Origin of the sequence: Arthrobacter sp. KBS0702 (assembly GCF_005937985.2) — a bacterium.
Taxonomy (GTDB): domain Bacteria; phylum Actinomycetota; class Actinomycetes; order Actinomycetales; family Micrococcaceae; genus Arthrobacter.
Genome location: NZ_CP042172.1, coordinates 2,674,877 through 2,732,547, shown reverse-complemented (window position 1 = coordinate 2,732,547; position 57,671 = coordinate 2,674,877). Strand labels below are relative to the sequence as shown.

General features: G+C 69.1%; 50 protein-coding genes and 1 tRNA gene (2 of these 51 running past the window's edge). 34 read left to right on the top strand and 17 right to left on the bottom strand.

Annotated features, from left to right (window positions below; translation table 11 throughout):
* On the bottom strand, window positions 1-239 hold the beginning of the coding sequence (gene mshA / locus FFF93_RS12525) for a D-inositol-3-phosphate glycosyltransferase (RefSeq protein WP_138768618.1). The gene continues 1,027 nt to the left of window position 1, outside the view; the window shows 239 of its 1,266 coding nt (coding positions 1-239); the start codon lies at window positions 237-239; the stop codon falls past the left edge of the window.
* A gap of 98 nt (window positions 240-337) precedes the next feature.
* Between mshA and FFF93_RS12520 the strand changes: the two genes are divergently transcribed.
* Entirely contained in the window at window positions 338-874 is a 537-nt protein-coding gene (locus FFF93_RS12520; RefSeq protein ID WP_138768619.1) for a GNAT family N-acetyltransferase, read from the top strand.
* Between the two features lie 17 nt (window positions 875-891).
* On the opposite strand, the gene FFF93_RS12515 is transcribed toward FFF93_RS12520, so the two are convergent.
* Window positions 892-2,304, bottom strand: a complete 1,413-nt coding sequence (locus tag FFF93_RS12515) for a 6-phospho-beta-glucosidase (RefSeq protein ID WP_138768620.1) — start codon at window positions 2,302-2,304, stop codon at window positions 892-894.
* Between the two features lie 82 nt (window positions 2,305-2,386).
* On the opposite strand from FFF93_RS12515, the gene FFF93_RS12510 reads away from it, so the two are divergent.
* The 6 genes from FFF93_RS12510 to tsaD all read left to right on the top strand — a co-directional run bounded on the left by FFF93_RS12510 (window position 2,387) and on the right by tsaD (window position 8,040).
* On the top strand, window positions 2,387-3,478 hold the full coding sequence (locus tag FFF93_RS12510; RefSeq protein ID WP_138768621.1) for a carbohydrate kinase family protein: 1,092 nt from the start codon (window positions 2,387-2,389) through the stop codon (window positions 3,476-3,478).
* A gap of 435 nt (window positions 3,479-3,913) precedes the next feature.
* Window positions 3,914-5,137 (top strand): alanine racemase, encoded by a 1,224-nt coding sequence (gene alr / locus FFF93_RS12505; protein ID WP_138768622.1) that lies wholly within the window; start codon window positions 3,914-3,916, stop codon window positions 5,135-5,137.
* Window positions 5,134-5,751 (top strand): tRNA (adenosine(37)-N6)-threonylcarbamoyltransferase complex ATPase subunit type 1 TsaE, encoded by a 618-nt coding sequence (gene tsaE / locus FFF93_RS12500; RefSeq protein WP_138768623.1) that lies wholly within the window; start codon window positions 5,134-5,136, stop codon window positions 5,749-5,751. The genes alr and tsaE overlap by 4 nt, the downstream gene beginning before the upstream one ends.
* 2 nt (window positions 5,752-5,753) lie before the next feature.
* Complete coding sequence (gene tsaB, locus FFF93_RS12495; protein ID WP_138768624.1) at window positions 5,754-6,425, top strand: tRNA (adenosine(37)-N6)-threonylcarbamoyltransferase complex dimerization subunit type 1 TsaB; 672 nt, start codon at window positions 5,754-5,756, stop codon at window positions 6,423-6,425.
* 47 nt (window positions 6,426-6,472) lie between these two features.
* On the top strand, window positions 6,473-6,925 hold the full coding sequence (gene rimI, locus FFF93_RS12490; RefSeq protein ID WP_138768625.1) for a ribosomal protein S18-alanine N-acetyltransferase: 453 nt from the start codon (window positions 6,473-6,475) through the stop codon (window positions 6,923-6,925).
* Window positions 6,922-8,040, top strand: coding sequence for a tRNA (adenosine(37)-N6)-threonylcarbamoyltransferase complex transferase subunit TsaD (gene tsaD / locus FFF93_RS12485; protein ID WP_138768626.1), 1,119 nt, complete (start codon window positions 6,922-6,924; stop codon window positions 8,038-8,040). The genes rimI and tsaD overlap by 4 nt, the downstream gene beginning before the upstream one ends.
* 24 nt (window positions 8,041-8,064) lie before the next feature.
* Here tsaD and FFF93_RS12480 read toward each other — a convergent pair whose 3' ends face one another.
* Complete coding sequence (locus tag FFF93_RS12480; protein ID WP_138768627.1) at window positions 8,065-9,216, bottom strand: glutamate--cysteine ligase; 1,152 nt, start codon at window positions 9,214-9,216, stop codon at window positions 8,065-8,067.
* A 176-nt stretch (window positions 9,217-9,392) separates the two neighbouring features.
* Here FFF93_RS12480 and FFF93_RS12475 point away from each other — a divergent pair, with 176 nt between their 5' ends.
* Window positions 9,393-11,024, top strand: coding sequence for a glycoside hydrolase family 3 protein (locus FFF93_RS12475; protein ID WP_138768628.1), 1,632 nt, complete (start codon window positions 9,393-9,395; stop codon window positions 11,022-11,024).
* A 48-nt stretch (window positions 11,025-11,072) separates the two neighbouring features.
* Window positions 11,073-11,873, top strand: a complete 801-nt coding sequence (locus tag FFF93_RS12470) for a shikimate 5-dehydrogenase (protein ID WP_138770389.1) — start codon at window positions 11,073-11,075, stop codon at window positions 11,871-11,873.
* Between the two features lie 16 nt (window positions 11,874-11,889).
* Here FFF93_RS12470 and FFF93_RS12465 read toward each other — a convergent pair whose 3' ends face one another.
* On the bottom strand, window positions 11,890-13,116 hold the full coding sequence (locus tag FFF93_RS12465) for a class I SAM-dependent methyltransferase (protein ID WP_138768629.1): 1,227 nt from the start codon (window positions 13,114-13,116) through the stop codon (window positions 11,890-11,892).
* A 56-nt stretch (window positions 13,117-13,172) separates the two neighbouring features.
* Here FFF93_RS12465 and FFF93_RS12460 point away from each other — a divergent pair, with 56 nt between their 5' ends.
* From FFF93_RS12460 to groL, 3 genes are all read left to right on the top strand, one after another.
* Window positions 13,173-13,586, top strand: a complete 414-nt coding sequence (locus FFF93_RS12460; protein WP_261375113.1) for a hypothetical protein — start codon at window positions 13,173-13,175, stop codon at window positions 13,584-13,586.
* A 779-nt stretch (window positions 13,587-14,365) separates the two neighbouring features.
* Window positions 14,366-14,662 (top strand): co-chaperone GroES, encoded by a 297-nt coding sequence (gene groES, locus FFF93_RS12455; RefSeq protein ID WP_056737866.1) that lies wholly within the window; start codon window positions 14,366-14,368, stop codon window positions 14,660-14,662.
* 80 nt (window positions 14,663-14,742) lie between these two features.
* Window positions 14,743-16,353: a chaperonin GroEL gene (gene groL / locus FFF93_RS12450; RefSeq protein ID WP_138768630.1), complete on the top strand. Its 1,611-nt coding sequence runs from the start codon at window positions 14,743-14,745 to the stop codon at window positions 16,351-16,353.
* A gap of 141 nt (window positions 16,354-16,494) precedes the next feature.
* Here groL and FFF93_RS12445 read toward each other — a convergent pair whose 3' ends face one another.
* On the bottom strand, window positions 16,495-17,439 hold the full coding sequence (locus FFF93_RS12445; RefSeq protein WP_395858389.1) for a DUF389 domain-containing protein: 945 nt from the start codon (window positions 17,437-17,439) through the stop codon (window positions 16,495-16,497).
* Window positions 17,440-17,599: 160 nt separating this feature from the next.
* Here FFF93_RS12445 and FFF93_RS12440 point away from each other — a divergent pair, with 160 nt between their 5' ends.
* From FFF93_RS12440 to FFF93_RS12430, 3 genes are all read left to right on the top strand, one after another.
* The gene (locus FFF93_RS12440; RefSeq protein WP_138768632.1) at window positions 17,600-19,696 is read left to right on the top strand and encodes an acyltransferase family protein; all 2,097 of its coding nucleotides are present in this window, start codon (window positions 17,600-17,602) and stop codon (window positions 19,694-19,696) included.
* A gap of 181 nt (window positions 19,697-19,877) precedes the next feature.
* Window positions 19,878-21,389, top strand: a complete 1,512-nt coding sequence (gene guaB, locus FFF93_RS12435) for an IMP dehydrogenase (RefSeq protein ID WP_138768633.1) — start codon at window positions 19,878-19,880, stop codon at window positions 21,387-21,389.
* A gap of 143 nt (window positions 21,390-21,532) precedes the next feature.
* On the top strand, window positions 21,533-23,374 hold the full coding sequence (locus FFF93_RS12430; RefSeq protein ID WP_138768634.1) for an ABC transporter ATP-binding protein: 1,842 nt from the start codon (window positions 21,533-21,535) through the stop codon (window positions 23,372-23,374).
* A 37-nt stretch (window positions 23,375-23,411) separates the two neighbouring features.
* Here the strand turns inward: FFF93_RS12430 and FFF93_RS12425 are convergent, their stop codons facing one another.
* Both FFF93_RS12425 and FFF93_RS12420 read right to left on the bottom strand, forming a co-directional pair.
* On the bottom strand, window positions 23,412-24,017 hold the full coding sequence (locus tag FFF93_RS12425; protein WP_138768635.1) for a hypothetical protein: 606 nt from the start codon (window positions 24,015-24,017) through the stop codon (window positions 23,412-23,414).
* 90 nt (window positions 24,018-24,107) lie between these two features.
* The gene (locus FFF93_RS12420; RefSeq protein ID WP_138768636.1) at window positions 24,108-26,009 is read right to left on the bottom strand and encodes a S8 family peptidase; all 1,902 of its coding nucleotides are present in this window, start codon (window positions 26,007-26,009) and stop codon (window positions 24,108-24,110) included.
* A 248-nt stretch (window positions 26,010-26,257) separates the two neighbouring features.
* Here FFF93_RS12420 and FFF93_RS12415 point away from each other — a divergent pair, with 248 nt between their 5' ends.
* From FFF93_RS12415 to FFF93_RS12385, 7 genes are all read left to right on the top strand, one after another.
* Window positions 26,258-27,394 (top strand): GuaB3 family IMP dehydrogenase-related protein, encoded by a 1,137-nt coding sequence (locus FFF93_RS12415; protein ID WP_138768637.1) that lies wholly within the window; start codon window positions 26,258-26,260, stop codon window positions 27,392-27,394.
* A 92-nt stretch (window positions 27,395-27,486) separates the two neighbouring features.
* Window positions 27,487-29,238, top strand: a complete 1,752-nt coding sequence (locus FFF93_RS12410) for a glycerol-3-phosphate dehydrogenase/oxidase (RefSeq protein WP_138768638.1) — start codon at window positions 27,487-27,489, stop codon at window positions 29,236-29,238.
* 63 nt (window positions 29,239-29,301) lie between these two features.
* On the top strand, window positions 29,302-29,790 hold the full coding sequence (locus FFF93_RS12405) for a PTS sugar transporter subunit IIA (protein ID WP_138768639.1): 489 nt from the start codon (window positions 29,302-29,304) through the stop codon (window positions 29,788-29,790).
* Window positions 29,791-29,879: 89 nt separating this feature from the next.
* Window positions 29,880-30,746 (top strand): SURF1 family protein, encoded by an 867-nt coding sequence (locus FFF93_RS12400; protein WP_138768640.1) that lies wholly within the window; start codon window positions 29,880-29,882, stop codon window positions 30,744-30,746.
* On the top strand, window positions 30,743-31,255 hold the full coding sequence (locus FFF93_RS12395; RefSeq protein WP_138768641.1) for a DUF3817 domain-containing protein: 513 nt from the start codon (window positions 30,743-30,745) through the stop codon (window positions 31,253-31,255). The genes FFF93_RS12400 and FFF93_RS12395 overlap by 4 nt, the downstream gene beginning before the upstream one ends.
* A 96-nt stretch (window positions 31,256-31,351) precedes the next feature.
* The gene (gene guaA / locus FFF93_RS12390) at window positions 31,352-32,941 is read left to right on the top strand and encodes a glutamine-hydrolyzing GMP synthase (protein ID WP_138768642.1); all 1,590 of its coding nucleotides are present in this window, start codon (window positions 31,352-31,354) and stop codon (window positions 32,939-32,941) included.
* A gap of 208 nt (window positions 32,942-33,149) precedes the next feature.
* Window positions 33,150-37,277: a DUF4011 domain-containing protein gene (locus FFF93_RS12385; RefSeq protein ID WP_186372158.1), complete on the top strand. Its 4,128-nt coding sequence runs from the start codon at window positions 33,150-33,152 to the stop codon at window positions 37,275-37,277.
* A 53-nt stretch (window positions 37,278-37,330) separates the two neighbouring features.
* Here FFF93_RS12385 and FFF93_RS12380 read toward each other — a convergent pair whose 3' ends face one another.
* The 3 genes from FFF93_RS12380 to FFF93_RS12370 form a co-directional block, all read right to left on the bottom strand.
* Window positions 37,331-37,903 (bottom strand): Flp pilus assembly protein CpaB, encoded by a 573-nt coding sequence (locus FFF93_RS12380; protein WP_261375111.1) that lies wholly within the window; start codon window positions 37,901-37,903, stop codon window positions 37,331-37,333.
* 302 nt (window positions 37,904-38,205) lie between these two features.
* Window positions 38,206-38,457, bottom strand: a complete 252-nt coding sequence (locus FFF93_RS12375; protein WP_138768645.1) for an FmdB family zinc ribbon protein — start codon at window positions 38,455-38,457, stop codon at window positions 38,206-38,208.
* Window positions 38,458-38,565: 108 nt separating this feature from the next.
* Window positions 38,566-39,195 (bottom strand): 5-formyltetrahydrofolate cyclo-ligase, encoded by a 630-nt coding sequence (locus FFF93_RS12370; protein WP_138768646.1) that lies wholly within the window; start codon window positions 39,193-39,195, stop codon window positions 38,566-38,568.
* 109 nt (window positions 39,196-39,304) lie between these two features.
* Between FFF93_RS12370 and galU the strand changes: the two genes are divergently transcribed.
* From galU to FFF93_RS12340, 6 genes are all read left to right on the top strand, one after another.
* Window positions 39,305-40,210, top strand: coding sequence for a UTP--glucose-1-phosphate uridylyltransferase GalU (gene galU / locus FFF93_RS12365; protein WP_138768647.1), 906 nt, complete (start codon window positions 39,305-39,307; stop codon window positions 40,208-40,210).
* Window positions 40,211-40,214: 4 nt separating this feature from the next.
* The gene (locus FFF93_RS12360; RefSeq protein ID WP_138768648.1) at window positions 40,215-40,835 is read left to right on the top strand and encodes a GNAT family N-acetyltransferase; all 621 of its coding nucleotides are present in this window, start codon (window positions 40,215-40,217) and stop codon (window positions 40,833-40,835) included.
* A gap of 144 nt (window positions 40,836-40,979) precedes the next feature.
* Window positions 40,980-41,927 (top strand): hypothetical protein, encoded by a 948-nt coding sequence (locus tag FFF93_RS12355; protein ID WP_186372157.1) that lies wholly within the window; start codon window positions 40,980-40,982, stop codon window positions 41,925-41,927.
* 79 nt (window positions 41,928-42,006) lie between these two features.
* Window positions 42,007-42,807 (top strand): SDR family oxidoreductase, encoded by an 801-nt coding sequence (locus tag FFF93_RS12350; protein WP_138768649.1) that lies wholly within the window; start codon window positions 42,007-42,009, stop codon window positions 42,805-42,807.
* A gap of 47 nt (window positions 42,808-42,854) precedes the next feature.
* Window positions 42,855-42,927 (top strand) — tRNA-Ala (locus FFF93_RS12345).
* 323 nt (window positions 42,928-43,250) lie between these two features.
* Window positions 43,251-43,796: a hypothetical protein gene (locus tag FFF93_RS12340; RefSeq protein ID WP_138768650.1), complete on the top strand. Its 546-nt coding sequence runs from the start codon at window positions 43,251-43,253 to the stop codon at window positions 43,794-43,796.
* 127 nt (window positions 43,797-43,923) lie between these two features.
* Here the strand turns inward: FFF93_RS12340 and FFF93_RS12335 are convergent, their stop codons facing one another.
* Window positions 43,924-45,438 carry an LCP family protein gene (locus FFF93_RS12335; protein ID WP_261375110.1) on the bottom strand — a complete coding sequence of 505 codons (1,515 nt, stop codon included), beginning with the start codon at window positions 45,436-45,438 and terminating at the stop codon, window positions 43,924-43,926.
* A 221-nt stretch (window positions 45,439-45,659) separates the two neighbouring features.
* Complete coding sequence (locus FFF93_RS12330) at window positions 45,660-45,836, bottom strand: CsbD family protein (protein WP_138768652.1); 177 nt, start codon at window positions 45,834-45,836, stop codon at window positions 45,660-45,662.
* Window positions 45,837-46,137: 301 nt separating this feature from the next.
* On the opposite strand from FFF93_RS12330, the gene FFF93_RS12325 reads away from it, so the two are divergent.
* The 3 genes from FFF93_RS12325 (at window position 46,138) to FFF93_RS12315 (ending at window position 48,833) form a co-directional block, all read left to right on the top strand.
* Window positions 46,138-46,734: a hypothetical protein gene (locus FFF93_RS12325; protein ID WP_138768653.1), complete on the top strand. Its 597-nt coding sequence runs from the start codon at window positions 46,138-46,140 to the stop codon at window positions 46,732-46,734.
* Window positions 46,735-46,886: 152 nt separating this feature from the next.
* A complete protein-coding gene (locus FFF93_RS12320; protein ID WP_138768654.1) occupies window positions 46,887-48,479 on the top strand; it encodes an ABC-F family ATP-binding cassette domain-containing protein in 1,593 nt (530 codons plus the stop codon).
* A gap of 24 nt (window positions 48,480-48,503) precedes the next feature.
* Window positions 48,504-48,833: a hypothetical protein gene (locus tag FFF93_RS12315; protein WP_138768655.1), complete on the top strand. Its 330-nt coding sequence runs from the start codon at window positions 48,504-48,506 to the stop codon at window positions 48,831-48,833.
* A 41-nt stretch (window positions 48,834-48,874) separates the two neighbouring features.
* Here FFF93_RS12315 and FFF93_RS12310 read toward each other — a convergent pair whose 3' ends face one another.
* The 3 genes from FFF93_RS12310 to FFF93_RS12300 form a co-directional block, all read right to left on the bottom strand.
* Window positions 48,875-50,536 carry an AarF/ABC1/UbiB kinase family protein gene (locus FFF93_RS12310; protein ID WP_138768656.1) on the bottom strand — a complete coding sequence of 554 codons (1,662 nt, stop codon included), beginning with the start codon at window positions 50,534-50,536 and terminating at the stop codon, window positions 48,875-48,877.
* A gap of 68 nt (window positions 50,537-50,604) precedes the next feature.
* A complete protein-coding gene (corA, locus tag FFF93_RS12305) occupies window positions 50,605-51,600 on the bottom strand; it encodes a magnesium/cobalt transporter CorA (RefSeq protein WP_138768657.1) in 996 nt (331 codons plus the stop codon).
* A gap of 18 nt (window positions 51,601-51,618) precedes the next feature.
* Complete coding sequence (locus FFF93_RS12300; RefSeq protein WP_138770392.1) at window positions 51,619-52,146, bottom strand: Lrp/AsnC family transcriptional regulator; 528 nt, start codon at window positions 52,144-52,146, stop codon at window positions 51,619-51,621.
* 175 nt (window positions 52,147-52,321) lie between these two features.
* Between FFF93_RS12300 and FFF93_RS12295 the strand changes: the two genes are divergently transcribed.
* Window positions 52,322-53,563, top strand: a complete 1,242-nt coding sequence (locus FFF93_RS12295; RefSeq protein ID WP_138768658.1) for an MFS transporter — start codon at window positions 52,322-52,324, stop codon at window positions 53,561-53,563.
* 425 nt (window positions 53,564-53,988) lie between these two features.
* Here the strand turns inward: FFF93_RS12295 and FFF93_RS12290 are convergent, their stop codons facing one another.
* Window positions 53,989-54,495, bottom strand: coding sequence for an Lrp/AsnC family transcriptional regulator (locus FFF93_RS12290; protein ID WP_138768659.1), 507 nt, complete (start codon window positions 54,493-54,495; stop codon window positions 53,989-53,991).
* A 132-nt stretch (window positions 54,496-54,627) separates the two neighbouring features.
* Here FFF93_RS12290 and FFF93_RS12285 point away from each other — a divergent pair, with 132 nt between their 5' ends.
* Window positions 54,628-55,791 (top strand): PLP-dependent aspartate aminotransferase family protein, encoded by a 1,164-nt coding sequence (locus tag FFF93_RS12285; protein ID WP_186372156.1) that lies wholly within the window; start codon window positions 54,628-54,630, stop codon window positions 55,789-55,791.
* Here FFF93_RS12285 and FFF93_RS12280 read toward each other — a convergent pair.
* Window positions 55,788-57,116 (bottom strand): MFS transporter, encoded by a 1,329-nt coding sequence (locus FFF93_RS12280; RefSeq protein ID WP_138768660.1) that lies wholly within the window; start codon window positions 57,114-57,116, stop codon window positions 55,788-55,790. The two genes, FFF93_RS12285 and FFF93_RS12280, sit on opposite strands and share 4 nt — an antisense overlap.
* A gap of 92 nt (window positions 57,117-57,208) precedes the next feature.
* On the opposite strand from FFF93_RS12280, the gene FFF93_RS12275 reads away from it, so the two are divergent.
* Window positions 57,209-57,671, top strand: the 5' end (the start) of a protein-coding gene (locus FFF93_RS12275) for a LysR family transcriptional regulator (RefSeq protein ID WP_138768661.1). 521 nt of this gene lie beyond the right edge of the window; the window shows 463 of its 984 coding nt (coding positions 1-463); it begins with the start codon at window positions 57,209-57,211; its stop codon lies beyond the right edge, outside the window.

Below are 57,671 nucleotides of genomic sequence, written 5' to 3'. Positions count from 1 at the left end.
AGCTTTCTCGGCGGCCCGGCGAGCACGTTGTGGACACAGACCCCCGGGGACGGGTGCTCGACGGCGGGCTGGCCGGCAGCGGTGGACCGGGTGAAGATCTCCACCTCGACGCCGGTCTCGGCCAGGGCCGCGGCCAGGGCGCGGACGTACACGTTCATGCCCCCGGCGTCACCGGAGCCGGGCTGTTCCATCGGCGAGGTGTGCAGGGAGAGGAAGGCGACGCGGCGGACCAACGGCATCCTGCTCCCCTCCCTTCGCGCGACGTGGATTCGGTAAAACACTACTCCTGAACCGCGGACCGGTTCGCCGGCGGTTGCGGGCTGCTATCGTGGCGGCTGTGAGCGCACCCGCAGAAACCCCGCCGGCCCCGGCCCCGTGGGAGATCCGTGAGGCCACCCCAGCGGACTGGGCCGCCATCTGGGAGATCCTGGAGCCCGTCATCCGGGCGGGGGAGACCTTCACCTGGGACCGCGACACCACCGAGGCGCAGGCCCGCGCCAAGTGGTTCAAGACGGCCCCGGGCCAGACCTTCGTGGCCGTCGGCCGTGGCGAGACCGGTGGCGTCGTTCTGGGCACCGGCGAGCTGCACCCGAACCAGGCGGGTGGCGGCAGCCACGTAGCCAACGCCGCTTACATGGTCCGCGCCGGGTATGGCGGCCGGGGCGTGGCCCGCGCGCTGTGCGCCTACTCGCTGGATGCTGCCCGGGCCGCCGGGTTCCGCGCCATGCAGTTCAACGCCGTGGTGGAAAGCAACGTCCGGGCCGTCGCCGCCTGGCAGGGCATGGGCTTCGAGATCCTCGGCACCATCCCGGAGGCTTTCAACCACCCGCGGCTGGGCTACGTTGGCCTGCATGTGATGTACCGCCGGCTCTAGTACTCCGCGCCCCAGAGCTACGGCGTGCCCCAGAACGCCGCGAGGTCCGGGAATGCCGCCTCGTAGCCGGCGAGCAGCCGGGCCGCGAGCTCCTCCGAATCGACCAGGGGATGCCGGGCGAACGCGGCCAGGGCGTCCTCCCGCCGGCCCCCGCCGCCGGACGCGGACTGCGGGCCGGTGGCCCGAACCACGAGCCGTTCGACCTCCTTGACCCGCCGCATCAGCGCCAGTTGCGCCTCGGCGGGCCGGTCCTGCGGGATCGGAACCACGCCGCCCGCGCCCACCCGGCAGGGGACCTCGACGACGGCGTCCACCGGCAGGCCCGGGATGGCCGCGGTCGGCGCCCCGCCCCGAGCCGGCACCGCGTTTGGGGTATTGAGCACCAGTTCTGCGTCGCCACCGCCGGCCAGCGCCCGCATCGCCGCCAGGGCAACGCGCTCGTAGCCGCCTCCGGCCAGATCATCCTCGTCCCGCTGCTCGCCGGCGGCCCGGGCCTCGGCCAGGTAGCCCTCCTCGCGGGAGCGACGCGCGGCATCCCAGAGCCGGTACGCCTCACCGCCCGCGGACGCGAGCCGCGGATAGAGCTCGGCCTGCTGGCGGTGGATGGACTCGCCGCGGGTCTGCGCCGCGGCCCGCATGGCGGCCTTGGCCCGGGCCGTCTCGTAGTAGTAGTACAGGTACTCGTTCGGGAGGCAGCCCAGCCGGGCCAGGAAGGGCTGGGGAAAGAGCCGGCCCTCCTCGAAGCCGGCCAGCGCCCCGGCGTCGGCCAGCAGACCGGGAAGGACGTCCGTGCCGGCGGCCTCCAACCGGTACAGCCAGCCCAGGTGGTTGAGCCCGTAGTAGCCCGCGCCGTCGAGCCGGCCCTCCGGGAGCGGGACGCCGGCGGCCCGGGCCGCGCGGTGCACCAGCCCGCCGGCCGAATCGCAGATGCCCACCACCCTGCGGCCCAGCACCGGGACCAGCGCCTCGGTCACCATGCCCGCCGGGTTGGTGAAGTTCACCAGCGATGCCTCGGGGCGGAGGCGTTGCATCGCCCGGGCCAGCTCCAGCATCGGCGGGATAGTGCGCAGGGCGTAGGAGATCCCGCCGGCCCCGGTCGTCTCCTGGCCCAGCAGCCCCAGGTCCTGCGCCACCCGCTCGTCGACGGTGCGTCCGGCGGTGCCGCCGGGCCGGATCGCGGCGAACACCATGTCCGTGCCGGCCAGTGCGTCCGCCAGAGAGGTGCTGGTGCGGATGCGCGGTCCGCCGCTGCGTGCCCCATTCGGTGGCGGCGGCACGGAGGCCAGCACCGCCTCGACGGCGGCGAGCCGGCCGGCGTCGACGTCGTACAGCACCAGCTCCCCGACCAGGCCGGCGAACGGCCCGGCGGAGAGAGCCCGGTAGAGCAGCGGCACCCGGAATCCGCCGCCGCCGGCAATCATGAGCCGCATGTCTGCAGTCTATTCCGCGAGGCGCCGGAGGGCCGGGAGCGCCGTCTACCGTGGGCCACAGGGACGGCGTAGTCTGCCGTGTATGGACGCCATTCCAGCGCCGCGCTTCGACCCGCTCGCCGCCGTCCGGACCCCGGCAGCGGGGGGTCTTGACCTGCTCCTGACGGGCACGGTGTTCCAGGACATCATCTTCACCGGCCTCCCGCACGCACCCCTGCCCGGCACCGAGATCTGGAGCGAGGGGATGGGCAGCTGCCCCGGCGGGGTGGCGAACCAGGCCATCGCCGCGGCCCGGCTGGGGCTGCGGACCGGGCTCGCCGCCGCCTTCGGCGACGACGGCTACGGCGACTACAACTGGAAAATCCTGGACCGTCAGGAACACGTGGACCTCTCGCTCTCCCGGCGTGTCCCGGGCTGGCACTCGCCGGTCACCGTGTCGCTGAGCGTCGAGAAGGACCGCTCCATGGTGACCCACGGCCACCCGGCGCCGGTCACCTCCAGCGAGCTGATCGGTTGCCCGCCGCCCGCGCTCGCCGCCGTCGCGGAGCTGGGCGAGGAGTTGGAACCGTGGGCAGTCGACGCGCACCGGGCCGGCGTGCGGCTCTTTGGCGACGTCGGCTGGGACCCCACCGGAACGTGGGCGCAGGCGCGGCTGGACAACCTGCAGTACTTCCACGCCTTTATGCCCAACCAGCAGGAGGCCATGGCCTTCACTGGCAAGGACAACCCGTGGGCCGCGCTCTACACGCTCGCGGACAAGGTGCCGGTGGCTGTGGTGACCCTGGGTCCGCAGGGATCCATGGCGGTGGATTCCGAAACCGGTGAAGAGGAGTGGGTGCCGTCGCTGCCTGTTCCTGCCTTCGACCCCACCGGCGCCGGGGACTGTTTCGGGGCGGCGTTCATCGTCGGCTGCCTGGCCGGCTGGCCGCTGGGTGACCGGCTCCGCTTCGCCAACCTGTGCGCCGCCCTGGCCGTCCAGCACGTCGGCGGCTCGCTCGCCGCACCCGGCTGGGGCGACCTCGCCGACTGGTGGCAACGCGCCAACGCCCGCAAGGAACGCCAGGGCAGCCAGTGGCTGCGCCGCTACAGTTTCCTCGAAGAAATCGTCCGCAACGTGCCTCCCGAGGCGCAACGGCGGGCGACGGCGACCATTGCGCACCTGTCCGACGCGTAGCCCCGGCTGTGTAGCCCCGGCAGTGTAGCCCCGGCAGTGTAGCCCCGGCAGTGCCGGGACATGTTCCGCGGGTGGTGACGGGCTGCCAGCCGACGGACATGCCCTCTGGCCGGGCCCAGGACTGGACATAATCCCCATATGTCCGCTCGTGGCCCTGAAGAATGGGCAAGTCCCGCGGTAAGGAATGGGATGTGGCGGAACGCCCGGGAACGAACCCCGTGCGCGAAGGGACATGCCCTCTGGCCGGGCCCAGGATTGGACATATTCCCCATATGTCCACTCGTGGCCTCGAAGAATGGGCATGTCCTGCGGCGAAGAATGGGCATGTCCCACAGCAAGGAATGGGCATGTCCCGCGGCGGGGAATGGGCGTGCTCAGAGGGCGCGGGGCCGGCCCGAATTCAGGAGCATCTGCCACCACCCGTAGAATCGTAAAGTGATATACCCAGCAGCAACAGGTGATTTCCGGCCCGTGGCGGAAGCAGGTCCCGGCCGTGTCGAGGAGCGCTCGGCCGTGATCGACCTTGAGGCCATCCGGCACAACGTCCGGCGGCTGGCGGCCGTGGCATCGCCGGCCAAAGTGATGGCGGTCGTCAAGGCTGACGCCTACGGACATGGTGCCATCCCTGTCGCCCGTGCCGCCCTCAGGGCCGGGGCCAGCTGGCTTGGCGTCGCACACATTTCCGAGGCGCTGGCCCTGCGCGCCGCCGGAATCGAAGCCCCCCTGCTGGCCTGGCTGCACACCCCCGAAAGCAATTTCGCCGCAGCCGTGGCCGCGGGGATCGACATCGGCTGCTCCGGCTGGGAACTCGGCCGGATCGTCGCCGCCGCCCGCGAACAGGAACGCCCCGCCCGGATCCACTTGAAAGTGGACACCGGACTCGGCCGCAACGGGGCCACCCTGGAGTCCTGGGACACGCTGCTCGGCGAGGCGATGGAATACCAGGACCAGGGACTGTTGCGCGTCGTGGGGATCTTCTCCCACCTGGCCGTCGCCGACGAACCCGAACGCCCCGAAACCGACGAGCAGCTGGCCGCCTTCCGCGAGGTACTGGCGATGGCCCAGGACGCCGGCGTCGACCCCGAGGTCCGCCACCTCGCCAACACCCCTGCGACGCTGTCCCGGCCGGACACCCACTTCGACCTGGTCCGCGTGGGCCTCGGTATCTATGGACTCTCACCGTTCGAGGGGCAAAGCTCCGCGGAAGTCGGGTTGCGCCCCGCGATGACCGTCCGCACCGTCGTCGCGCACTGCAAGGACGTGCCGGCAGGCCAGGGCGTCTCCTACGGGCTGAACTACCGCACCGCCGGCAAGAGCACGCTGGGCCTCGTCCCCCTTGGCTACGCCGACGGCGTGCCGCGGATCGCCACCGGCGGCCCCATCCGGGTGGACGGTCGGACCTACCCCGTGGTGGGCCGCATCGCCATGGACCAGATGGTGATCGACCTCGGTCCGCTGCACGTCTCCGCCGGGGGACCCACCCTGCTGGGCGCCGAGGCCGTGATGTTCGGCGACGGCGCCGACGGCGGCCCCACCGCCGAGGACTGGGCCCGGGCGGCCGGCACCAACAACTACGAGATCGTCACCCGCATCAGCCCGCGGGTGCCGCGCCGTTACGTCAATGAAGAGTCAGCGCCCGGCGACGGAGCCGGACAGTGAGCGGAGCGGCCTGGGAGCGGACCCTTACCATGGGGACCGCCGCGCAGACGCATGAGCTCGCGGCCGCCCTCGGCGCGGTTCTGGAAGCCGGCGACCTGCTGGTCCTCAGCGGCGAACTCGGCGCCGGCAAGACCACCTTCACGCAGGGGCTCGGCGAAGGCCTCGGCGTCCGCGCCGGGATCATCTCGCCCACCTTCGTGCTGGTCCGGATCCATCCCAACCTGCCGGACGGGCCGCGACCCGGCGGCCCGGACCTGGTCCACGTCGATGCCTACCGGCTGGGATCGGCCTCCGAAATCGATGACATCGATCTGGAAAACACCATGGACAGCTCCGTGACCGTGGTGGAATGGGGCCGCGGCCGGGTGGAACACCTGAGCGAGAGCCGGCTCGAGGTGGAGCTGCACCGCCAGCTCGGCGGCACCCCGCCCGGCGCACTGACCGGCGGCCAGGCCGCCACCCAGCCCGCCGGCACTGAAGTGCTGGACTTTGACACCGACGACGCCGACGAGCCCCGCACCGTGGTGTTCCGCGGCTTCGGTCCGCGCTGGGCGGAGCCGCCGGCCGCCCTGGCGGCCCTCCCGTCCCTGCCCGCGACCACGGAAACGGACTGAACATGCTCATCCTTGCCATCGATACCTCGGCCGTTGCCAGCGCGGCGCTCGTCTCCGACGATTCCCTGGAGTCCGTGGTCGGCAGCTTCGCCACCGCGGACACGCGCAGCCACGCCGAGGTGCTGGCCCCGGGGATCGAGCAGCTGCTCTCCGGCGCGGGCCTTCGCGGCGCCGACATCGACGCGATCGTCACCGGGGTGGGACCGGGACCGTTCACCGGCCTCCGCTCCGGCATCGTCACGGCGCGCAGCCTGGCCTTCGTCTGGCAGAAACCGCTGTATGGGCTGATGAGCCTCGACGCCATTGCCCTGGAGGTGGCCGAGTCCACGGAGGCGGCGGAGGAGTTCATTGTGGCCACCGATGCGCGGCGCAAGGAGGTCTACTGGGCCCGCTACGCCCAGGCCGCCGGCCAGCTGCCGCAACTGCTGGACGGACCGCATGTGGGTTTCGCCGCCGATCTGCCGGACCTGCCCGTCTACGGCGCCGGCGCCGGCCTGTACCCGGACGTCGTGAACGCGGTGCCTGAATTCGCCGGCCGGCAGCCCGAGGCGCTCTCGCTGGGCCAGTTCGCCCTCGCACGCCTCGCCGCGGGGGAGCAGCTCCTGGACAGCGCCCCGCTGTACCTGCGGGAATCCGACGCGCAGGTCCCTGGGCCGCGGAAGCGCGCGCTGTGACCGCCCCGGAAACGCGGCCGGGGCCGCCCGGCGTGGATCTCCGGCCAATGGTTCCCGCGGATATCCCCTCTGTCCACGCCCTGGAGCGCCGGCTGTTCCCGGTCGACGCCTGGCCTCTGCAGATGTTCGTCGACGAACTGGCGCAGACCGACACGCGGCATTACCTTGTCGCGGAGGCCGCGGGAGCGATCGTTGGCTACGCCGGGCTGATGTGCATCGAACCCATCGCGGACGTCCAGACCATCGCCGTCGTGCCCGAACAGGAGGGCAAGGGCATCGGGTCGGCCCTGCTGACCGAGCTGATCCGCGAGAGCCGGCGCCGCCATGCCGCCGATGTGCTGCTGGAAGTGCGCGCCGACAACCCCCGGGCCCAGCAGCTCTACCGGCGCTTCGGCTTCGAGCAGATCCACGTCCGGCCGCGCTATTACCGCGACGGCGTGGACGCGCTGATCATGCGCCTCCAACTGCACACACCTTCGAGCGAAACAGGCCGAGCATGAACCACATCCCGCACAGCTCCCAGCCGCTGGTGCTGGGGATCGAATCCTCCTGCGACGAGACCGGCGTCGGCATTGTCCGCGGCACCCGGCTGCTGGCGAACACGGTCTCCTCCTCCATGGACGAGCATGTCCGATTTGGCGGTGTCATCCCCGAGATCGCCTCGCGCGCACACCTTGACGCATTCGTCCCCACCCTCCGGGAGGCCGTTGCCGCGGCGGACGTGACGCTGGCGGACCTTGACGCCATCGCCGTGACCTCCGGCCCGGGGCTCGCCGGCGCGCTCATGGTGGGTGTCTGCGCGGCCAAGGCCCTCGCGGTCGCCACCGGCAAGCCGCTCTACGCGATCAACCACCTGGTGGCGCACGTCGGCGTCGGCCTGCTCGAGCCGGGCGACGGCGCCCCGGGCGTTTTTGCCGCGGACGGCGGGAACGCGTTGCCGGACAACCTCGGCGCACTCTTGGTCTCCGGCGGGCACACCGAAATCCTGCGGATCCGGAGCATCACCGACGACGTCGAGCTCCTCGGTTCCACCATCGACGACGCCGCCGGCGAGGCCTACGACAAGGTGGCCCGGCTGCTGGGGCTGGGCTACCCGGGCGGCCCGGCCATCGACAAGCTGGCGCGCACGGGAAACGCGAAGGCCATCCGATTCCCGCGCGGCCTCACACAGACCAAGTACATGGGCACCGCCGAGGAACCCGGCCCGCACCGCTACGACTGGTCCTTCAGCGGCCTCAAAACCGCCGTCGCACGCTGCGTCGAGCAGTTCGAAGCCCGCGGTGAGGAGGTGCCGGTCGCGGACATCGCCGCCGCCTTCCAGGAAGCCGTGGTGGATGTGATCACGTCCAAGGCGGTGCTCGCCTGCCGCGAACACGGCATCACCGAGCTGCTGCTGGGCGGGGGAGTGGCCGCGAACTCGCGGCTGCGCCAGCTTACGGAGCAGCGCTGCCGTGCCGCCGGGATCCGGCTGACCGTACCTCCGCTGGCCCTGTGCACCGACAACGGGGCCATGGTCGCCGCACTTGGCGCGCAACTGGTGATGGCCGGAACCGCACCGAGCGGGATCGGCTTCGCGCCGGACTCCTCGATGCCGGTCACCTCCGTGTCCGCCTAGGAACAGGGAAACGGTGCCCGGAGACTAGGCTTCGGGACCCTTGCGCATTTGCTTGACCAGATCCAGCACGACGGCGCGCAGGTCCCCGCCGTGTTCGGCGGCGACGCGGCGCTGGCGCTGGTAGCCCGCGCCCCGCCGGATGATCTTCTCCACGTCGGCCAGTTCGGCGCTGCAGCCGAGCTTGGCGGCGACGGGCTGCAGCCGGGTGAGCGTCTCGCGCAGGTGCTCGGTGACGAGCTGTTCGTTGCCGTCGGCGTCGAGGATGATGATCGCGTCCATGCCGTAACGGGCCGCACGCCACTTGTTCTCCTGGACGTGCCAGGGCGGCATGGTCGGGATGGTGCCGCCGTTGTCCAGGATGGTGGAGAACTCGTCCACGAGGCACTGGGTCAGGGCCGCGATCGCGCCGACTTCCTCAAGCGTGGCCAGGCCGTCGCAGATCCGCATCTCGATGGTGCCGAGGTTGGGCACCGGGCGGATGTCCCAGCGGATCTCGGAGAGGGTGTCGATGACGCCGGTGGTGAACATGTCCTGGACGTAGGCCTCGTATTCCTCCCAGCTCGCGAACTGGAACGGCAGGCCCGCCGTCGGGAGCTGCTGGAACATCAGGGCGCGCTGCGAGGCGTAGCCGGTGTCCTCGCCGCCCCAGAACGGGCTGGAGGCGGAGAGCGCCTGGAAGTGCGGGAAGTAGTTGACCAGGCCGTCGAGGACGGGAAGTACCTTGTCGCGGCTGTCAAGGCCCACGTGGACGTGCACCCCGTAGATGACCATCTGGCGGCCCCACCACTGCGTGCGGTCGATCAGTTTGGCGTAGCGCTCCTTGTCCGTGACGGGCTGCAACTGCGGCGGGCTGAAGGGGTGGCTGCCGGCGCAGAAGACCTCGACGCCCATCGGGTCGGTGACCTCGCGCAGAGCGGCGAGGGAACTGTCCAGGTCCGCCTTGGCTTCCGCTACGGTAGTGCAGATTCCGGTGACGAGTTCCACCGTGTTGAGCAGCAGTTCCTGTTTGATGTGGGGATGTTCGTCATCCTCGTTCAGCTCGGGATGGCGGTCGGCCACGCCCCGGAGCACCTCGCCGGCCACCGAGGCCAGCTCGCCGGTTTCTGCATCGACGAGCGCGAGCTCCCATTCCACACCAAGAGTTGATTGCCTGGATGAAGCGAAATCAATCTTCATGTGGTCCCTTCGCTGTTTTGTTGCCCGTTCTGACGCCAGCTGGTTTGCTGCCCGCAGCGGCATGCTGTGGCAAGGCAACGGTGGTTCAAGTCTAGTGCAGGGGTAGCATCGAGCTGGTGGCCAAGTTACAGCTGATACGTGAGAGTTTTCACAGGGGAAGCCGGTTGCCGGCAGTCATGGCGCTCCTGACGGGGTTGGCCGTGGCTGCGGCGGGCTGCAGCGGCCCGGGCACTTCGGGGCCGGGACCGTCCCCGGACCAGGGCTCCTCTGCCGGGGTACCGGCGGCGGACAACGCCGCGAACGGGACGCCGCGCCCGCTCGGCTGGGGTCCGGACCAGCGCGACGCCGATGCCGCCGCCACCGCCGTGGCGGCCATGAGCCTGGAACAAAAGGCCGGGCAGGTGCTGCTGCCGTTCTTCCCGGGACTCGACGCCGAAGCCCACGCCCGGACCATTGAACGACTCCATCTCGCGGGTTCAATTGTTATGGGCGACAACGTCCCCACGGCCCCCGACGGGCAGGTGGACACTGCCGCCATGCACGCCGCCACCGGGCGCCTGCAGCGTGCGGCCCGTGCCGATGGCCGCGGCTGGCCCGGGCTGATCGGGGTGGACCAGGAGGGCGGGGCGGTGGCGCGGCTGCGGGCACCCCTCACCGAGTGGCCTGCCCCGATGAGTTACGGGGCGGCCGACAGTGAACCGCTGGCCTCCGACGCCGGCCGGGCCATCTCCGCGGAACTGGCCGGGCTGGGCTTCAACGTCGATTTCGCGCCCACCGCGGATGTCACCGTGGGTCCCGCCGACCCCACGATCGGCGCCCGGTCCATCTCCGGCAGCCCGGACATCGCCGCGGAAGTGGGCACCGCCTTCTCAAAGGGAATGCTCGACGCCGGCATGCTCCCGGCCGCCAAACACTTTCCCGGGCATGGGTCAGTGACCGTCAACTCGCACGAAGGGATGCCGGTGCAAGGGGCGAGCCTGGACCAGCTGCGGGCCAAGGACCTGAAGCCCTTCCAGGCTGCCATCGACGCCGGCCTGCCAATGGTCATGACCGGGCACATTGCCGTCCCCGCACTGCAGCCCGGAGTCCCCGCCTCGGTCTCGCCGGCCTCCTACGCCGAGCTGCGCCGGATGGGCTTCAAAGGCGTCGCGGTGACCGATGCCATGAACATGGGCGCGATTACGCAGCAGTTCCCAAACGACTCCGCCGCCCCGCTGGCCCTCGCCGCCGGAGCCGACCTGGTGCTGATGCCGGCGTCGGTCGAGACGGCCCACGCCGCGATCGTGGCCGCTGTCCGGAACGGTTCACTGCCGGCCGCGCGCCTGGACGAAGCCGCCCGGCGGGTGGCTACGATGCAGCTCTGGCGCGGCCGCAGCCACCCGCCGCAGGGCACTCCGCCGGGCAGCGGCTCGGCACTGTCGGAGAAGGTCTCCCAAGAAGCCATCACCGTCCTGGCAGGGCCGTGCCACGGGCCGATGGTTCCCGCCAGCGTCCGGGTGAGCGGCGGATCCGAGCAGGACCGGGCACGGTTCGCCGCGGCAGCCAGGCAGGCCGGCATCGGGATCGGTGACGGGCCGCTCGTGACGCTGATCGGCTACGGCGGAGCCCCCGCCACCGCGGATGTGGCGGTCTCGCTCGATGCCCCGTGGCCTCTGGAGAAGTCCGCCGCGCCCGCAAAGATCGCGCTCTTCGGCCGGAGCCAGGAGGCCTTCGACGCGCTGCTGGAGGTGCTTGCCGGCAAAGCGACCGCCCCCGGGAAGCTGCCGGTCGCCGTCGGGCCGCACGGACCGGGCTCCGGCTGCCGCTGAACCTGTGTGGTGGCGTTTAATAGTGCTGTGCCCATCCTGAATAAAGACATGACCATGTGCATCTCGCTCTCGGCCCGGCCGAGCAACAACGGGACCCGCTTCCACAACCACCTGTACGAACAGCTGGGCCTGAACTGGATCTACAAGGCCTTCGCCCCCACCGACCTGGCCCAGGCCATCGCCGGGGTACGCGGCCTGGGTATCCGTGGCTGTGCGGTGTCGATGCCGTACAAGGAGGACGTGATCGCCCTTGTGGACGTCATGGACCCGTCCGCGAAAGCCATCGATTCGGTCAACACGATCGTCAACGACGGCGGCACGCTCACGGCCTACAACACCGACTACACGGCGATCGAGCAGCTGCTGCGGCGCAACGCCGTCCCCACGGACTACTCCGTGTGGCTGCTGGGGGCCGGCGGCATGGCGAAGGCCACCGCGGCGGCACTGCGCGACGCCGGCTTTCGGAACGTCACCGTGATCGCACGCAACGAGGAGGCCGGAAGGGCGCTCGCCGGGCTCTACGGGTTCGCCTGGCGGGCCGACGTCGATCCCTCCGGCACTGCCGACATGCTGATCAACGTGACCCCGATCGGCATGGCGGGCGGCCCGGAGTCCGAGGCGCTGCCTTTCCCGCAGGAGGCGATCGACGCCGCGAAGGTGGTCTTCGACGTCGTCGCGCTGCCCGCCGAGACGCCGCTGGTCAAGGCCGCCCGGGCCGCGGGCAAGCAGGTGATCACCGGCTCCGAGGTCGCCACGATCCAGGCCCTGGAGCAGTTCGTGCTCTACACCGGCATCCGGCCCGGCGACGAACAGGTCCGGGCCGCCGAGGAGTTCATGCGGGCCCAGTAGAGCTGCCCGCCAAGCCCTAGACCGGCTCCACCGAAACGGCCACCCGCTCCTCGCCGATCCTGGTCAGGACCAGGGTGGCCGTCTTGTTGGCGGCGTTCCTGGGGCTTCTGCCGCCGGGCAGGAGCTGTTTGCGCAGTTCCTCCGGCGTAACCGAGGTGCCGCGCTTCTTGATGTCCAGGACGCCGATTCCGTTGTCCCTGACCCAGGACTTGAGCGCCTTGACGTTGAACGGCATCACCTCAAGGACCTTGTAGGCCCTGGCGAAGGGGGTGTCGGTCAGTTCCGGGGCGCAGATGTAGGCGATGTGTTCGTCGAGCAGGTGGCCGCCGATCTGGAGCGCGACGTCGGCGACCAGACCCGCACGGATCACGGCGCCGTCCGGCTCGTAGAGGTAGCCCTCCACCGCCCCCACCGGGGCGACCGGTCCGGCGTCGAACTCCTCCGCGCTGGTGAGTTCCGCGGCGCCCTTCGGCCCCAGGACCAGGGCGGCGCGGCGGATACCGGGCCGGCGGACCGCGTTGAACCAGAGGGCCACCTCGGTGACGTCGCCGCCCACCGAGATCCACTGCGCCTCGCAGTCCGCCGGCACCGACGCATGCGGCATGCCCGGGCCCATCTTGACGCCGACGGCCCGGCCGGTCGCGGCCAGGGACTCCACAAAGGACAGTGGCGGGGAGAAATCTTCCGGGTCCCAGAGCCGTTTCGTTCCGGAGCTGGACGTGGTGCGGCGGGCCGGGTCGAGCCAGACGCCGTCGATCCCGTCGAGCGGGACGGCGACGGCGTCGGCGTGGACCACGGTGGCGTTCCGGAACGGGATCAGGTTCATGGTGGCGCAGGCGGCCGTGGTTTCGTCGAGTTCCACAGCGGTGACCCGGATGTCCAGCGAGGCCAGCGCCATGGCGTCCGCACCCAGTCCGCAGCCCAGGTCCGCCACGTGCGCAATCCCGGCCTCCGCGAACCGCTGCGCATGCCGTGCCGCGACGTTGAGCCGGGTGGCCTGCTCCAGCCCGGCCCGGGTGAAGATCATCTGCCGGGCGAATTCGCCAAACTTGGCCTCCGCCTTGGTCCGCAGGCGGGACTGAGTGAGCGCCGCCGAGACCAGCTCGGGGGAATGGCCGGCCTTCCGGAGCGAGGCGTTGAGGCGGAAGGCCTCCTCCTCGCGGTACGGGCCCAGCGAGGCCAGCAGCTCCCAGCCCTCCGGATTGAGAAGCGGGGCGATCTGGTCCTGCGTAGTCTCAGCCATGCAATCAAGCGTAGTTCAGGCGCGGAAGGCCCGGCGCGACCGATAGGCTGGACGGCATGAACGACAAGGACACAGAGGACTTCGGCGCGGCAGGCACCCGGGAGCAGGGAGACGGGGAGAATCCGGGCCGGCGGGGGCTGGTCCGCTTCGCCCGGCCCGCGCTGATTGCGGGCAGTGTGGTGGCCGTCGTCTGCGTGGCACTGCTGGTGATCATCTTCGCCCTCGACTCCTTCAACGCCACCGTGTATTCCGTTGGCGGCAAGGACGTCACCGACGCCACCGACGAGGCGCGGGCCATCCGCGACACCTATGCCGCCGCCCGGGTGGGAAGCATCATCTTCCTGGTCCTCGGCGCACTGGCTGCCCTCGCCGGCGGCGTTGTGCTCTACCGCGAACGGAACACCTCCGCGCAGGTCGACGAGGACGACGACGGCCAGGACTGGGACTACGAGGACCTCGCGGGGCAGTAACCCGCTCTTGGGTTGGCCCGCTTGGGCGGGTGGGCCTGCGTGGCCCGCTTTGCCCGCTTGGGCGGCTGGGCCTGCGTGGGCGGCTGGGCCCGCTGGATCGTTGCGCGGCTGGGCCCGCTTTGCCCGCTTTGCCCGCTGGATCGTTGGGCGGCTGGGCCCGGTTGCAATCTCGGGAATTTGTCTGGCCCGGGCCTGCTTGGCCTGCTTGGCCTGCTGGATCGTTGGGCGGCTGGGCCTGCTGCAACTTCGGGGATTGGTGTGGCCCGGGCCTGGCACGGCGCCGATGGGGGCCACCCACTCCGGACATGCCCGTCCTTCGCCGCCGACACTGGACATATTGCGTATATGTCCATCGGGGGCGGCCAACAATGGGCATGCCCATCGCTCCCGCACGGAATGTCCATTGCACCGGACCAGCAATGAGCATGCCCAGCGCTCAGCACCAACAATGGACACGAGCTCCGCGCCCTGGGCGGCATGTCCGTCCGCCAAGCCGCCCGATGGGCATGTCCGTCCGCCAAGCCGCGGGATGGGCATGTCCGTCTGACAAGCCGCCAGATGGGCATGCCCCCGATGTTCACCCGGGACGAATTTCTGGCACTCGCCTTGACCGAGTGCTAACTACTTACATAGAGTCGTCATTAGCACTCTCCCTAGGCGGGTGCTAACACCTGAAGCTTTACCGGCCTGGCTGCTGCCGGCACCGCGACGACGGTCTGTACGCCATGGCACCACAGCTTTAAAGTCCACGAATTTGCTGACGAAAAGGAGAGGTCCGAGTGTCGGTCTCTATTAAGCCTCTTGAGGATCGTATTGTTGTCCGCCCGCTCGAAGCCGAGCAGACCACGGCTTCCGGCCTGGTTATCCCGGACTCCGCACAGGAGAAGCCGCAGGAAGGCGAAGTTGTTGCAGTAGGCCCCGGCCGCTTTGACGACAACGGCAACCGCGTTCCCGTCGACGTCGCCGTCGGCGACGTTGTCATCTACTCCAAGTACGGCGGAACCGAAGTTAAGACCGGCGGCGTCGAGTACCTCGTGCTGTCCGCCCGCGACGTTCTGGCGATCGTCGTAAAGTAACTCTCTTGGACCCCCGCGCCGCCGCTCCTTCGCTTTGAACGGAACGGCTGCGCGGGGTTCTGTCTTGAAAGGACAAAACCATGGCAAAGCAGCTTGCGTTTAACGACGCTGCCCGCCGGTCGCTTGAAGCCGGCATCGATAAGCTCGCCAACACGGTCAAGGTGACGCTCGGCCCGCGCGGCCGCAACGTCGTGCTGGACAAGAAGTGGGGCGCCCCCACGATCACCAACGACGGCGTCACCATCGCCCGTGAAGTCGAACTGGACGACCCGTACGAAAACCTTGGCGCGCAGCTTGCCAAGGAGGTCGCCACCAAGACCAACGACGTCGCCGGCGACGGCACCACCACCGCCACCGTGCTCGCCCAGGCCCTGGTCAAGGAAGGCCTGCGCAACGTTGCGGCCGGCGCCGCCCCGGGACAGATCAAGCGCGGCATCGAGGTCTCGGTTGAGGCCGTCGCCGCCCGCCTGCTCGAGAACGCCCGCCCGGTCGAGGGCACCCAGGTGGCCAACGTGGCCGCCATCTCGGCGCAGAGCGACGAGGTCGGCGAGCTCCTGGCCGAGGCGTTCGGCAAGGTCGGCAAGGATGGTGTGATCACCATCGAGGAATCCTCCACCACGCAGACCGAGCTGGTCCTCACCGAGGGCATGCAGTTCGACAAGGGCTACCTGTCGCCGTACTTCGTCACCGACGCGGAACGCCAGGAAGCAGTCCTCGAGGACGCCCTCATCCTGATCAACCAGGGCAAGATCTCCTCGGTCCAGGAATTCCTGCCGCTGCTGGAGAAGGCGCTGCAGAGCTCCAAGCCGCTCTTCATCATCGCCGAGGACGTCGACGGCGAGGCACTCTCCACGCTGATCGTCAACCGCATCCGCGGCACCCTGAACGTCGTCGCCGTCAAGGCGCCGGGCTTCGGTGACCGCCGCAAGGCCATGCTGCAGGACATCGCGACCCTCACCGGCGCGCAGGTCGTCTCCCCGGAACTGGGCCTCAGCCTGGACACCGTGGGCCTTGAGGTGCTCGGCACCGCCCGCCGCATCACCGTGACGAAGGACAACACCACCATCGTCGACGGCGCCGGCTCCGCCGAGGACGTCGCGGCCCGGGTCGCCCAGCTGCGCGCCGAGCTGACCCGCACCGACTCCGACTGGGACAAGGAAAAGCTGCAGGAACGCCTGGCCAAGCTGGCCGGCGGCATCGGCGTGATCAAGGTCGGCGCTGCCACTGAGGTCGAGCTGAAGGAAAAGAAGCACCGCATCGAGGACGCCGTGTCCTCCACCCGCGCTGCCCTCGAAGAAGGCATCGTGGCCGGCGGCGGTTCCGCCCTCATCCACGCCCTCAAGGCGCTCGACGAGGATCCGGCCGTCCAGGCGCTCGACGGCGACGCGGCAGGCGCCGTAGGCATCGTCCGCCGCGCACTGACCCAGCCGCTGCGCTGGATCGCGCAGAACGCCGGCTTCGACGGCTACGTCGTTGTTGCCAAGGTCGCCGAAGCCGCGGTCAACCAGGGCTTCAACGCCAAGACCGGCGAGTACGAGGACCTGATCGCCGCAGGCGTGATCGACCCCGTCAAGGTGACGCGTGCGGCCCTCCGTAACGCGGCCTCCATCGCCGCGCTGGTTCTCACCACCGAAACCCTCGTGGTGGAGAAGCCGGCCGACGAAGACGAACACGCCGGACACCAGCACTAAGACCTGTCCTTAGGGCACCGTGCAAGAAAAAGGACCGGACCAGCGTCAGCTGGTCCGGTCCTTTCCGTTGGCCCGTTGGCCCGTTGGCCCGTTGGCCCGTTGGCCCGTTGGCCCGTTGACCCCGCCCGTTGGCCCCGCCGGTCAGCGCCGGGGCGGTTGCGACTTCCGCCGCAGCCGCTGTGCGGCGTCGCGTGGCAGGCGCTTGGTGATTACCCGGTAGAACAGCAGCACCGCCACGGCCGACACGACGATCCCGACCAGGTTCAGCAGAAGCTGCAGGGCGGACCCCGCAGCCTTCTGGTACTCACCCAGCACCAGCGCCACCGCGACATATCCGGCTGCCGGTACCGTGGTGACGGAAATGAAGACGCCGATCAGGGCCGCCGACCGCCGGCCGATCACGGACAACATGCCGGCAGTTCCGGCCAGCAGGGCCACAATCAGGGAATACGGCCCCGGGTGGTAGATGAACTCCACCGCCGAGCCGCGGTCCAGCGCGTCGGCGGGAAAGAGCCCCAGCGGGACGGAGAGCCAGGCCGTAAGGGCCGCAGCCAGCATGGCAACCGGGAATCCGACCCCGAGCGCCAGCGCCGCCCCGCGTCCGAGCCGCCACTGGCGACGCACCAGCGCCACGGCCAGCGCGGCGAGCGGCCCGAACTCGGGACCTACGGCCATGGCGCCCACGATGGCGATGGTCGAGTCGGTGACGATCCCGATCGCGGCAAGCTGGGTGGCCAGGACGAGGAATGCCAGATAGCTCCATGTCAGCCTGGAGTCCTCTCCGGTCTGCCGGGACACCTCATCCCAGATCATGGCGTCCGCGCCCTCGCCGGGGGCCGCCGCCACCGCCTCGTCCGCGCGGTCGGAGAGCAACAACTCGGGAGTCGTCACCGAGATTGAGCCGACCTCTTTGACGTTCAGGGCGTGCAGCCGCTCGATCAGCGCCTCGACGGATTCGCGCGCGATAAAGACCAGGATGACGTCTCCCGGCGGCAGCACCGAAGCGCCCGGGTGCAGCGCCACCTCCGCCACACCGAGCCCCTCCGAACAGCAGTCCACCACGGCACCGGAAAGACGCTCCGGCACACATATCCGTAACTGCACAATCACCCGCGGCCTCCTTCGACTCGTTACAGACTAGGTCCTGCCGCGCCGCGGCGCCCGTACCGGACCTCCCGGCGATTGGCGCAGGAAATTACGGTTCGGTAACATTGATGTTTTTGGAACCGCGCCTGAGGGGTCAGAAGTGTCGAACGAGCGAGCCGCAGCCAGCCCCGCGCCCGCGCCCGCGGGGTCGCCGGCGCGCCGCAAATCGGGCTACCGGCCCGAGGTGCAGGGCCTGCGTGCGCTCGCCGTCCTGATGGTGGTGACCTACCACGTGTGGCTGGGCCGGGTCTCCGGCGGGGTGGACATCTTCCTGCTGATCTCGGCCTTCCTGATGACCCTGAGCTTCGCCCGGAAGGTGGAAAGCGGGAAGCCGCTGCGCCTCCTGAGCCACTGGCTGCACCTGCTCAAGCGGCTGCTGCCCGCCGTCGTTGTGGTGGTGCTCGGGGTATTGATCGGCACCCGGACCATCCTGCCGGCAAGCCGCTGGCCCGATATCCTCGACCAGGCCTGGGCATCCCTGCTGTACCGGCAGAACTGGCTGCTTGCCGACACCGCCGTCGACTACTACGCCCAGGACCACTCCGGTGCCAGCCCGCTGCAGCACTTCTGGTCCCTGTCCATCCAGGGCCAGGTCTTCCTGCTCTGGCCGCTGGTCTTCGCCGGGGCCGCCGTGCTGCACCGCGTTCTGGAGCGGGCGCTGCGCCGCTGGACGAACCTCAGCGGGCGGGTGGGGAACTACCGGCTGATCCTTGCCCTGGCGTTCGGGGCCATCTTCGCCGCCTCGCTGGCCTACTCGATCGACCAGACCGCCAGCAACCAGGCCTATGCCTACTTCGACACCCGCACCCGGCTCTGGGAGTTCGCCCTCGGCTCGCTGCTGGCCCTGGCGCTGCCGCACCTGAAACCGGGCAAGGCGCTGCGCGTGATCCTGGGCTGGGCGGGCCTGGCCGCAATGCTCTCCTGCGGGCTGCTGCTGACCGTGGACCGGTCCTTCCCCGGCTTCATCGCGCTGTGGCCGACGCTGGCCGCCGCAGCCATCATCGTGGCCGGACAGAGCGGCAGCCGCTTCGGCGTCGACCGCCTCCTGACCTGGCGTCCGCTGGTTGCCCTCGGCGACAACTCCTACGCCCTGTACCTCTGGCACTGGCCGCTGCTGGTGCTGACGCTGGCCGGGATGGGCCTCAGCGCGCCGGACCTGATGCAGGGCCTCGCGATTGTCGCAGCCTCCGTGGTGCTGGCCGTCCTCACCACCCGCTTTGTCGAGAAGCCGCTGCGCGATTGGCACTGGCCTCAGCGCCGGGCCTGGCGCACCGCCGTCGTGATCGCCGCCTGCGGCGCCCTGCTGGCCGGCCCGGTGACCGTCTGGCAGAGCCAGATGATGGCCGACGAGGCCGCCGCGGCTGCCCAGCCCCGGGACTTGACCCCCGGCGCCGCCGCGCTGGCGCCGGAGAACGCCGGCAAGCCGACACCGGCCGCCAAAATCATTCCCGGCCCGGCCGCCATGAAGAACGAGTGGGCCGATATCGACGGGCTCTGCACCGACGCCAACATGACGAGCGACCCGCTGCTCTCAGGCTGCCTGCAGAACAGCAAGCCGGACCAGGTGACCAAGCGGATCGTCGTGCTCGGCGATTCGCACGCCCAGCAGTACATGGCCGCGCTGGGCCCCATCGCCAAGAGCCACGGCTGGGAAGTCGTCACCCTGCTCAAGGGCAACTGCCGCTTCGGCGGGGAATCGCCCGAGCGGGACGCTGACTGCAACGCTTTCAATAGGGCCAGCACCCGGTACGTCCTGGAACACAAGCCGGACGCCGTCTTCACGGTCGCCTCGCTCACGCACAAGGACGCCCCGTACGAGACCGAGGTCCCGCAGTACCTTGAGGGCATCCGGCCGTTCACCGACGCCGGGATGGAGGTGGTGGGCGTGCGCGACAACCCCCGGTTCACCATGAACATGCCCGAGTGCGTGCAGAAGAAGGGCGCCGATGCCGCGGCCTGCAACGTTCCGCTGCAGGAATCGCTGGCCGCCTCCTCGCCGCTGGACGCCTACCGGGGCAAGGTCGCAGGGCTGCACCTGATGGACATGAGCGACTTCATCTGCGCCAACGGTACCTGCCCCGCCGTCGTCGGGAATGTCTACGTCTACAAGGACGACAACCACCTCACCAAGACGTACGTGCAAAGCATGATCCCGATGTTCGAGCAGCGGTTGCTCGCCGCCACCGGCTGGAAGTGACGCGTGCGTCGCCGCCCGCGGGATGCCGTTGCTCACATTGGCGGCCCGGAATATGGGGATCGCCGCCAAGGTTCTAGTATTTACACAACACTTCTGCACAGGCCACGCCCGTAATGACGGGCTGGTCATCTGCTGCAACCCCTACCCGTGAACCCAGAAACCCAAGGTAAGAGGCGCACTCATGACCCAGCCCGAACACGACCCTTTTGGCATCGTCGGCCTGACCTACGACGACGTTCTGCTGCTGCCGGGACACACCAACGTCATCCCTTCAGAAGCTGACACCTCCTCGCGGATCTCCAAGCGCATCACCGTGAACACCCCGCTGCTGTCCGCCGCGATGGACACGGTCACCGAGTCCCGGATGGCCATCGCCATGGCCCGCCAGGGCGGCCTCGGCGTTGTGCACCGCAACCTGTCGATCGCCGACCAGGCCGACCAGGTTGACCGGGTCAAGCGCAGCGAGTCCGGCATGATCACCAACCCGCTCACCATCGGCCCCGAGGCCACCCTCGCCGAGCTGGACGAGATCTGCTCGCACTACCGGGTCTCCGGCCTGCCGGTCGTGGATGAGGGCATGCGGCTGCTCGGCATCGTCACCAACCGCGACACCCGTTTTGTGCCGGAATCCGACTTCCCGATCCGGCTGGTCAGCGACGTCATGACCAAGATGCCGCTGGTCACCGGCCACGTCGGCATCAGCCGCGAAGAAGCCTCGCACAAGCTGGCCACCAACAAGATCGAGAAGCTCCCGCTGGTCGACGAACAGGGCCGGCTCAAGGGCCTCATCACCACAAAGGACTTCACCAAGGCCGAGCAGTACCCGCTGGCCACGAAGGACGAGGAGGGCCGGCTGCGCGTGGGTGCGGCCATCGGCTTCTTCGGTGACGGCTGGGAGCGGGCCATGGCCCTGATCGACGCCGGCGTCGACGCCCTCTTCGTCGACACCGCCAACGGCCACTCGCAGGGCGTGCTGGACATGATCCGCCGGCTGAAGTCCGATCCGGTCGCCGCACACGTGGACATCATCGGCGGCCAGGCCGCCACCCGCGAGGGTGCCCAGGCCCTGATCGACGCGGGCGCAGACGGCATCAAGGTGGGCGTCGGACCGGGGTCCATCTGCACCACCCGCGTGGTGGCCGGCGTCGGCGTCCCGCAGATCACCGCCATCTACGAGTCCGCGAAGGCGGCCATCCCGGCCGGCGTGCCGCTGATCGCCGACGGCGGACTGCAGTACTCCGGCGACATCGGCAAGGCCCTCGTGGCCGGGGCCGACACCGTCATGCTCGGCTCGCTGCTGGCCGGCTGTGACGAGTCCCCGGGGGACCTGATTTTCGTCAACGGCAAGCAGTTCAAGAGTTACCGAGGGATGGGCTCGCTCGGGGCCATGCAGACCCGCGGCAAGAACACCTCCTACTCCAAGGACCGCTACTTCCAGGCCGACGTCTCGGGCGACGACAAGCTCATCCCGGAAGGCATCGAAGGGCGCGTGGCCTACCGCGGCCCGCTGTCCTCGGTGGCCTACCAGCTGGTCGGCGGCCTCCGCCAGACCATGTTCTACACCGGCGCGCCGACCGTCACCGAGCTCAAAGCCCGCGGCAAGTTCGTCCGGATCACCCCGGCCGGGCTGAAGGAATCACACCCGCACGACATCCAGATGACGGTGGAGGCACCGAACTACGGTTCGCGCTAGTCCCCACCCCGCCCCCTAACCTCGCAAGCTCGGTCAGGGAACCCGGCGGGCGTGGCCCCACCCCGCCAAAGCGAAGGGGCCCCGGGATTCGTCCCGTGGCCCTTTCGCGTTCCGGCGCCGCGGCCCGCAACTAGGCTGGAGGCATGTCCGAACTCCTGCCAGCGCGCGAACCCAAGCGCAAGCTGGCGCTGCGGCCCTATGCGCGGGCCGTGGCGCAAGTGCTGCGGGTCAGCTTCCGTGCCTCGCCGGCCGCCGTCGTGATGAAAATCGTTGGCTCGCTGATTTCGGCGCTGCTGCCGCTCGTCACCACCTACTTCGCCGCACTGACCACGACGGCCCTCGCGGCCGCCTACGCCGGTAACGCCGAGGCCGGGCGGCAGGCGATCGTCTACGTCATCATCACCGCGGCGCTCGGCCTCTTCTGGGGAGCGTTCAGCAGCGTGGACCGCTACATCCAGCAGCTCATGAGCTTCCGGGTCGGCGCGATCGTCGGGGACCTGATGTACGAGCGGTTCCTCGCCCTCGACTTCTGGCGCTACGACGACAAAGAGACGGTGGATCTCTACGACCGGGCCAAGCGCTTCTCCGATTCCTACGCCCGTGTCCTGGACCGGATCGCCGCCATCTTCACCCAGCTGGTCTCGGTGATCCTGGCGATCGGCGCGCTGCTGCTGGTCAGCTGGTGGATCGCCGTGATCGTGCTGGTCGCGATCGTCCCCAGCGTCTACTTGCAGTTCAAACTCTCCCGCGAACAGATTGCGCACTGGAACACCCAGGTCGATTCGCGCCGGCAACGCAGGATGATCGAAACCAACCTGCTGCGCCCGCAGCACATCGCCGAGATGCGGCTCTACGGGATCGTCGGCTACCTGATGGGGCTGCGTTCCCGGCTGCGTGACGCGGACGAGAAGCGGCGGCTGGACTTCCAGAAACGCTACATCCCCAAACAGCTCGCCGCCGACGCCCTGCAGTATGGCGCCGAGGTGGTCTCGCTGATCTGGGTGGTAGGGCAGATCATCGCCCGGGCGCAGCCGGTGGGGCAGTTCCTCTACGTCCAGCAGATCGTCAGCCGCGCCCTGTCCACCGCCAACAGCCTGGTCTCCTCGCTCAGTTCGATCGACGAGGACCTCGCGAACCTCAAGGACTACGAGCTCTTTATGGCGCTGCCGGTGCACTCCGAGCACGCCCCGCCCCTGCTCGAGGCGCCGCGGACCGTGGAACTGCGTGACATCCGCTTCACCTACACCGGCAGCGAACTGGAGGTCATCAAGGGCGTCTCGCTGACCATCCGGCAGGGCCAGCGCATCGCCGTGGTGGGGGAGAACGGGGCCGGCAAGTCCACCCTGATCCGGATCCTTGCCGGGCTGTACCGGCCCGACTCGGGGCAGGTGCTGCTCGACGGCGTCGACCTCGCCGCCGTCGACGTGAAGTCCTGGCACCGCCACCTCGCGGTCCTCAGCCAGGAATTCCTGAAATACGAGTTCGCCACCGCGGCGGAGAACATCTTCTTCGGCGACGTCGACGCGCCCCGGGACGACGCGCGGATCCGGCGCGCCGCCGCCGACGCCGAGGCTCTTGACTTCATCAACAAACTGCCCAACGGGCTGGACAACCACGTCAGCAACTGGATGGAGGATCCGCGCGGACGCAAGGGCAGCGGCCTCTCCGGCGGCCAGTGGCAGCGCCTGGCCATGGCCCGGAACTTCTACCGCGACGCATCCTTTATGGTGATGGACGAGCCGACTTCGGCGATCGACGCGCTCGCCGAGCACCGGATCTTCACCCGGCTCTTCGCCGACCGCAGCAGCACCATCATCGCCATCAGCCACCGGCTCGCGACGATCGAGAAGGCGGACATCGTCTACATGCTGGAGGACGGCCGGATCGTGGAGGAGGGCACGCACAAAGAACTCGTGGCCCTGCGCGGCCGCTACTTCCGGATGTTCGAATCCCAGCTGGCCGTGGACGAGGCTGAAGGGGTCTGAGGGGCCCCGCGGTGAAGCCTGCGGCTGTGTCCGCGGGCTAGGTCGCCGTCACAGTGGTCCGCACCCGCGCCAGGCTGGGGGCGGCGGGAACGCTGCTGAAACCGAAGGTGACCGCGGGCCGGACGGCGGCAAGTGACCCGGCGTCGGCGCCGTCCCAGCTCACGCGGGCCGCCCCGATGTGGTGCAGATCCGTCACGCCGTAGTACTCCGTCCGTCCGCCCTTGGCGGCACCCGCGGTGCGGGCTCCGGGGCTGATTCTGGCAGCCAGCGGACTGACGGCCCGCAACCACAGCGGGTGCACCGCCACCGCGCGGGGGACCAGGCGCACGACGCCGCCAAGCCGGGTGCGAACTCCGACGGCGGCCCGCACGCTGAGGGGACCGGCGTCGACGGTGAGCTGCCCTCCCTGATACGACGCCGCCACATCCACCACGAGGCTCTCGTCAAAGTTGTAGACCGAGGCGATGAAGTCACGGGTCTCGGCGGTCGGAGCCAAGAGAATCCTGTGGCCCGAGGGAAGCTCCACCATGGCGTCAGCGAAGGATCCGAAGGGGGACCGCTGCCAGAGGCCCACCACCGCGCGCAGGCCGGATTCCGTTCCCAGGCCTGCAATATGGCCATCGAAGATCCACCCTTTACCCATGCCGCCAGCGTACCTGCCGCGGGAACCGCAAAGAATGGGCATGCCCTCCCGGGGAGCGAGGGCATGCCCATTCGTTGTGTGCGGCGCGTGCTACGAGGTCGTCACAGAGGTGTCGTCCACGAAGAAGTACGTCTTGAGCGAGGAGTCCTCCACGCCGAGGAAGCGCAGCGTGACGGTCTTGCCCTTGAACGAGGACAGGTCCAGGGTTTTCAGCACGTAGCCGGTGGACTTGTTCAGGTTCGAGTAGGTGGCCAGGGTCGTGGTGACGCCGCCGCTGATGGCCTGGACCTTCAGGGTGTCGTAGGCCGTCGCCGTGGTGGTCTCGTCGGTCAGCGTCTTGAGGTAGAAGGACAGGGAGGAACCGGCGACGGCGGACGGGACGGAGATGGTCTGGTCGAGCGTGTACGACGTCGCCTGGCCCCAGCCGTTCAGGCCGGCGAAGCCGCTGCCGGTCCGGGCGTCGGTTCCGGTTTCAAAGGTGTCCGCGTGGTCGGAGGTCCACGATGCCGAGCCGCTCTCGAAGCCGGGGTTCAGCAGCAGGTTGCCCGACGGCGGCGGCGTCGTTCCGCCGAGCAGGCCCATCGTGGCCGTGGCATCGGAGAGCCCGGCGCCGCAGCCCTTGGTGCAGCCGCCCGGCATGGCCCGGGTGCCCTGGCGGAGCGTGGATTCGACCTGGGCCGGGGTGAGGGCGGGGGACTTGGCCTTCATCAGGGCCACCAGGCCGGCCACGTGCGGGGTCGCCATTGAGGTGCCCTGGTAGCTGGCGTAGCCGGCGCCGCCCGGCGTCGTGGTTCCGGTGTTGATGGTCGAGAGGATGCCGCCGCCGCTGACGCTGGTGTCCCCGCCCGGAGCCGTGAGGTCCACGGTCGCCCCGTAGTTGGAGTAGTAGGAGAGGGTGCCGCTCGGGTTGCTGGCGGCTACGGTCACCACCGAGTTGCAGTTGGCGGGTCGAAAACCGGAGGCATCCTGGTTGCTGTTGCCCGCCGCCACCACCACGGTGGTGCCCCGGGACACTGCGGCGTCGATGGCGGCCTGGTAGGTGGTGCCGCAGGCGCCGGAGCCGCCCAGGCTCATGTTGATGACCTTGGCGGGGTTGGCGTTGGCGGGGACGCCGGAGACGGTGCCGCCGGAGGCCCAGATGATGGCGTCGGCAATGTCGGAGAGCGAGCCGCCGCACTTGGCCAGGACCCGGACCGGGAGGATCTTGGCGTTCGGGGCGACGCCGGCCACACCGGTGGCGTTGCCGGTCACCGCGGCGATCGTTCCGGCCACGTGGGTGCCGTGCCAGGAGGAGTTGGAGGCCGCGGTCTGGCCGCATTCGCCGGCGGCGTACCAGTCACCCTGGTCCTGGGCGTTGGCGTCCCGGCCGTTCCCGTCACGGGCAGCGGTGGCATCCGAGACGAAGTCGTAGCCGGGGAGCACATTGGCGTCCAGATCGGGGTGGGCCGTGATGCCGGTGTCGATCACGGCGACCGTGGAGCCGGAGCCGGTGGAGACGTCCCACGCGCCGGGGATGCGCATGCCGTTCGCGGCGGTGAAGTCCCACTGCTCGCTGTAGCGCGGGTCGTTCGGCGAGAGCACCGCGGTCATGCGGGCGTCGGGTTCGACGGCGTCGACTGCCCCGGAGGCGGCGATCTCGTCCATGAAGTCCTTGGCGGCCTGGTCCGAGAGGGCCTTGTCGGAGGCGATCAGGGTTCCCCCGGTGGCCAGCGAACGCAGCTCCTTCACGGTGACCCCCTGCTGCTTTGCTGCCTTGCCCCAGGCGTTCGCGCGGCCGCCGGGGGTGGCGTTGCCGGGGGTCTTCTTGAAGCTCACGATGAACTGCGTGTACGCCTCGCCGGCGTTGACGTCCGGCGCCGGGGCGTTCTCCGAGGCGACCGGTCCGGTGGCGGGGGCGGCGAGTACCGGGCTGACGGCGAAGGTCATGGTGCCGACGAGGGCGGCCAGCGACAGGGCCAGCACGCGGGACTTCCTGAGTGATGCACTTCCCATGGGTTCTGCTTTCTATGACCGGGCACTGCGGAATGCCCGGAACTGGGTGGAGGCTTCCGGGCATTCTCCCCGGCGGCCGAAAGCAAAACTAAAGGCATTTTCAGGTTTTGTAAACTATTGACAAAACATGTCAAGTAGGTGTGAGCTATCGATTAATTTGGGGCCCTCCTGGCCTCCTCCTGCGGCGCGGGCAGGACTTGCGGCACGGGCCGCGCCGGTCCAACGGCCGCGTCAAGTAAAGTGGGCACGTGACTTACGAGATTGAGATTGGCCGTGGCAAGCGTGGGCGTCGTGCCTACTCCCTGGACGACATAGCGATCGTCCCCAACCGGCGCACGCGCGACCCCAAGGACGTGTCCGTCTCCTGGCAGATCGATGCCTACAAGTTCGACATGCCCGTCATTGCCGCGCCGATGGACTCCGCGATGTCCCCGGAAACGGTCATCGCGCTGGGGCGGCTCGGCGGCCTCGGCGTCCTCGACCTGGAAGGGCTGTGGACCCGATACGAGGACCCCCAGCCGGTGCTGGACCAGATTGCCGCCCTCGAGAACGAGGCCAACAGCCCCGCCGTCACGCGCCGGATGCAGGAGCTGTACCAGGCCCCGATCCAGCCCGAACTGATCACCTCCCGGCTGGCCGAGATCCGTGCCGCGGGTGTCACAGTGGCCGGCTCGCTGACCCCGCAGCGCACCCAGGAGCACTACAAGACCGTAGTGGCCGCCGGCGTCGACATCTTTGTCATCCGCGGCACCACCGTCTCGGCCGAACACGTCTCCAAGGACCACGAGCCGCTGAACCTCAAGCAGTTCATCTACGAACTCGACGTCCCCGTGATCGTCGGCGGGGCGGCCGGCTACACCCCGGCCCTGCACCTGATGCGCACCGGCGCCGCGGGCGTCCTGGTCGGCTTCGGCGGCGGCGCGACCTCCACCACCCGCCGTGCCCTGGGCATCCACTCGCCGATGGCGTCCGCCATCTCCGACGTCGCGGCCGCCCGCCGGGACTACATGGACGAATCCGGCGGCCGTTACGTGCATGTGATCGCCGACGGCGGCATGGGAACTTCCGGCGACATCGTCAAGGCCATCGCCATGGGCGCCGACGCCGTGATGCTCGGGAGCGCCCTGGCCCGGGCCGAAGAGGCGCCCGGCAAGGGTTGGCACTGGGGCCAGGAGGCCCACCACCTGGAACTGCCCCGCGGCGACCGGGCCAATGTCGGCACCGTCGGCCCGCTCGAGGAGGTCCTGTTCGGCCCGGGCCACCACATCAACGGCACCTCGAACCTGATCGGTGCGCTGCGCCGCTCGATGGCGACCACCGGCTACTCGGACCTGAAGGAATTCCAGCGCGTCGACGTCGTCGTCTCGCCCTACGCCGGGAACTAAGCCCTGCGCCGGGGCCGTTAAAGCCCTGCCCATCCGGAGAACTTGGAAGTAGTGTGGTGCACTACGAGGTTTGATCCGGATGGAGGCGTGAGATGAACAGTTTTCCCGGTGGTGCTCCCTTGGCCGGCGGTGCGCTTGGACCCGCGGAACGCGAAGCGTCCCTCGCTGTGCTCAAGGCCAGCACCGAGCCAGGCAAGGAACTCGACATCCTGATCGTCGGCGGCGGCATTGTCGGCTCCGGTGCCGCCCTTGATGCCGTGACCCGCGGCCTGAGCGTCGGCATCGTCGAGGCCAACGACTGGGCGGCCGGCACCTCGTCCCGGTCCTCGAAGCTCATCCACGGCGGACTGCGCTACCTGGAGATGCTGGACTTCGCCCTCGTCAAGGAGGCCCTGCACGAGCGCGGGCTGATCCTTTCCGTCCTCGCCCCGCACCTGGCCCGGCCCGTTCCCTTCCTGTACCCGCTGACCAAACGGTTCGTGGAGCGGCCCTACGTGGGATCCGGCATCGCCCTTTACGACGCCATGTCCATCACCGGCGGCCACAGCCGCGGCGTCCCGTTCCACAAGCACCTGAGCCGCCGGGGCACCCTGCGGGCGGCCCCGAGCCTCAAGGACGACGCCTTCGTCGGGTCCATCCGCTACTACGACGGCCAGGTCGACGACGCGAAGTACGTCGCCAACCTCGTGCGGACGGCCGCCTATTACGGCGCGCATGCCGTGAACCAGATGTCCGTGGTGGACTTCCTGCGCGAGGGCGAGCGGGTGGTCGGGGCCAAGGTCGTCAACCACGAGGACGGCTCGAGCTTCAACATCCGGGCCAAGCAGGTCATCAATGCCACCGGTGTCTGGACCGACGAGACCCAGGCCATGGTCACCGACCGCGGCCAGCTGAAGGTGCGGGCCTCCAAGGGCATCCACCTGGTGGTGCCGCGGGACCGCTTCCAGTCCACGGTGGGCCTGATCCTGCGGACTGAGAAGTCCGTGCTCTTTGTCATTCCGTGGGGCCGGCACTGGATCATCGGCACCACCGACACCGACTGGCACCTGGACAAGGCGCACCCCGCGGCGTCCAGCAAGGACATCGATTACATCCTCGAACACGTCAACAAGGTCCTCAAGCGGCCCCTGACCCGCGAGGACGTCGAAGGCGTCTACGCCGGCCTGCGGCCCCTGCTGGCGGGGGAGAACGACTCCACGGCCAAGCTGTCCCGCGAGCATGTGGTGGCGCACCCGGTTCCGGGCCTAGTCGTCGTCGCCGGCGGCAAATGGACCACCTACCGGGTCATGGCGAAGGACGCCGTGGACGAGGCCACACGCAGCATGGACGAACGCGTCCCGCCGTCGTGCACGGAATCCATCCCGCTGCTCGGCGCGAGCGGGTTCAAGGCGGCGTGGAACAAGCGCAACCGGATGGCCGAGGAAACCGGCGTCCACGTCGCTCGGATCGAGCACCTGCTCAACCGCTACGGCTCGATGGCGCCGGAAGTGCTGGCCCTGATCGGAGAGAACCACGAACTGGCCGAACCGCTGCCGGGGGCGGACGACTACCTGGCGGCCGAGGCCGTCTACGCGGCCCGGTTCGAGGGCGCCAGGCACGTCCAGGACGTGCTGACCCGCCGGACCCGGATTTCGATCGAGGCCTGGGACCGCGGTGTGTCCGCCGCCCCGGTAGTCGCTAAACTGATGGGTGAGGTTCTCGGCTGGAGCGATGCGCAGCGCGAGAGCGAAATCAAGCACTACCTGGCCCGGGTCGACGCCGAACGGTTGAGCCAGGAGCAGCCGGACGACGAATCCGCGGACGCCGCACGGATGGGCGTGGAGGACATCGTCCCGCTGCGCTGACCGGAGCGCCGCACGGCGCACTACCTGTCGGCGTGCACCGACGCCAGATCGAAGGGACACCTCTTGGCGGAACCACTGGACCGGTACGATGCCGACCTCACCACGCCGCAAATGGTGGTCCTGGAGCTGGACGCGAAGGACAAGTTCGACGCGGCGGCGCAGCTCGCGCAGCGGATGTATGACGCCGGCCGGATCTCGGACCTCGAGGGATTCCTCGGCCACGTCAACGCCCGCGAGCACCAGCTGGCAACCGGCCTGCCCGGCGGCGTCGGGCTGCCCCACGCCCGCAGCGAGTTTGTCTCCCGGACCTCGATCGCGGTCGGCATCACGAAGTACGGCAAAGCGCTGGACTTCGGCGCCGCCGACGGACCGGCCACGGTGGTCCTGCTGATTGCGACCCCGGCCAGTTCTTTCTCGGACCACCTGGAGGTCCTCGCCACCCTGGCGCGCTCGCTGTCGAAGGAGTCCTTCCGGGAGTCCCTCCGCCGCGCCTACGACCCCGAGGTGATCTCCGAACTGATCAACTCGTCCCTGGTGTTCTTCGATCACTGAGATTGGGGCAGGCCCACACTGGGCCCACACTGTTGGGGCAGCGGGGTTCCGTTTCGTTGTTCTACGCGCGGACGAAGTACGGTTAAGGGGTGCTGAAAACCGCCCTCAAACCCCGCTGGATCGCAGGCCTCGTGCTTGCGCTCGTGATCTCCGGGGTCTTTGTGCTGCTGAGCCAGTGGCAGTTCGGCCGCTCCACGCGGGCCGAGGTACCGGTTTCCACCGGGACTGAGGAGCCCCGCCCGCTGACCTCGGTCCTGAAGCCCGGACAGTTCTTTCCCGGCTCGGTGGCCGACCAAGTGGTTACCGTCACCGGAAGCTACGATCCGCAGAAGCAGGTCCTTGTGCCCGGTCGGATCCACGACGGCGCCAAGGGGTTCTGGATCGTCTCCGCCTTCGCCGTGCAAGGCGCCCCGGCCCTGTCCGGCGCCGGAGCTTCGGCGCAGACCTGGATTCCGGTGGCCCGCGGCTGGGTGGCCGACGCCGCGGACGCCTCAGCGCCGCCGTCGGGCTCCATTGAACTGACCGGCCGGCTCATCCCGTCCGAGGCGCCGGTACCCAACACCGACGCCGGACCCGGCCGCGCCAGCGCCGTCTCGGTCGCGGAGCTCATCAACCTTTGGGACGTCAGCAGCTACCCCGGCTTCGTCGCCGCCAGCGCCGAGCGCTCCGCCGGGGCGGATGTGGCGGCCTCCGGCGCCATCAAGCCGCTGGCGATCGGTCCGCAGCCGCCGGCGCAGACGGTGAACTGGCTCAACCTGTTCTACGCCGCCGAATGGGTGGTCTTCGCCGGCTTTGCGCTCTTCATCTGGTGGCGCCTGGTCAAGGACGACTACCGCCGCGGCCTCGAAGACGCCCAGGACGAAGAGGCCGCCCGGCTCGCCGCCGCGGGCAGTCACGGTGACCTTCATTCTTCCGAAACCGACCCGCATCCCATCGAACCGAGAGTGCAACCATGATCGAGCCCAAGCCGGCCATCCAGCCGCAGCAGCCCCACGGAACGGGAACTCCCGGCGGCCGGAAGCGCCGCTTCGGCGGCACCGAGGCGCAGATCCGCTCCGCCCTCAAGTTCTACAAGGTGCTCGCGTACCTGACGGGCTCCATGCTGCTCCTGCTCTGCGCCGAGCTGATCGCCCGCTACGTCTTTGGCCACTACCTCTTCGCTGGCGGCACGAATGCCGTCACCGGCCAGCCGTTCGGCTTCGGCTTCACCGACGCCGAGCCGCCCGGGGTGATCGGGGGAGTGAACGTTTCGGTCGCGGTGCTGATTGTGCACGGCTGGATGTACGTCGTCTACCTGATGTCCAACTTCCGGCTCTGGTCGCTCATGCGCTGGCCTTTTGCCAAGCTCATCATCCTGGCCCTCGGCGGCGTCGTGCCGTTCCTGTCCTTCTTTGTGGAGAAGAAGTTCCATGCCGAGGTGGAGGCCGAACTCGCGGCCAACCCGCAGGCGCCGCAGCGCTACTGAACCGCCCTGCGGGACAGTGGAGCGGCGTCCTGTGAGTTCGCTTACCCGGGGCTTCTCAAGGTGCGGGGGACCGGCGGCGCAACGTAGGCTAGGACGGTGACCACTCCCACTGCATCCCAGACGTCCCACAGGCCGGTGCTGGTTGTTGACTACGGTGCCCAGTACGCGCAGCTGATTGCCCGCCGCGTCCGGGAAGCGAATGTGTATTCGGAAGTCGTTCCGCATACCTACAGCACCGAGCAGCTGCTGGCCAAGAACCCGGCCGCCATCATTCTCTCCGGCGGCCCCGCAAGCGTCTACGCCGAAGGCGCCCCGAGCGTGGGCGCTGACCTGTTCGAGGCCGGGATCCCGGTGTTCGGCATCTGCTACGGCTTCCAGGCCATGGCCAACGCCCTGGGTGGCAAGGTGGCCCGGACGGGCCTGCGGGAGTACGGTTCCACCGAGACCACCGTCCTCGGCGAGGGCCGCTCCATTCTTGAGGGCATGCCGCAGCACCAGAGCACCTGGATGAGCCACGGCGACTCCGTCCACGAGGCCCCGGAGGGCTTCGAGGTGCTCGCGACGACGGCGGGCGCAGATGTGGCCGCCTTCGCCAACGAAGAGAAGTGCCTCTACGGCGTGCAGTGGCACCCCGAGGTGAAGCACTCCGCCTACGGCCAGCAGGTCCTGGAGAACTTCCTGTTCAAGGGCGCCAAGCTGGAACCCAACTGGACCACGGGTAACATCCTCGACGAGCAGGTTGAACGGATCCGCGAGCAGATCGGTGACGCCCGGGTGATCTGCGGGCTCTCCGGCGGCGTCGACTCCGCCGTGGCCGCGGCCCTTGTCCAGCGCGCCGTCGGCGACCAGCTGACCTGCGTCTTCGTGGACCACGGACTGCTGCGGGAAGGCGAAGCCGAACAGGTCGAACGCGACTTCGTGGCCGCCACCGGCGTCAAGCTGTACGTCGCCAATGAGCAGGAACGCTTCCAGGCCGCCCTGGCCGGCGTGAGCGACCCCGAGACCAAGCGGAAGATCATCGGCCGCGAATTCATCCGCGCCTTCGAGGAAGCAGAACTGGCCATCATCGCGGAGGCCGCGGCGCACGGCGAGAAGATCAAGTTCCTCGTCCAGGGCACCCTCTACCCCGACGTCGTCGAATCCGGCGGCGGCGAGGGCGCAGCGAACATCAAGAGCCACCACAATGTGGGCGGCCTGCCGGAAGACCTGCAGTTCGAACTCGTTGAGCCGCTGCGCGCGCTGTTCAAGGACGAGGTCCGCGCCGTCGGCGCCCAGCTCGGCCTGCCGCAGGAAATCGTCGGCCGCCAGCCCTTCCCGGGCCCGGGCCTCGGCATCCGTATCGTCGGCGAAGTGACCAAGGAACGGCTGGACCTGCTCCGGAAGGCCGACGCCATCGCCCGCGCCGAGCTGACCGCCGCCGGCCTCGACAACGAGGTCTGGCAGATGCCGGTCGTGCTGCTGGCAGACGTCCGCAGCGTCGGCGTGATGGGCGACGGCCGCACCTACGGCCACCCGATCGTGCTGCGCCCGGTGTCCTCCGAAGACGCCATGACGGCCGACTGGTCGCGGCTGCCCTACGATCTCCTGGCCCGGATCTCGAACCGGATCACCAACGAGGTGGAGGGCGTCAACCGCGTCGTGCTGGACGTCACCAGCAAGCCGCCGGGAACCATCGAGTGGGAATAGCAGTGTGAATGGCCGGCCTCCTTGCGGGGGCCGGCCATTTCCTTTTCCGGCCCGTTGCTCGGAAGCGACTTGCCCCACGAATTTGACCCGCGCCAGTGTTGCGGCCCGGCACTGACGCCTGATTCGGGCTACCCTCGAAAGCATGCCGGTATGGTCCAGGGCGTCCCGCGCGAACTCAGAAACCGTGAGCACAGAAAAGAAGGCAGAAGTGTCAGTTGGTCAAGGCCACCCCGAGGGCTCCGAGGAGTTCAGGAAATGGCTGTCGGGTCTCAAGCCCGTCACCGGAGCAGACACCATGCTGCGTTTCACGAAAACGCCCGAAGGCTCCATTGACCTGACGCACGCCCATCCCTCCGGCCTGGCCCAGTTGATGGCCGGGCGCCGGACCCGCCTGTCCACCCTGATCCGGGACCGCCAGCAGTACGTCGTCGCGGCGCGCGCGTCGCGCAACCTCCGCTCCAAGATCTTCGAGCTCGCCAACGACCGGGGCATCGACGCCGGCTACCTCTCGGCCGGAACCGTCGTCTGGACCTCCGCCGTCGGCGGCAAGCCCCAGCGCGTGTCCGCGCCGGTCATGCTCACCGCCGTTTCCCTGACCGTCCGCCCCGGCGAGGACGACTACGAACTGCAGCTCACCGAACAGGCCCGGATCAACCCCGCCCTGATCCGGCACCTGAAGACCATCCACGGGATCGTCTTCGACGTCAATGCAGTGACCCGGATGGCCTACAGCACGGCCCGGTACGACCCGCAGCCGGTCCTGGACCGCCTTGGCACCCTGATCCAGTCGATCCACGGCGCGGACATCGAGCACAACCTCCTGGTCTCCACGTTCGCCGACCTCTCCGGGAACCTGGACGACCCCTGGATCAACCAGCACAACCCGCTCGTGGCCGCGCTCGGACGGGCCGCCGCCGGCACTCCGGTGGATGTCCCCGAGCTCAAGGAAGGGCGCTTCCCGAGCACCGATGAACGCAGCCCGGCCGACGAACTCCTGCTGCTCGACGCCGACACGGACCAGCAGTATGTCGTGGACGCCGTCCGTGCCGGTGACTCCCTGGTGGTCAGCAGCCCGCCCGGGACCGGCCAGACGCAGACCGCCATCAACACCATCGGCGCCCTCGTCGACGAGGGCAAAAGCGTCCTGGTGGTCGGCGACCGGCGGGCCAGCCTCGGTGAGATCTCGGCCCAACTGGAGTCACTCGGGCTCGAGTCGCTGCTCGTCCAACTCGCCGGCAACTCCACGCCGCTGCAGCTCAAGGGCCAGCTGGTCCGGGCGATCGTCCGGAACGAAAAGTCGCTGGAACCGCAGCTGAAGAACCTGCACTCCACGCTGACCGAGCACCGGCACGCCCTCATGGACCACGTCGCATCCCTGCACAACGTGCGCCAGCGCTGGGGGTGCTCGCCGTACGAGGCCATGCAGTCCCTCGCGGCGCTGACCGCCATCCACCCGGCGCCGGCCACCACGGTCCGGCTCAAGCGCAGCGTGCTGGACAGCATCCGGGACCGCGAGGAACTGGCAGGACGGCTCCGCCGCGCCGCCGAGCTGGGCAGCTTCAGCCGCGCCTCGACCATGAGCCCGTGGCACGGCGCCCGGCTGCTGACCCGCAAGGAGACCCAGGAAGCCCAGCAGGTGGCCCGCTCCGTCGCGGAAAAACTCCCGCAGCTGCGCGAACGCATGAGCGGCGTCGCCGAGCACGCGGAGATCCGGCTCGGCGAAACCTTCGCCGAGTGGGGCGACCAGATCGACCTGCTCGTCGCGGTCCGCGAAAGCCTGGACAAGTTCACCCCGGACATCTTCGACCGGCCGGTCCACGACCTCATCTCCGCCACCGCCCCGTCCGCGTGGCGCCGCGAGCGGAACATCGATATGCCCTCGATGCAGCGCTCCCGGCTGCGCCGCGTGGCCAAGGAGTACGTCCGGCCCGGTGTGCACATCGCGGACCTCCACAGCTCGCTGGTGCTGGTCCAGGACCAGCGGGCCACCTGGGCCGAGTACGCCACCACCCAGCGGCACCCGGCCGTGCCGTCCGGGCTCGCCGAGATCACGGCCCTCTACCGGGAGCTGGAGGCCGAGCTGGCTGAGCTCGGTGCGGCCGTGCGGCACACCCGCGCCGGGGGAGCCGTGCACGAGACCCCGTACAACGAACTGGTCGAGCGACTGGAGCGGCTGGTCGCGGACACCGGCACGCTGGAAACGCTGCCCGAGCGGACGCTCCTGGTGGAGAACATGCGCGAGCACGGCCTGGGCGAACTGCTCGCCGACCTGGCCGAGCGCGAGGTGCCGGCCGAGTCGGTGGCGGCGGAGCTTGAGCTGGCCTGGTGGCAGTCCGCGCTGGAAGCCATGATCAGCGGGGACGACTACCTCGCCATGTCCGACGGCGATGCGCTGCGCCAGCTCGAGGCGGAGTACCGCCTCGCGGACAACGCCCACATCGCCAGCGGCGCGGCCCGGCTGCGCTGGAAACTGGCCGAACGCTGGCGTGCCGCCCTGACCGAGCACCCCCGGCAGGCCGAGCTGCTGCGCAGCCTGCTGAAGGACGGACGGGTCACGCCGGCGGCGCTGACCGCGCAATCGCCCGAGCTTGTGCCCAGACTGGTGCCGGTCTGGTCCGTCAGCCCGTACCTGCTGACCACCCTGCTGCCGGCCGAGCAGCGCTTCGACGCGGTGGTGATCCTGGACGCCGAGGCGACATCCCTGCAGGCTGTACTGCCCGCCGTCGCCCGGTCCCGGCAGGTCATCGCGTTTGGCGACGACAAAATCGCCAGCCCGCGCAGCTTCTCGGTGGGCGTCGAGCGGCTCGCCGCCGGCGAGAACCCGCACCAGCGCGTGGACAGCGCGTACCAGGCCCTGACCGCGGTCCTGCCGGTCTGGAAACTCAGGACGGTCTACCGTGCCGTCGACGAGGACCTCGTGCGGCAGCTGAGCAAGGGTTTCTACGCCGGCGAACTCCGCCGTCTTCCCGAGGGCCAGTCCGCCACCGGCCTGGACCGGGCACTGACGGTGGAATACCTGCCGGACGGGACCGGCCTGCCGAGTGCGGACCACGACGGCGTCGAATCGGTCGTCGCCGAGGTGAACCGTGTGGTGGAACTGGTCTTCGAGCACGCACGGCTCCGGCCGCGCACCTCGCTCGCCGTGGTCACCGGAAGCCTGCGGCACGCGGCCCGGATCGGCGAGGCCATCCGGCTGCAGCTGCCCAACTACCCGCTGCTGGGCAGCTTCTTTACCGCCGGAGACGAGTCCTTCCGCGTGGTGGACCTGGAGCGGGCGCAAGGCCTGGTCCGGGACCGCGTCATCTTCTCGCCCGGTTACGGCCGCACCCCCCACGGCCGCGCGCTGCACAGCCTCGGCCCGCTTTCGGCCGACGGCGGCCGCGCCAAGTTCGCCCTCGCGATGACCCGGGCGCGGCGGTCGCTTCACGTGCTCAGCTGCTTCCGCCCGGAAGACCTGGACGTCAGCCGGCTCAGCCACGGCGCGGTGGACTTCTACGAGCTCCTGGACCGCGAAATTGCCGGCAACTCGGATCTGGGCAGCCCGGCATCCCGGGCCGCGGCCAGCGAACAAGCCCTGGGCGCCGACCCGCTGGTGGCAGACCTCGGCGACCGGCTCCGGGCCCGCGGGGCGCGGGTCTGGCACCAGTACGACGGGGTCCTCGACATGGTGGCCGCGGCAGACCCGATGCACACGATCGGGCAGGACGACGCCGAGATTCCCAGCCCGGTGGCCATCGAGTCCGACGGCACCGAGCGGTACCGGCGGATGAGCGTGCGTGAGCGCAGCCGTCTCCGTCCGCAGCTGCTGGAGCGTATGGGCTGGCGCTACATGCCACTATGGACCATAGAGGTGTTTACGGATCCGTCGGCTTGCGCGGACCGGATCGGCGGCTACCTCGGCCTGGAGAAGCCCGTGGCAGCCAGCCGCTTGCGCAGCTCGCCGGGCTTTTCCGACGACATTGAAAACCTGAGCGTCGAGGACGGGCGGCACAGCTACGGCGGATCCGCCGCGGCGCCCCAGGGGTGGTCCGCGGACGGTGACCGCGGGCAGGAAACAGCTATAGGCAACAAGGAGGCCGGCGGCATGAGCGCAGACGGCGACAACCAGAACAACAACACCCGCGGTGGCGACCGGGACCAGAGCGTTGCAGACGCGACGTCTCCGGATGTCCCCGCCCGGGAAGCGGTGCCGGCCGAGATGCGGCAGCGATCGGCCGCCGAGGGAGTGCTGCCCAACAAAGCCGCAGAGGACGATCCCCGGCGCTGGGGCGACCAGCCCGGCAGCTATGACCATGACGCCTGGTTGCAGGAACAAAAGCCTCCGCACTGGGGCTGAACACCCCGCGCACCCGGGCTGACCGCTCCGGTGCCCTGCCATCCTGCTACCTGCTACCCGGACCCGGACCCGGACCGGGACCCGACCAGGACAAAGAACAACTTGCCCTGCGTGGATGCCCCGGCGAGTCGCCCGGCCTGGTCCGGGTCTGCCGCCACCACGATCAGCCCGTCGGTTTCTGCGGTGTCGAGCCACTGGCCGGCCCTGCCGCCGCGGGCGGAAGTCCACAGCACCGGAACCGCCGAGGCGAGCAGCTGGGACGGCGCGGCCTGCTCCGGGCCGCTGCCGCTGGTCATCACCACATTGATGAGCTGGCCAGGGGAGACCAGTTGGATGGAGGCGGGGTCGGCCATCCGAAGCGGCACGGCGGCCGCGCCCGGCGGGCTGCCGGCCAGCAGCCCCGGTCCGACAAGTAGGGAGTCCGCCAGGAGCTGGCCCTTCCGAAGGGCAACGGCGAGCTGTTTGCCCTCCATTACGGTCTGGTCGGGGGTGCCGCCGGGGAGTACCCCGGGCGGGACCTGGATGGCGACGAGGTCGGAAGGTGCCAGCACCCTGCCGGCCGGGAGATCCTTGGCCGCGGCCCACGCCGAAACAGTTGCATCCGGTGCGGGCGTCAGTTGCTGCACCCCCAGTCCGGTGGCGAGGCACAGCAGGAGGGCGACCGCTAGCCTCCGGTTGCGCCGGAGCCAGCCGCGGAGTCGCCTCCTCGGTTGGTCTTTACGGACACCTCCGGGCCCAAGGGCGGCGCGGGCCGGCCGGGACCGTGGGGTTGCGAGCGGTGGGCGGAGACTGCGGGCCATGGCACCACGCTAGGGCCGCCCCGCGCGGCGGGGCAGTCAAGGGCTTGGCCATGTGGATAACACGTAGCGGGAACACCCGCAGGGGACGGCATAAAGGCCGAGCGCGCCGGGTACCGGCGTCGGCGGACCTAGCTGGCGGCGGCGGAAGCCGAAGCGGCGGGTGCTGCCGGGGCGGCTGCAGGGGCCACAGCGCTGCCCTTGGAGTCGCGGGAATCGGTCCGGTAAAAACCGGATCCCTTGAAGACGACGCCGACGCTGTTGAACTTCTTGCGCAGGGTCCCCTCGCACTCGGGGCAGGACGTCAGCGAGCTATCCGTGAAGGACTGCACGATCTCGAAAGCGTGGCTGCAGTCCTTGCAAGCGTATGCATACGTGGGCACTGGGTTCCTCCTCTGGGACAAACGAGCAGGTCCCGGGCTGCTTGCCGAAAACTTCGGCGTTAGCAGTCGCAGGGCCTGAGTGCCAATTCTATCACCCGGCGGGCGTGCCTAGGGTAGCGCGGAAAGCCGGCGGAGGCCTCCCGGGGTCAGCGCGGCGGCAACCTTCCGGTCGAAGGATTCCACGGGAATGCTGCCGGCGGCCAACACCTCTGGGTCGTACACGATGGCCGCTGTCGGCAGCGGACCGGCCCCGGACACCGGGACGCCCCACGGCAGGTCCGCGAGGGCGGCCAGGAACTTGTCGTAGTAACCCCCGCCCTGGCCGATCCTGTTGCCGTCGCGGTCCAGGGCCGTGGCCGGCAGGAAGATCCCGGCCACGCCGAGCATGACGGAGGTATCGAACCGGGCGCCGACAGGCTCCTGGATGGGGGCGTATCGGCTCCGGACAAACTCGGAGGCCGGGGTCCAATACACCCAGCTCAGCACCAGGGCCGGTTCGCAGACCGGAAGCAGTACCCGGTGGCCGGCGTCGTGCAGCGCGGCCAGAAGGGGCAAGGTGGGAGGTTCGGAGCCGACGCCGAGGTAGGCCGCGAAGGTGCGCTTCCCGCCGTCGGCCAGCCCGGATGCCCAGGCGAGCCCGTGGCGGGCGATTGCCGCTCCGGCGGCGTCCAGCTCGGACTGAGAGAGCCCGGCCCGGCCCTGCCGGTGGCGGGAGCGGATCTCGTCCTTGGTGCTCATGTGCGGGTGTCCTTTCGGCCGGGCGGCGCCGTCTGGCTGGGCGGCCGCGGCAGCCTTGCCGGCGGGGGACAATTACCTGAAGATTTGACCCCTCCGCTAGATTAGTCGAGTGATTACACCCAACGCCTCCGTTCGCAAGGCCGTCATCCCCGCAGCGGGCCTCGGCACCCGTTTCCTTCCCGCCACCAAGGCGATGCCAAAGGAAATGCTGCCCGTCGTGGACAAGCCTGCCATTCAGTACGTCGTCGAGGAAGCCGTCAACGTGGGCCTCAATGACATCCTGATGATCACCGGACGCAACAAGCGGGCCCTTGAGGACCACTTCGACCGCGTGCCCACCCTGGAGGCAACGCTGGAGGCCAAGGGTGACACCGCCAAGCTGGAATCCATCCAGGCCGCCAGCAACCTCGGCGACATCCACTACGTCCGCCAGGGCGACCCGATGGGCCTCGGCCACGCGGTGCTGCGTGCCAAGCAGCACGTCGGCCACGAACCGTTCGCCGTCCTGCTCGGTGATGACCTCATCGACGCCCGCGACGAACTGCTCAGCACCATGATCGAGGTCCAGGCCAAGACCGGCGGCTCCGTCGTCGCCCTGATCGAGGTCAACCCCTCCCAGATCAGCGCGTACGGCTGCGCCGACGTCGAGGCCGTCGAGGGCGAGGAATACGTCCGGATCAAGCAGCTCGTGGAGAAGCCCGACGTCGACGAGGCGCCCTCCAACCTGGCCATCATCGGCCGCTACGTCCTGCACCCGGCGGTGTTCGAGGTCCTCGAGCGCACCGAGCCCGGCCGCGGCGGCGAAATCCAGCTCACCGACGCCCTCCAGGAACTCTCCGCCGGCGAGGGGGAAGGCTACGGCGTGTACGGCGTGGTCTTCCGCGGCCGCCGCTACGACACCGGGGACAAGCTCAGCTACCTCAAGGCCTGCGTCCAGCTCGCCTGCGACAGCGAGGACCTGGGCCCCGGCCTGCGCGACTGGCTGCCCGGGTTCGCCTCCAGCCTGACCAAATAATCCCGTGGGGGGCAGCTTCGCCTGGCCGGTGACACTGGAGTGCGGCGACATTGTGCTGCGCCCGATCCGGTACCGGGACCGCAAGGAGTGGAGTGAACTGCGGGCCCGCAACGAAAAGTGGCTGGCCCCCTGGGAAGCCTCCAACCCGGTACCCGGCGGCGGGCTGCCCGACTACCGGCAGATGGTGCGCTCGCTCAAGGCGCAGGCCGCCCAGGCCACGGCGCTGCCCTTCGTCATCGCGGCCTGGACCCCGGGCTTCAAGGAACCCGTGATCGTGGGGCAGCTGACGGTCTCCTCGATTGTCTGGGGTTCGGCCATGATGGCCACGCTCGGGTATTGGGTGGACCAGGACCGCGCGGGCCAGGGCATCGCCCCGACGGCTGTGGCGATGGCTACGGACTACTGTTTCCGTACCCTGGGGCTGCACCGAATGGAAATCAACATCCGCCCGGAAAACCGTCCCAGCCTGCGCGTGGTGGAGAAACTCGGGTTCCGCGACGAGGGATACCGCCCGCGTTTCCTGCATATCAACGGGCAGTGGGCGGACCATCGCAGCTTCGCTTTGACAGCGGAGGAAGTGCCCGAGGGGCTCCTGGCGCGGTGGCTGGAAAACCGCCCGGCGTAGCCGCCGGAAACCCCCGCCTGACCAGCGCTTTCGTCGTAATTCCAGTGTTTTGGCAGTTGCCTTGCGACACACCGCCGGCAATGCCGCCTGCTGTGCCGTCTTGCTCATACGGTTTTGATTGTGGACTTCCCTCTTAGCAGCTCAGTGATCCTTGTCATTGCTGTTGCGCTCTGGATCGTATGGGTGGCTCCCTACATGCTCCGGAACGGCCACCCCCAGCTGCAGCCGGCAGCCGAGCTCCTAATGGATGCCGCCGACGTAGGAAAAGCAGACCCCCAAGCCGGATCCGTCATGACGATGGCGGCCCCGCAGGAGAAATCGATGACGAGTACGCAGCGCCCCGAGTCCGCTCCGGGTTCCATGAAGCCCGACGGCGACCGGAAGCCGGCAGCGGCCGGCCCGGCATTCCGGATCCGTTACGGTCGGCTGGTGCTTGCCCTGGCCGGACTGCTCTCGCTGCTGACCGCCGTCGTGTCCGCCGCCTTGCGGCTCTTCGGTCTGGGCTCGGGCTGGCTTGCCGTCTTCACCTTGCTCGGTGCGGTCCTGGCCGTCGTGGTGCTGCGCAGGTTTGCCGTCCGGGACCGCCGGCGGAAGCTCAATGCCGCGTTCCGCTCGGCCATGGGCGCTCCGGCGCACCGGGCGTCCGCGGCGCCGGCCGCTGACCGGGCCGATTCGGTCCGTGCCGCGCTTCCGGCGAAGGAAAGCCCGCTGTTCGACGCCGAAGCCGGCGCCGCGGCACCCAAGCCAGCCCCTAAACCCCTGACGGCCGATGAACTGCGCCAGGCCGCGCTGGCCGAGGCCGCCGCATCCGGCGATACCTCGGTCCGCCGCGTCGGCGATCCAGGCTCCGCCGAGGGCTCCAGCTGGGAGCCCGTGGAGGTGCCGAAGCCGACCTATGTCGAGGCGCCCAAGGCCGAACGCGCCGCTCCGCAGCCGCTGGACCTGCCGGAAGCCCCGAAGGCGGTGGGCAAACCGTCGCTCAAGCAGGCCACCGTGCGCCAGCCGGAGACCGCCGCGGAATCGAAGCCGCTGGGCAAGGGCCAAAGCGCGCTCAGCAACCTTGACGACGTGCTGCAGCGCCGCCGCGCCTGACCCTGAACTTCCGCCCCGGACAGCCGTTATTTGGGCTGCCCGGGGCTTTTTGTTGCCCGCGGCAGGTAGCCTGAGGCGCATGACGAGAATCTGCGTTGCCGGGGGAACCGGACAGGTGGGCCGTGAAGTGGTGCGCCAGGCTGTCGCCGGCGGGCACCGGGTGGCCGTGCTCAGCCGCAATCCGCCAGCGCCGGGCACGGCCGGGCACGTCGACGGCGCTGAATACTTCCGCGGCGACGTCACCACAGGGGAGGGGCTGGCGGCGGCGCTGGCCGGCGCCGACGTCGTCGTCGATTGCCTTGAGGGGCTCACCGGCAAGGCGCGGAAGAATTTCGCCGCTGGCGGCGCACGGCTGTTGGCCGCAGCCCAGGACGCCGGCGTGGAGCGGGCGGTGCTGCTCTCAATCGTCAACTGCGACCGCAGCAGCGTCGGCTACTACCGGTCCAAGGCGGCGAAGGAAAAGGTCTATGAGCAGTCCGGGCTCGAGACCCTGGTGCTCCGCGCCACGCAGTTCCATTCCCTGCTGGCACGCGTCTTTGCCGCCGGCGCGAGGATCCGGCTGGTTCCCGTGGTGAAAGGAGCCCGGTTCCAGCCGATCGCCCACTCCGAAGTGGCGGCTGCCCTGTTGGCGGCGGCGCTGGAAACCCCTTCCGGCGTCCGGCATCGCCTCCGGACCATCGGCGGTCCCGAGATTGTGGACATGCGCGAGCTGGCAGGCTCCTGGCAGCGGGCAACGGGTGCGCGCGGGCGCCAGGTGGAATTGCCGCTGCCCGGAGGGATGGGCAGGTACCTGCGGGCGGGCCTGAATCTGGTACCCGAAGAACGACACGGCACGCAGACATTTGAGGGCTGGCTGGCAATGCAGGCGGATAGTTTGTAGCCTAGGAACGTTGATAGCGCCGTTCCCCTCGGGAGCGGCGTTGTTGCGGGGCTATAGCTCAGTTGGTAGAGCGCTTCGTTCGCATCGAAGAGGTCAGGAGTTCGAATCTCCTTAGCTCCACAGTTTGCAGGGGTTTTTGAATCCCCGCCGCCCGGAATGCAACTCACCGCAACGCTGGGGCCCGTGCTACCGCTCCCCACCCCTTCCCCTGGCTCTTGAGCTGCCGGGCAACCCACCTTGGATGCGCCCGGACTATTTCTTCTCCGAGGTAAACGCGAGGTGAACAGGACCGCAGGATCCCCGCAAGAACGCTGAATACCGCAGGGGACTATGCCTACGTTGGTTGTGGGCGTTCGGCGAGTCCGAACATGCGATGAGGCAGCCGCAGCCTGATCCGAGAAATATCCAATGAGCAATCAAGACGAGAAATTCCGGAGGTCTCTATGCCTATTCTGACCAGCTTTGCGGCCAGCAAGTTCCTCATCACCTCGGTGACCGCGGGTGCGGTCGCCCTCGGCGGCGGCGCAGCAGCCTTCACGAGCATGACCACCGTCGACGGCGGCAGCCAGCCGACGGTTACGGCCCCCGCGCCATCTGAGACGCCTTCGGAAACCCCGGCGCCCGCCCCGACTACCTCGGCGTCGGCCCCCGCCGCTCCAAGTCCGGCCGCTTCAGCGCCGGCCAGTGAAACGCCGGAAGCCGGCGAAGGCGACAAAGCCGGAGAAGATGCCGTGGACGCGGAGGGAACTGAGACAGACGGAGGCGACGCCGAAGCCGCGAAACCGGCCGCGCCGGCGGCGGAGCCCGTCCAGACCCAGCCCGCCGCAGCCGCTGAATCCTCGGAAGACAAGTCGGAAGACAAGGAGGTCTCCGAGCATGCAAAGACTCGCCACGATGAGGGCCTTCAGCGGGGCCGTGCGGACCAGCATGGCCACGACAACAGCCGGCGCGGGGACCATCGCGAAGGGTCCGACCGCTCCGGGCGCTAACAACTGACACGTCAGGGAGGCCTTGGGGGCCCTCCCTGACGTGTGTTCGCATCGCGGCGCGCCAGCACACCCCTAGGAGGGCGGAGGCCGGCCTATCCGCTCCAGCAGGGTCCGGCGCCCCAGTTGCTTAGCCTCCCTGGCTGGTGGCCTGGCAGGTTTGGTCGTTTGCCGTCTGGGAGACCGCGCCGTCGGCATTCGACGCCGGGGCTGACGGCTTGGCGCCCGCGGCGAAGTCCTGGCCGGCGTAGAGCTGGACACCGTGGACGCCGGCTACCTGCTGGACGCTCGCGGGCGGCAGGCCGAACAGTGCAGCGACGTCGGAGGCCACATCGGCGAAGCCGGCGCCGTAGTAGACCATGGTTTGCGGCCGCGGCTGGGCCTGAATCCGGGCAAGTTTGGTGAACCCGGCCCCAGTGAGGAGCGCCCCGATCTCGCTGCTCCTGCCGGGCAGGTTGGTGCCGTTGGCAACGGTGACCGGTTGGAGGGCCTTGTCGTAGGCCGGAGCCGCGGGCGCGCTGGACGCCTCGGCCGGTGCGTCCGACGACGGCGCAGGCTGGGACAGATCGGGGCTGCGGCGCAGGGCAGCAAAGAGATTTGAGGCGGCGGGCTCGTCCAAGCTCAGCCGGTTGGGATCGGAAGCGGCCGGCACGGTCGGCGCGGTGATGAAGTTAACCTTGGCCGGGTCGATGTTCTTGAGCCGCCCGGCAAGGGTCAGCATGGTCGGGACGGACGCCAGCCCGTCGTCGACCGTGAGATTCTTGGTCATGGTGTCGGCAATGCCCAGGACCTTTTGGGGATCGCCGAGGGTGCCGTCGGCCTTGAGCTTCCTGGTCAGCGAAGCCAGGAAGGACTGCTGGGCTTTGATCCGGCCAAGGTCCCCGCCGTTGGCAAACGCGTGACGGGTCCGCAGGAAAGCCAGGGCCTGCTCGCCCTGGACCTGGGAGGTGCCCTTGGGGAGGCGGAGGCCGGAATCGGGGTCGTTGACGGCGGAATCGACACAGACATCAACGCCGCCGACGGTGTTGGAAAGTTCCTTCACGGCGTTGAAGTCGGCCATCATGAAGTGGTCCACTTCGAGCCCGGTGAGCTTGTTCACCGTGTCCACGGCACAGCCAATCCCAGCGTCTGCCATGGCGCTGTTGATCATGACCCCGGGACGGGCCGCATGATCCTGGTTGGTCGCGCGGTCCCGGCAGGCCGGGACGTCCACCAGCAGGTCCCGGGGGAAGCTGACGACGTTGACGTGATTGTTGTCCGCCGAGATGTCCAGCAGCATCATCACATCGGATTGGCCGTAGCCAGAGGAATCGGCCGCGGACCCGTACTGTCCGTTCTTGCCGCTGCGGGTGTCGCTGCCCAGGACGAGGATTTGCAGCCGGTCCTTGCTGTCGTCGACGGGACCTTCGGTCCGCACACCACCGGCGCCCAAGGCCGAGGTGCTGATGTTGGACTGAAGCCGCCAAAGCCAGTAGCCGCCGAACGCGACAACAGCGACCAAGAGCGCTACAGCGACGATGCCGGAGACTTTGAGCCAGCGCGGACGCCGCCGGCAGGGGTGATTAAGGCTGCTTTCAACCAGAGTGCCATGCCCGGGGTACAGGGCGGGCGTGCCGGTTTCCCGGCCGGGCAAATCGTGACGCAATGGGGCTACCTCTCCGGGGACGTGCGGACCCGGCCATGTTACTGACTGTTGCTGGGAAGCAACCCAGCAACACCCTATGCGGGGCCTCAGCATCGCCCAGGCATGTCATGATCCGGCAACGAGCGGTTCTCAGCCCGGGGGGTCGATCTCTTGGCGCAGGACCGTCGGGGCACAGCGAAGGGCACACCATTTTTATGGTGTGCCCTTCGGTTGGGTACAGGCTAGTCCTTCTTAAAGGCGTCCTTGACTTTTTCGCCGGCCTGCTTCAAATCACCTTTGGTCTGGTCAGCTTTGCCTTCGGCACGAAGGCTTTCGTCGCCCGTTGCGCTTCCGGCCGCTTCCTTGCCCTTGCCGCCAGCCTTCTCGGCAGCGTTCTGAATCTTGTCACCTAGTCCCATGCTGTTTCCTCCTCAGGTTGGCGGCCAATCGATCCGACCGCAACCTCATCATAAGCATGCTTACTGTGAGGATTTCAAGTAGTAAATGGTCCAGACAGGCCCGGAGCCCCGCCTCGGGTTGTGGTTGGTCCCTGCTGGGATATTTCCCAGGAGCCTGTCGATGTCCGTGTTTTTGCCAAGGAATTCCGCAGGAAAACCCATTCCGCCCCCGACCGCACTTTCCGTTCGGTAACGTTGCGCGCGGCTGGTTGTGTGGGAACGTCCGCCGACCTCAATGTAAACACTCTGGAAGGATCACCCCTTGGCAGGAATCTTCACCTGGCTCAGCGCCCTTGGCACCGCGGGCAAGGCCACCGTTGTCGCCGCCGTCGTAGTCACCGGCGGTGCCGGCGCCGCAATGGCTGCCACTGCAACCGAACTCGTCTCCGAGCCGACCGCTACCGTCACTCCAGACCCGACGGCCACCGCCACCCCGACGGCGGATCCCACGGTTGCGCCCACCGAGACTGCCCCGGCCCCGGCCCCGACCGAGACGACCCCGGCCCCGGCCCCGACCGAGACGACCCCCGCCCCGGCCCCAACCGAGACGACTCCGGCGCCGGCCCCGACCGAGACGACCCCCGCCCCGGCCCCGACCGAGACCGCACCTGCCGGCGATGACGAGGCCGGCGAGGCCGACGATCAGGAAAAGGGCGAATCCTCGGAGGGCGGCAACAGTGCCTGGGCTCACGAGAACGCCGCTGAGCACCGCGCGGCCGGTCTCGCCAACGCTGCCGAGCACCGCAGCGAGCACGCCGCCACCCCCGCCGTGCCTTCCTACGGCGAAAAAGCAACCCAGTCGGTACCTGCAGTCGCACCGAAGGCCGCACACAACCGGTCAGGCAAGTCCGACCGGTAGAGCAGTCCGCACGGAAGGCTCCGCACCGCTTCGCGCGGTGCGGAGCCTTTTTCGCATCCGGCGGGGGAGTTTCATCGGTCCGGTCTCGTCCGGTTGCCCCGCCGGTTCACGATAGTCTGAAACGGAACCCCGCCCTTGAGAGGACAGCATTAGTGAGCCTGATTCGGCTGCATGACGTCAGCGTCCGCTTCGACAACACCCAGATTCTCCGCGAGGCGTTCTTCCGGCTCGAACCAGGGGACCGGCTGGGCCTGATCGGCAAGAATGGATCCGGCAAAACCACCATCCTCAAACTGATCCTCGACCAGGTGGCTCCGGACAGCGGCACTGTCAGCATCGAACTCGGGACCAGGGTGGGCTACTTCTCCCAGTTCTCCGAGCTGAACGGCGACTCGACCATCACCGAGGTCCTGGACGGCCTTTTCGTCGAAATCAAGGCCCTGGAGACCGAGCTTGCCGCCATCGACGCCGCCATCGCCGGAGACCCGCCCGCCGACGAGCTGGACCGGCTGATCGGCCGGCAGGCTGCGTTGTTTGAGGACATGGACCGGCTCGACGGCTGGGACTACCCGCGGCGCATCGACACCGTGCTGACCACCCTGGGCTTCGACGACGGCCACCGCCACTGCGCGATCGACTCGCTGTCCGGCGGCTGGCGCAACCGCGCCGCCCTGGCCAAGATCCTGCTCGAAGGCCCGGACGTGCTGCTGCTCGACGAGCCCACCAACTTCCTTGACGTGGCCGGCGTCGAATGGCTGGAGAACTGGTTCCGCGACTTCAAGGGAGCGGCCGTGATCGTCTCGCACGACCGGACGTTCCTCGATTCCGTCGTCACCCGGATCATCGAGGTGGAGAACTACCACCTGCACGAATACCCCGGAAACTTCGGCGAATACGTGGTCCAGAAGCAGTTCCGGCTCAAGACCCTCGAGCAGCAGTTCGTGCACGAATCCGAACTGCTCGCATTTGAGGCCGAGGGGATTGCCGACCGCCGCGAAGCCGCCAAGGCCGCCGGCCGGGGGCTGGGCAACCAGCTGGCCAAAATCAAGAAGTCCCGCACGCCGCGCCCCGTCGACCAGATCGTCACCGAGATCTACGGCGGCCTGCACGTCAAGGACGTGCTGTGCCGGGTGGAAGGTCTGGGCAAGGCCTACGGCGAAAAACTCCTGTTCGAGGACTTGAGCTTCGAAATCCGCAAGGGCAACCGGATCGCGGTGCTCGGCGCCAACGGCAGCGGGAAGTCCACCCTGCTGAAGGTCCTGACCGGCGAGGAACAGGCCGATTCGGGCGCGGTGGCGTGGGCCAAGGGCCCCGGCTTCGTTTCCTACAACCGGATGCTGGAAGAGCTCGACGACGGCGACACCGTGTCGCACGCGGTCAACGCGCTCCCGGACAGCCTGGCCTTCAGCGCCACGAAGAAGTCCGTCAACCGCTTCCTGGCGATGTTCCAGTTCTCCGAGGCCGACCTCAAGCAGAAGATCGGCAACCTCTCCGGCGGCCAGAAGGCACGCGTGGCCATGGCGCAGTGCCTGCTCTCCGGCGCCTCGGTGCTCCTGCTCGACGAACCCACCAACCATCTGGACCTCTCCAGCACCCAGGTGATGGAGCGCGCGCTGCTGCATTTCCCCGGCGCCGTCGTTGTGGTCAGCCACGACCGGTTCTTTACCGAAAAGATCGCCACCCGCCAGCTCATTTTCGGCGCGGCAGGTGCCGGGCCCGGCGAGGTCGGGCAACGGGCCGCCTAGGCACCAGCGCGGGATAATAGGACTATGGCCGAACAGCGGCGCGAACACGACTCTGATCCGTGGGAGGAATTCGACCGGCTCGAACCGGCCGCGCAAGACCGCGTCGGCGGCTACCCGGGCGGTGAACCTCTCGGTTTTGGCTTCCGCACGGGCGTGCGTAGCGCCCGCGTCGCCTTCGGTTTCGCCGTGTACGCCCTCGTCCTGGGGAGTGTGCTGGTCACGCTCGGGGCGATCTACTTCATCGGCCATGCGCAATGGCTCTGGCTCGGGTTGATGGGCTTGATCGAGACCTGCTTTGTCCTGGCCTTCCTCCGCCTTGTGGCCCTGGCCCGCAACCGCCGCGGGGCGCGCTAGCTGTACTTCCCACAGCGAGGCGCTTACCGCGGGGCGCTGGTTCAGCTCCGCCGGCGGTGCCTGGAGGTGACGGCCAGATAACCGCCCAGGGCGCCGACCCCGCCAAGGCCCGCAGTGACGAGGGCCTTCGGCCAACCGCGCCAACGCTCCGGCTGGACGGACACGAGCTCGCCCACGGCGCCGATCAGTGCCGCGGTGATCAGCCCCGCCACTACCCGGTTGCCGGTCCGTTCGGCCTTGTCCAGCAGCCGGTCCAGCTCGTCCGCCCGGAAGTGGACGTCCAGGCCGCCGCGTTCCAGGACCTCGAGCAGCCGGCGGGCCATTTCCGGCGCCTCCGTCCCGAACTGCAGAGCCTCCCAGCCGAGCTTTTTCAGCCTCGACGCCAGCGCCTCCGGGGACAACGATCCGAGGAGGATCCTGCGCGTGAAGGGTGCCAGCTGGGCGGTCAGCTCGAACCCGGGATCCAGCTGCTTGCCGAGCCCGTCCGCCATGATCAGCATCTTCACCAGCAAGGCCGTCTCGCGCGGCAGCCGAAGCCGGTGCGCGCGCAGCAGTCCCGCCAGTTCGGTCAGCACCGGGACGATCGGCACCTGCGCCAGCGGCCGGCCGGCGTACCGCCCGACGAGGCGGCCCAGCGACGCCTGCAGGCCGCTGGCGTCGGCGGCCTCCGTGGCCCCGCAGAGCTGCACCATGGCGGTGGTGAGCCGTCCGGCGTCCTGTTCGACGACGGCCAGCAGCACCCGGACCAGGTTCCAGCGTGCCGTGTCGCTGATCTGGCCCACCATCCCGAAGTCGATGATGCCGAGGCGTCCATCCGGCTCCACGAAGAAGTTTCCCGGATGGGGGTCGGCGTGGAAGAAGCCGTCCTCGAACACCATCTTGAGCAGGATATTGCAGGCCTCGACGGCGAGCCCGCCGGCGTCGATCCCCGCCGCGCGCAGGGCCCGGACGTCGTTGACCTTGATGCCGCGGACGCGCTCGAGGGTCAGGACGCGGGAGGTGGTGGTTTCCCAGAAGACCCGGGGGATATGGACGCGGCTGTCGCCGGCGAAATTCTCGGCGAACTGCTCCGCGTTCCGGGCCTCCTGCAGGTAGTCCAGCTCCGCGCGCATGGTCTGGGAGAACTCGTCCACCAGCGCGGAAACGTGGAAACCGGCAATGGCCGCCGACGCCTGCTCGGCCCGTTTGGCGAGCTCGGCCATGATCTCCAGGTCCTCATTCACCTGCGCCACCACGCCCGGACGCCGCACTTTCACGACGACTTCGTCGCGGCCGCCGGCCTGTTCGACCGTCGACTCGTGCACCTGGCCGATGGAGCCGGTGGCCAGCGGAACGTCCTGCAGCGATACCAGCAACCGGTCCGCGCGGGGCCCGAGCTCCTCGGCGATGACGGTGCGGATCTGCTCGGCCGGCACGGGCGGCGACGCGTCCTGGAGCTTCGCCAGTTCGGCGGCATATTCCGGCGGGAGCACATCCGTGCGGGTGGAGACGATCTGGCCGAATTTGATGTAGACCGCCCCCAGGTCCTCCAGCGCCAGCCGGATCCGTGCCGGCAGCGGCACTACGGCGGCGTCGGGAAGAAGCGGAGACGGGCGGCCGGGCACGTGCAGCCGGTCCAGGCCCAGATGGCCGAGTGCGAAGCCCAGCCCGTGCCTGCTCAAGGTCTCCACGATGTGCCGGAACCGGTCCCGCCGCGCGCTCATGACGCCAGACTACACGGGGCGCCGGGCGCGCTTGCCGTGCGGAAAGCTGTGCCGCGCCTCGGGGCCGGCTAGAGCCAGCCCTTCCGTTTGAAGATGCCGTACATGATCGTCGCGGTGGCCGCCATCAGGCCGATCGCCATCGGGTAACCGTAGGTCCAGTGCAGCTCGGGCATGTTGTCGAAGTTCATTCCGTACACGCCGGCGACAAAGGAGGGCGCGAAGAAAATCGCGGCCCAGGAGGAGATCTTCTTGACCTGCTCATTCTGTTCCGCGCTGGCCTCGTTCTGGCGGTTGGCGGTCAGGGTGCCGTCCAAGGTCAGTGCGTTCTGCAGCAGGTCGCGGAAGGAGTCGGCGCGCGAGATGAGACGCTCGACGTGGTCCTCGACGTCGCGGAGGCTGTGCTGCAGCTCGGTGTCCACCTGGTACTTCTCGAAGCCCCGGCGAAGCTGCTGCATCATGGCCGGCAACGGGTGGATCGCGCGCTGGAAATGGATGACCTCGCGGGCGAGCTCATAGATACGCCGGGACACCAGCGGGTCGCCGCTGAAGAGCTGGTCCTCGATCTCGTCGATGTCGTTCTCCAGGCCGGCGACCACGGGGACGTAGTCGTCCACCACCTGGTCCATCAGGGCATAGAGGACCGCTTCCGGGCCGTGGCACAGCAGGTCCGGGCGGTGCTCCAGCCGGCGCCGGACCAGGCCGACGACGGCGGTCTCGGCGTGCCGGACGGTCACCACGAAGTTCCGGCCCGTGAAAACGTGCAGCTCGCCGAACTCCACCGTTTCGGATTCGTCCAGGTACCTGGCCGGCCGGAGCACGGTGAACAGATTATCGTCGTAGCGTTCGAGCTTGGGGCGCTGGTGCGCGGAGATCGCATCCTCCACGGCCAGGCCGTGCAGGTCAAATTCAGCGGCGACGGCGGCCATTTCCTCTTCCGTCGGCCGGTACAGGCCGATCCAGGCCATGCCCCCGTGCTCGGCCAGGGTCTCAAAGGTTTGTTCCAGGCTGCCCGGCTCGGCGCGGCGGACGCCGTCGACGTAGACGGCGTTGTCAATGATAGTCACCGGCCCATTATCCAGTCTTTAGCCGGGTTCCGCGGCACCGGGCCGGCGCGCGGCGGACCGGCCGGGGGCCAGTGCGCTGCCCTGCGCCAGCCGGCTGATCAGCGGTTCCGTGCGGTACGGGATGTGGGTGTGCAGGGCGAGCACGGTTTCGGTGCGGATCACGCCCTTGATCCGCAGGATGGAGCGCAGCGCGGCCTGGAGGTTGTGCGTGTCGGTGGCGACCACCCGGCACCAGACGTCGCCACGGCCGGAGATTTCGTGGACCTCAAGGACCTGGGGGATGAGTCGCAGGGCCCCCACCACGCCGTCGAGTTCGCGGTGGTTCACCTCGATCGTCACGAAGGCGACGACGTCGTACCCCACCGCCTCCAGGTCGATTTCCCGGCCGCCGTCGTGCAGCAGGCCCGAGCGCAGCATTCGGCGGACCCGCGACTGAGCGGTGTTCCGGGCGATGCCCAAGACATCGCTGAGTTCGCCGATCTGGATCCGCGGATCCTTGATCAGTTCCAGCAGAATCTTGAGATCGGTGGGGTCAAGACTGTTCAAATCGTCACTCCGGTTCACGCTGACAGGCTCCGATTGATGGATATGCTCAATTTTGGCACAGAACTTGCCCCGAAAGCTCACCCGTGTCGCATTCTGGAGGTACCAATCTTCACCGGGTCGGCGCCTCCCCACAGGGAACGCGCGCGGCCCGCTTCAATGCAGCAGGGGCACCGCCATGACCGTCTTCAGCGAACTTCGCATGCGCCCGGCCACGGCAGAACGCTGGGGCTGGGACGCTTCCGTCACCGCACGGCTGGTGATGGCCGGCGTCGTGATCTTCACGCTGCTCGTCGGCGCCAACCTCGCGACCCCGCTGTACCCGCTGCTGCAGGCCAAGCTGGGCATTACAGCCCTGGACATCACGGTGGCCTTCTCCGCCTACGTGCTGGCGCTCGTGGCGACCCTGATCCTCGCCGGTCACTGGTCGGATCACATCGGCCGGCGGGCGGCGCTGGTGCTGGCGGTGCTGGTGGGCCTCGCCGGCGGCTTCGTCTTCGCCACTGCGGACGGCATGCTGGCGCTGTGCGCGGGCCGGGCCTTGCAGGGGGCGGCGGTGGCGCTGGCCACCGGCGCAAGTTCCGCTGCCCTGCGCGAGCTGCTGCCCAGCCGGCCGGAGTGGGCCTCGCGGTTCACGTTGCTGGCCTCCGCCGGCGGCGTGGCGGCCGGGCCGGCCATCGGCGGGATGCTCTCCATCCTTCCGGGACCCACCTCCACGCCGTATTACCTGCACTCGGTCGTCCTGCTCGCGCTGCTGGTGCCGCTTTACCTGCTCAAGGCGCGGCCCGCCATCACCTCGGTCGCGGGTCCGCAGCCGCTGAAGGTCCTCGCGCCACGGCGCCCCTCCGTGTCCAGCGAGGCGCGGGGGGCGTTCTGGCTCGCCTCGGCCGTGGGGTTCCTCAGCTTCGCCGTCTTCGGTTTCTGCCTTTCGCTGGCTCCGGGCTACTTCGCCCAGATCGTCCACGCGGACTCGCGTCCGCTGATCGGGCTGCTCGCCGGGCTGACCCTGGCAGCCTCCGCGCTGAGCCAGTTGCTGGCCGTGCGCGGCCGCTTCGTGGTGCCCGCGGGGTTGTCGCTGTTGGCCGTGTCCGTACTGCTGATCGCGGCGGCCGCGGCCTGGAGCAGCCCATGGCTGCTGATCGCCGCCAGCATCACCGCCGGGCTGGGCCAGGGCGTCTCCTTCCGCACCGTCTTCAACGACGTTGCCGGCAAGGTGGAGGCGTCCCGCCACGCCCAGATCATCAGCACCGTCTACGTGATCACGTACCTCGGCAGCGCCTTCCCGGTGATCGGGCTCGGTCTGGCGGCCGGCGCCTTCGGCCTGCAGGCGGCCGTGTCGGGCTTCGTTGTGCTCTGCGCCGTCTTCTCCCTGGGCCTGGCAGCCGTCACGCTGCGGAACGCCCTGCGAGCGCGGGTCTGAGCACCTGGCTGGGGGCGCCCGGCGCCATCCGCGGCCAGCAGGACTGAGCCGAGCCCAATCGCCGGGGTGAAGGATGGGCATGTCCCACCGGACCGGCACGAGGAGTGGGCATGCTCGTCGGACCGGCACGAGGAATGGGCATGTCCCACCGGACCGGCACGAGCAATGGGCATGTCCCACCGGACCGGGCGAGGAATGGGCATGTCCCACCGGACCGGGCGAGGAATGGGCATGTTCGTCGGCCGGCTGGGGACATGTCCTGTGCTGGGCGCGAGCAATGGACATAGTGCTGCTATGCCCACCCGCCGGCACGAAGGATGGGCATGTCCTACCAGCCCCGCACGAAGAATGGGCATGTCCCACCGGATCGGCATCGGAACCACACCCATCACCCGGGTACAACCAACGCCCTGCGCGCGCGGCGGCTAGTCCGGCAGCGGCCCGTGGTTGCCCTGGATGTGGTCGAAGACCAGGGTGGTCTCGGTGTGCCCGACCACCGGATCCGTCGCCAGGTTGTCCAGCACCCAGTCGCGCAGGTCCTCGGTGGTGGCGACGGCGATATGCAGCAGGTAGTCCACCGAGCCCGAGGTGTGGAAGGTGGACAGTACGGCGGGCAGTTTGGGAACCCGGGCGGTAAAGCGGTCGATCTGTTCGCGGTCGTGGGCCCGCAGCCGGACGGCGATCAGTGCCTGCACCGACCGGCCTACGGCGGCGAGGCTGAGTTTGGCCTCGAAGCCCTGGATGATCCCGCGCTCGGACAAGGCCCGGGTGCGCATCAGCGCCGTCGACGGGGCAATGCCCACCAGTTCAGCCAGGTGCTTGTTGGAGATCCGGGCGTCCGCAACCAGGGCCGCGAGCAGTCGCTCGTCGATGGCGTCCAGGGGTTCGCTGGTGCTGGCGGTGGGCCGAACATTCTTCGTGGGGCTGCTCACGGATCCTCCTTGATGTGGTGTCAGTTCATCATAAACGGCGCTTTCTGGCAGTTCCATTCACGCCCTCTATAAATCTCCGAATTAGTGCCAGATACTTACCGCATTCAACGGTGAATATTCATAAGGAGTACGGTGCTTTCTCAAGACTCGCTGGCGGTCCACGCCGGCCGCAACGGCCTCACGGAACTCGGCGTCCACGCCGTTCCGATCGATCTGTCCACCACGGCCCCGCTGCCCTCGGTTCACGACGGCGGACTCGCCTACGAGCAGATGGCCACCGGCGGCCCGCACCTGGACGGGCAAAGCACGGTATATCAGCGGCTGTGGAACCCGACCGTCGCCCGGTTCGAGGAGGGCGTCGCCCTGCTCGAGGCTACGGAAGAAGCGGTGGCGTTTGCCACCGGCATGGCGGCCCTGAGCGCGGTGTTGCTCGCCGTCGTCGCCACCGGCAAGAGGCACGTGGTGGCAGTCCGCCCGCTCTACGGCGGCAGCGACCACCTGCTGGCCTCCGGGGTCCTGGGGACCGAGGTCACTTTCACCACGCCCGACGGCATCCGCACGGCGCTGCGCCCCGACACCGGGCTGGTCATCCTGGAGACCCCGGCCAACCCGAGCCTGGAGCTCGTCGACATTGCCGCCGCGGTGGCCGCGGCGGACGGGGTGCCGCTGCTCGTGGACAACACCTTCGCCACCCCGGTACTCCAGCAGCCCTTCCGGCACGGGGCGGCCATGGTGCTGCACAGCGCCACCAAGTTCTTCGGCGGCCACGGCGACGCCATGGGCGGGGTTGTTGCCGTTTCACCGGAGTGGGCCGTCCGCCTGCGCCAGATCCGGGCCATCACCGGCGGCATCCTGACGCCCTGGCCGGCGTACCTGCTGCACCGCGGACTGGCGACGCTGCCGGTGCGGGTGCGGGCGCAGCAGGCCAGCGCCGAGAAGGTCGCGACCTCGCTGGCCGGGCATGAACTGATCCGCCGGGTCTACTTCCCGGGCCTGCCCGAGTGCGATCCCCGGGGCCTGGTCGGAACGCAGATGGCGGGCCCCGGTTCGCTGCTGGCATTTGAGCTGGCCAGTGCCGAACACGCCGAGCGCATCCCGGCTGCCGTCCGCATGATCACTCACGCCGTCTCACTCGGTGGCATCGATACGCTCATCCAACACCCGGCCGGGCTGACCCACCGGCCGGTGGCCTCGGAGGCCAAGCCGCACGCGGCACTGCTGCGGCTGTCCGTGGGGCTGGAGGATGCGGCGGATATCGTGGCGGACTTGTTCCAGGCCCTGGAGGCGACCCGCTAGCGCGCCGCTGTCCGCGTCGGGCCTCCGCCCGCTGCGGCTCTGCCCGCCGTCCCGGCGTTCCCCGTCCCGGCGTTCGCCGCGCCGGCCCGATGCACGACGGCGGTGATGACCGCCGTCGTGCAGGCCAGTCCCATCACCGCGAGGGCCAGGGCTGTCCAGCCCAGGGACTGGAAGAGCAGGCCGCCGGCCCAGCCGATGACGCTGGAGCCCAGGTAATACGCGAGGTTGTAAAGCGAGGCGGCCTGCGCGCGGCCGGTGCTCGCGATCACGCCGGTCCAGCCGGAACCGATGCTGTGGGCGGCGAAGAAGCCGCCGGTAAAGAGCAGTAGGCCGGCCAGGATCAGGCCCAGGAGCGGGGTCAGTGTCAGGGCGAGTCCGGCGACCATGAGGGCCGTGCCCGCCAGCAGCACGTTGCGCCGGCCGAAGCGCAGCGTCAGCCCGGCGGCCCAGCGGGCGGAGACGGTGCCGGAGAGGTAGGCCAGGAAGATCAGGCTGATCAGCGTGGCCGGCAGGCTGAACGGCTCGCCGGACAGCCGGAAGCCGAGGTAGTTGTAGACCGCCACGAAGCCGCCCATGAGCACGAACGCCTGGACGTAGATGGCCAGCAGCCGGGGGTTGCGGCCGTGGCCGGCCAGGGTGGCGAGGGCGCCGCGGAAGCCGCTGGCCGCAGCGGCGGTGAAGTTGCGCGCCGGCGGCACCAGAACCAGGAACAGCGCGGCCGCGGCGGTCGCCATGAGGGAAACTGCCAGCGCCGCGGCACGCCAGCCCCACAGTTCGCCGACCGGTCCGGCGACGAGCCGTCCCGCCAGCCCGCCGAGCGTGGTGCCAGCAACGTAGGTGCCGGCCGCCAGTGCGGCATGGGCCTTGTTGACCTCCTCGTTGAGGTAGGCGATGGCGATGGCCGGGATGCCGCCCAAGGCCATGCCCTCGAACATCCGCAGGCCCAGCAGGACGGGAAAGCTGGGTGCCAGCGGGGCCAGCAGGCCCAGCACTGTGGCCGCGGAGATGCCCCAGGCCATGGCGCGGACCCGGCCGATCCGGTCGGCGAGGAAGGACCACGGAAGCACCGTCACAGCCAGACCCACGGTGGCCAGCGAGATGGTCAGGGCCGCCTCGGCCGCCGTCACCTGCAGTTCCTGGGCGATGATCGGCAGAACGGCCTGGGTGGAATAGAGCTGGGCGAACGTTGCGACGCCGGCGAAGGCCAGACCGGCGAGGATCCGCCGGTAGGCCGCGGAGCCCTTGGGGTGCCCTGCCCAAGCGGGAAGGGTTGCCGTGCCGGCATCTGGTTCGGCAGCGGGATGGCGGAGCGGAAGGCGGGGCATCCCACCAGAATAGGCCTCGCAAAGACATGCTTCCAATGCATGTTTCTTATAGGATCAATAGCAAATACGGAACGATTGAGGAGCGGTGTGCCGTGGACGTGGAGCACAAGCAACTGGTCCAGCTGCTGCCCCTGCTGCCGCTGCTGGCCGAGCTCGGCCGCACCCAGCACATCACCGCCACCGCCGAAGTGCTGGGACTGCCACAGTCCACCGTGAGCCGGGGGATCGCGCGGGCCGGCAGCATCATTGGGACGGAACTGCTGATCCGTGACGGCCGCGGCGTGCGGCTGACCCCCGCGGCCAAGACCCTCCTGCCGCACATCGAGGCGGCGCTGGGCGAATTCCAGTCCGGGCTGGATCTGGTCCGGCACGAGTCCGAGGTGGTGCGCGGGCGGATATCGGTCTCCTTCCAGCACACCTTCGGGGAAGCGATGCTGCCGCTGCTGATCAGCGCATTCCGGCAGCGGCATCCCCAGCCAGCCTTCCACCTCAGCCAGGGCGCGCGGGACGGCTGCCTGGCCGAACTGGCAGCGGGGGACGCGGACCTCGCCTTGA

Bases quoted from the DNA above. Each gene is read 5' to 3' on its own strand.
- FFF93_RS12315 (WP_138768655.1), top strand. From the start codon at position 48,504: ATGGCCGAACAGCGGCGCGAACACGACTCTGATCCGTGGGAGGAATTC.
- FFF93_RS12420 (WP_138768636.1), bottom strand. From the start codon at position 26,009: ATGGGAAGTGCATCACTCAGGAAGTCCCGCGTGCTGGCCCTGTCGCTG.
- FFF93_RS12460 (WP_261375113.1), top strand. From the start codon at position 13,173: ATGAACGACAAGGACACAGAGGACTTCGGCGCGGCAGGCACCCGGGAG.
- FFF93_RS12370 (WP_138768646.1), bottom strand. From the start codon at position 39,195: ATGAGCACCAAGGACGAGATCCGCTCCCGCCACCGGCAGGGCCGGGCC.
- FFF93_RS12475 (WP_138768628.1), top strand. From the start codon at position 9,393: ATGGCGCTCCTGACGGGGTTGGCCGTGGCTGCGGCGGGCTGCAGCGGC.
- rimI (WP_138768625.1), top strand. From the start codon at position 6,473: ATGGTTCCCGCGGATATCCCCTCTGTCCACGCCCTGGAGCGCCGGCTG.
- FFF93_RS12470 (WP_138770389.1), top strand. From the start codon at position 11,073: ATGACCATGTGCATCTCGCTCTCGGCCCGGCCGAGCAACAACGGGACC.
- FFF93_RS12350 (WP_138768649.1), top strand. From the start codon at position 42,007: ATGACGAGAATCTGCGTTGCCGGGGGAACCGGACAGGTGGGCCGTGAA.
- FFF93_RS12310 (WP_138768656.1), bottom strand. From the start codon at position 50,536: ATGAGCGCGCGGCGGGACCGGTTCCGGCACATCGTGGAGACCTTGAGC.
- FFF93_RS12515 (WP_138768620.1), bottom strand. From the start codon at position 2,304: ATGCGGCTCATGATTGCCGGCGGCGGCGGATTCCGGGTGCCGCTGCTC.
- FFF93_RS12510 (WP_138768621.1), top strand. From the start codon at position 2,387: ATGGACGCCATTCCAGCGCCGCGCTTCGACCCGCTCGCCGCCGTCCGG.
- FFF93_RS12280 (WP_138768660.1), bottom strand. From the start codon at position 57,116: ATGCCCCGCCTTCCGCTCCGCCATCCCGCTGCCGAACCAGATGCCGGC.
- FFF93_RS12395 (WP_138768641.1), top strand. From the start codon at position 30,743: ATGATCGAGCCCAAGCCGGCCATCCAGCCGCAGCAGCCCCACGGAACG.
- tsaB (WP_138768624.1), top strand. From the start codon at position 5,754: ATGCTCATCCTTGCCATCGATACCTCGGCCGTTGCCAGCGCGGCGCTC.
- FFF93_RS12330 (WP_138768652.1), bottom strand. From the start codon at position 45,836: ATGGGACTAGGTGACAAGATTCAGAACGCTGCCGAGAAGGCTGGCGGC.
- groL (WP_138768630.1), top strand. From the start codon at position 14,743: ATGGCAAAGCAGCTTGCGTTTAACGACGCTGCCCGCCGGTCGCTTGAA.
- FFF93_RS12465 (WP_138768629.1), bottom strand. From the start codon at position 13,116: ATGGCTGAGACTACGCAGGACCAGATCGCCCCGCTTCTCAATCCGGAG.
- tsaD (WP_138768626.1), top strand. From the start codon at position 6,922: ATGAACCACATCCCGCACAGCTCCCAGCCGCTGGTGCTGGGGATCGAA.
- FFF93_RS12430 (WP_138768634.1), top strand. From the start codon at position 21,533: ATGTCCGAACTCCTGCCAGCGCGCGAACCCAAGCGCAAGCTGGCGCTG.
- FFF93_RS12410 (WP_138768638.1), top strand. From the start codon at position 27,487: ATGAACAGTTTTCCCGGTGGTGCTCCCTTGGCCGGCGGTGCGCTTGGA.
- FFF93_RS12340 (WP_138768650.1), top strand. From the start codon at position 43,251: ATGCCTATTCTGACCAGCTTTGCGGCCAGCAAGTTCCTCATCACCTCG.
- FFF93_RS12480 (WP_138768627.1), bottom strand. From the start codon at position 9,216: ATGAAGATTGATTTCGCTTCATCCAGGCAATCAACTCTTGGTGTGGAA.
- guaB (WP_138768633.1), top strand. From the start codon at position 19,878: ATGACCCAGCCCGAACACGACCCTTTTGGCATCGTCGGCCTGACCTAC.
- FFF93_RS12425 (WP_138768635.1), bottom strand. From the start codon at position 24,017: ATGGGTAAAGGGTGGATCTTCGATGGCCATATTGCAGGCCTGGGAACG.
- FFF93_RS12295 (WP_138768658.1), top strand. From the start codon at position 52,322: ATGACCGTCTTCAGCGAACTTCGCATGCGCCCGGCCACGGCAGAACGC.